The organism is Streptacidiphilus fuscans, assembly GCF_015690355.1.
GTDB lineage: Bacteria > Actinomycetota > Actinomycetes > Streptomycetales > Streptomycetaceae > Streptacidiphilus > Streptacidiphilus fuscans.
On record NZ_JADPRT010000002.1, the window covers coordinates 400,044 to 457,714 of the forward strand.

Annotated in this window: 47 protein-coding genes and 1 tRNA gene (2 of these 48 cut by a window edge); 14 read left to right on the plus strand and 34 right to left on the minus strand. The window is 71.1% G+C overall.

The features are described from left to right. The 5 genes from thrC to I2501_RS05500 form a co-directional block, all read right to left on the minus strand. Window positions 1-246 carry the 5' end (the start) of a threonine synthase gene (gene thrC, locus I2501_RS05480; protein ID WP_196192667.1) on the minus strand. 831 nt of this gene lie to the left of the window's left edge, so 246 of the gene's 1,077 nt are visible here — the first part of the coding sequence; it begins with the start codon at window positions 244-246; its stop codon lies off the left edge, out of view. A 6-nt stretch (window positions 247-252) separates the two neighbouring features. Further along, window positions 253-1,548, minus strand: a complete 1,296-nt coding sequence (locus tag I2501_RS05485; RefSeq protein ID WP_196192668.1) for a homoserine dehydrogenase — start codon at window positions 1,546-1,548, stop codon at window positions 253-255. 208 nt (window positions 1,549-1,756) lie between these two features. After that, window positions 1,757-3,154, minus strand: coding sequence for a diaminopimelate decarboxylase (gene lysA / locus I2501_RS05490; RefSeq protein WP_196192669.1), 1,398 nt, complete (start codon window positions 3,152-3,154; stop codon window positions 1,757-1,759). A gap of 160 nt (window positions 3,155-3,314) precedes the next feature. Further along, window positions 3,315-4,976 carry an arginine--tRNA ligase gene (gene argS, locus I2501_RS05495; RefSeq protein ID WP_196192670.1) on the minus strand — a complete coding sequence of 554 codons (1,662 nt, stop codon included), beginning with the start codon at window positions 4,974-4,976 and terminating at the stop codon, window positions 3,315-3,317. Window positions 4,977-5,110: 134 nt separating this feature from the next. Further along, entirely contained in the window at window positions 5,111-5,563 is a 453-nt protein-coding gene (locus tag I2501_RS05500) for a response regulator (protein WP_196192671.1), read from the minus strand. 142 nt (window positions 5,564-5,705) lie between these two features. On the opposite strand from I2501_RS05500, the gene I2501_RS05505 reads away from it, so the two are divergent. Beyond that, window positions 5,706-5,777: transfer RNA gene (locus tag I2501_RS05505), tRNA-Arg, on the plus strand. A 118-nt stretch (window positions 5,778-5,895) separates the two neighbouring features. Here I2501_RS05505 and I2501_RS05510 read toward each other — a convergent pair. The 10 genes from I2501_RS05510 to I2501_RS05555 all read right to left on the minus strand — a co-directional run bounded on the left by I2501_RS05510 (window position 5,896) and on the right by I2501_RS05555 (window position 16,089). Next, window positions 5,896-7,092, minus strand: a complete 1,197-nt coding sequence (locus tag I2501_RS05510) for an acyltransferase family protein (RefSeq protein WP_236045880.1) — start codon at window positions 7,090-7,092, stop codon at window positions 5,896-5,898. Between the two features lie 115 nt (window positions 7,093-7,207). Then, the gene (locus I2501_RS05515) at window positions 7,208-7,984 is read right to left on the minus strand and encodes an alpha/beta fold hydrolase (protein WP_196192672.1); all 777 of its coding nucleotides are present in this window, start codon (window positions 7,982-7,984) and stop codon (window positions 7,208-7,210) included. A gap of 86 nt (window positions 7,985-8,070) precedes the next feature. Further along, window positions 8,071-9,336, minus strand: a complete 1,266-nt coding sequence (locus I2501_RS05520; protein WP_196192673.1) for an MFS transporter — start codon at window positions 9,334-9,336, stop codon at window positions 8,071-8,073. Next, window positions 9,333-10,370 carry a zinc-dependent alcohol dehydrogenase gene (locus I2501_RS40510; protein ID WP_196192674.1) on the minus strand — a complete coding sequence of 346 codons (1,038 nt, stop codon included), beginning with the start codon at window positions 10,368-10,370 and terminating at the stop codon, window positions 9,333-9,335. The genes I2501_RS05520 and I2501_RS40510 overlap by 4 nt, the downstream gene beginning before the upstream one ends. Continuing rightward, window positions 10,367-11,185, minus strand: a complete 819-nt coding sequence (locus tag I2501_RS05530) for a sugar phosphate isomerase/epimerase family protein (RefSeq protein ID WP_196192675.1) — start codon at window positions 11,183-11,185, stop codon at window positions 10,367-10,369. The genes I2501_RS40510 and I2501_RS05530 overlap by 4 nt, the downstream gene beginning before the upstream one ends. Then, entirely contained in the window at window positions 11,182-12,270 is a 1,089-nt protein-coding gene (locus tag I2501_RS05535; RefSeq protein WP_196192676.1) for an alcohol dehydrogenase catalytic domain-containing protein, read from the minus strand. Before I2501_RS05535 ends, I2501_RS05530 begins: the two co-directional genes overlap by 4 nt. Beyond that, window positions 12,267-13,307 carry an ROK family protein gene (locus tag I2501_RS05540; protein ID WP_328806221.1) on the minus strand — a complete coding sequence of 347 codons (1,041 nt, stop codon included), beginning with the start codon at window positions 13,305-13,307 and terminating at the stop codon, window positions 12,267-12,269. The genes I2501_RS05535 and I2501_RS05540 overlap by 4 nt, the downstream gene beginning before the upstream one ends. Next, window positions 13,304-14,023 carry an HAD-IA family hydrolase gene (locus tag I2501_RS05545; RefSeq protein ID WP_196192677.1) on the minus strand — a complete coding sequence of 240 codons (720 nt, stop codon included), beginning with the start codon at window positions 14,021-14,023 and terminating at the stop codon, window positions 13,304-13,306. Before I2501_RS05545 ends, I2501_RS05540 begins: the two co-directional genes overlap by 4 nt. 57 nt (window positions 14,024-14,080) lie before the next feature. Next, window positions 14,081-14,857 carry an SDR family NAD(P)-dependent oxidoreductase gene (locus I2501_RS05550; RefSeq protein ID WP_196192678.1) on the minus strand — a complete coding sequence of 259 codons (777 nt, stop codon included), beginning with the start codon at window positions 14,855-14,857 and terminating at the stop codon, window positions 14,081-14,083. Further along, window positions 14,854-16,089, minus strand: a complete 1,236-nt coding sequence (locus I2501_RS05555; protein WP_196192679.1) for a sedoheptulose 7-phosphate cyclase — start codon at window positions 16,087-16,089, stop codon at window positions 14,854-14,856. The genes I2501_RS05550 and I2501_RS05555 overlap by 4 nt, the downstream gene beginning before the upstream one ends. 332 nt (window positions 16,090-16,421) lie before the next feature. On the opposite strand from I2501_RS05555, the gene I2501_RS05560 reads away from it, so the two are divergent. Next, a complete protein-coding gene (locus I2501_RS05560) occupies window positions 16,422-16,847 on the plus strand; it encodes a M48 family metalloprotease (RefSeq protein ID WP_236045881.1) in 426 nt (141 codons plus the stop codon). Window position 16,848: 1 nt separating this feature from the next. Continuing rightward, the gene (locus I2501_RS05565; RefSeq protein ID WP_196192681.1) at window positions 16,849-18,030 is read left to right on the plus strand and encodes an MAB_1171c family putative transporter; all 1,182 of its coding nucleotides are present in this window, start codon (window positions 16,849-16,851) and stop codon (window positions 18,028-18,030) included. Window positions 18,031-18,099: 69 nt separating this feature from the next. Here the strand turns inward: I2501_RS05565 and I2501_RS05570 are convergent, their stop codons facing one another. The 14 genes from I2501_RS05570 to I2501_RS05635 form a co-directional block, all read right to left on the minus strand. Then, window positions 18,100-19,023 carry an alcohol dehydrogenase catalytic domain-containing protein gene (locus I2501_RS05570; RefSeq protein ID WP_196192682.1) on the minus strand — a complete coding sequence of 308 codons (924 nt, stop codon included), beginning with the start codon at window positions 19,021-19,023 and terminating at the stop codon, window positions 18,100-18,102. Further along, the gene (locus I2501_RS05575) at window positions 19,020-19,481 is read right to left on the minus strand and encodes a hypothetical protein (RefSeq protein ID WP_215909284.1); all 462 of its coding nucleotides are present in this window, start codon (window positions 19,479-19,481) and stop codon (window positions 19,020-19,022) included. The genes I2501_RS05570 and I2501_RS05575 overlap by 4 nt, the downstream gene beginning before the upstream one ends. Window positions 19,482-19,704: 223 nt before the next feature. Next, complete coding sequence (locus I2501_RS05580; RefSeq protein ID WP_196192683.1) at window positions 19,705-20,574, minus strand: alpha/beta fold hydrolase; 870 nt, start codon at window positions 20,572-20,574, stop codon at window positions 19,705-19,707. Next, complete coding sequence (locus tag I2501_RS05585; RefSeq protein ID WP_196192684.1) at window positions 20,571-21,722, minus strand: acyltransferase family protein; 1,152 nt, start codon at window positions 21,720-21,722, stop codon at window positions 20,571-20,573. The genes I2501_RS05580 and I2501_RS05585 overlap by 4 nt, the downstream gene beginning before the upstream one ends. Before the next feature lie 35 nt (window positions 21,723-21,757). Further along, window positions 21,758-22,600, minus strand: a complete 843-nt coding sequence (locus tag I2501_RS05590) for a patatin-like phospholipase family protein (RefSeq protein ID WP_196192685.1) — start codon at window positions 22,598-22,600, stop codon at window positions 21,758-21,760. Between the two features lie 88 nt (window positions 22,601-22,688). Then, entirely contained in the window at window positions 22,689-23,924 is a 1,236-nt protein-coding gene (locus I2501_RS05595; RefSeq protein ID WP_196192686.1) for an acyltransferase family protein, read from the minus strand. Further along, a complete protein-coding gene (locus I2501_RS05600) occupies window positions 23,921-25,186 on the minus strand; it encodes an acyltransferase family protein (protein ID WP_196192687.1) in 1,266 nt (421 codons plus the stop codon). The genes I2501_RS05595 and I2501_RS05600 overlap by 4 nt, the downstream gene beginning before the upstream one ends. Further along, window positions 25,173-26,354 carry an MFS transporter gene (locus tag I2501_RS05605; protein WP_196192688.1) on the minus strand — a complete coding sequence of 394 codons (1,182 nt, stop codon included), beginning with the start codon at window positions 26,352-26,354 and terminating at the stop codon, window positions 25,173-25,175. The genes I2501_RS05600 and I2501_RS05605 overlap by 14 nt, the downstream gene beginning before the upstream one ends. A gap of 175 nt (window positions 26,355-26,529) precedes the next feature. Continuing rightward, window positions 26,530-27,387 carry a nucleotidyltransferase domain-containing protein gene (locus I2501_RS05610; protein ID WP_196192689.1) on the minus strand — a complete coding sequence of 286 codons (858 nt, stop codon included), beginning with the start codon at window positions 27,385-27,387 and terminating at the stop codon, window positions 26,530-26,532. Window positions 27,388-27,456: 69 nt separating this feature from the next. After that, window positions 27,457-28,044, minus strand: a complete 588-nt coding sequence (locus I2501_RS05615; RefSeq protein WP_196192690.1) for a prepilin peptidase — start codon at window positions 28,042-28,044, stop codon at window positions 27,457-27,459. A gap of 131 nt (window positions 28,045-28,175) precedes the next feature. After that, window positions 28,176-29,882 (minus strand): mucoidy inhibitor MuiA family protein, encoded by a 1,707-nt coding sequence (locus I2501_RS05620; protein WP_196192691.1) that lies wholly within the window; start codon window positions 29,880-29,882, stop codon window positions 28,176-28,178. Next, window positions 29,879-32,041, minus strand: coding sequence for a DUF4139 domain-containing protein (locus I2501_RS05625; protein ID WP_196192692.1), 2,163 nt, complete (start codon window positions 32,039-32,041; stop codon window positions 29,879-29,881). Before I2501_RS05625 ends, I2501_RS05620 begins: the two co-directional genes overlap by 4 nt. Window positions 32,042-32,268: 227 nt before the next feature. Next, complete coding sequence (locus I2501_RS05630; protein ID WP_196192693.1) at window positions 32,269-33,987, minus strand: DUF885 domain-containing protein; 1,719 nt, start codon at window positions 33,985-33,987, stop codon at window positions 32,269-32,271. 5 nt (window positions 33,988-33,992) lie between these two features. Continuing rightward, the gene (locus tag I2501_RS05635) at window positions 33,993-34,745 is read right to left on the minus strand and encodes a rhomboid-like protein (protein ID WP_196192694.1); all 753 of its coding nucleotides are present in this window, start codon (window positions 34,743-34,745) and stop codon (window positions 33,993-33,995) included. Between the two features lie 179 nt (window positions 34,746-34,924). Here I2501_RS05635 and I2501_RS05640 point away from each other — a divergent pair, with 179 nt between their 5' ends. After that, a complete protein-coding gene (locus tag I2501_RS05640) occupies window positions 34,925-35,839 on the plus strand; it encodes an AurF N-oxygenase family protein (RefSeq protein ID WP_408022712.1) in 915 nt (304 codons plus the stop codon). Between the two features lie 134 nt (window positions 35,840-35,973). After that, entirely contained in the window at window positions 35,974-36,750 is a 777-nt protein-coding gene (locus I2501_RS05645; protein WP_196192696.1) for a TetR/AcrR family transcriptional regulator, read from the plus strand. A gap of 134 nt (window positions 36,751-36,884) precedes the next feature. Here the strand turns inward: I2501_RS05645 and I2501_RS05650 are convergent, their stop codons facing one another. Beyond that, a complete protein-coding gene (locus I2501_RS05650) occupies window positions 36,885-37,739 on the minus strand; it encodes a fumarylacetoacetate hydrolase family protein (RefSeq protein WP_196192697.1) in 855 nt (284 codons plus the stop codon). A gap of 305 nt (window positions 37,740-38,044) precedes the next feature. On the opposite strand from I2501_RS05650, the gene I2501_RS05655 reads away from it, so the two are divergent. Beyond that, a complete protein-coding gene (locus tag I2501_RS05655) occupies window positions 38,045-40,363 on the plus strand; it encodes an FdhF/YdeP family oxidoreductase (protein ID WP_196192698.1) in 2,319 nt (772 codons plus the stop codon). Between the two features lie 12 nt (window positions 40,364-40,375). Here the strand turns inward: I2501_RS05655 and I2501_RS05660 are convergent, their stop codons facing one another. Next, window positions 40,376-41,815, minus strand: a complete 1,440-nt coding sequence (locus I2501_RS05660) for a C40 family peptidase (protein WP_196192699.1) — start codon at window positions 41,813-41,815, stop codon at window positions 40,376-40,378. Window positions 41,816-42,211: 396 nt separating this feature from the next. On the opposite strand from I2501_RS05660, the gene I2501_RS05665 reads away from it, so the two are divergent. Together I2501_RS05665 and I2501_RS05670 are read left to right on the plus strand one after the other, a co-directional pair. Then, window positions 42,212-43,384 (plus strand): inorganic phosphate transporter, encoded by a 1,173-nt coding sequence (locus I2501_RS05665; protein WP_196192700.1) that lies wholly within the window; start codon window positions 42,212-42,214, stop codon window positions 43,382-43,384. Between the two features lie 31 nt (window positions 43,385-43,415). Continuing rightward, window positions 43,416-43,637, plus strand: coding sequence for a hypothetical protein (locus I2501_RS05670; RefSeq protein WP_196192701.1), 222 nt, complete (start codon window positions 43,416-43,418; stop codon window positions 43,635-43,637). A 255-nt stretch (window positions 43,638-43,892) separates the two neighbouring features. Here I2501_RS05670 and I2501_RS05675 read toward each other — a convergent pair whose 3' ends face one another. Continuing rightward, complete coding sequence (locus I2501_RS05675) at window positions 43,893-44,699, minus strand: enoyl-CoA hydratase/isomerase family protein (protein WP_328806222.1); 807 nt, start codon at window positions 44,697-44,699, stop codon at window positions 43,893-43,895. 63 nt (window positions 44,700-44,762) lie between these two features. On the opposite strand from I2501_RS05675, the gene I2501_RS05680 reads away from it, so the two are divergent. Together I2501_RS05680 and I2501_RS05685 are read left to right on the plus strand one after the other, a co-directional pair. Further along, window positions 44,763-45,551, plus strand: coding sequence for a polysaccharide deacetylase family protein (locus I2501_RS05680; protein WP_196192703.1), 789 nt, complete (start codon window positions 44,763-44,765; stop codon window positions 45,549-45,551). After that, window positions 45,551-46,768, plus strand: a complete 1,218-nt coding sequence (locus tag I2501_RS05685; RefSeq protein ID WP_196192704.1) for a YncE family protein — start codon at window positions 45,551-45,553, stop codon at window positions 46,766-46,768. The genes I2501_RS05680 and I2501_RS05685 overlap by 1 nt, the downstream gene beginning before the upstream one ends. 25 nt (window positions 46,769-46,793) lie before the next feature. Here I2501_RS05685 and I2501_RS05690 read toward each other — a convergent pair whose 3' ends face one another. Together I2501_RS05690 and lon are read right to left on the minus strand one after the other, a co-directional pair. Then, the gene (locus tag I2501_RS05690) at window positions 46,794-48,233 is read right to left on the minus strand and encodes an FtsW/RodA/SpoVE family cell cycle protein (protein ID WP_196192705.1); all 1,440 of its coding nucleotides are present in this window, start codon (window positions 48,231-48,233) and stop codon (window positions 46,794-46,796) included. Window positions 48,234-48,569: 336 nt separating this feature from the next. Beyond that, window positions 48,570-51,023, minus strand: coding sequence for an endopeptidase La (lon, locus tag I2501_RS05695; protein WP_196192706.1), 2,454 nt, complete (start codon window positions 51,021-51,023; stop codon window positions 48,570-48,572). Window positions 51,024-51,139: 116 nt separating this feature from the next. Between lon and I2501_RS05700 the strand changes: the two genes are divergently transcribed. The 4 genes from I2501_RS05700 to I2501_RS05715 form a co-directional block, all read left to right on the plus strand. Further along, window positions 51,140-51,868, plus strand: a complete 729-nt coding sequence (locus I2501_RS05700; RefSeq protein ID WP_196192707.1) for a spermine/spermidine synthase domain-containing protein — start codon at window positions 51,140-51,142, stop codon at window positions 51,866-51,868. A 207-nt stretch (window positions 51,869-52,075) separates the two neighbouring features. Next, window positions 52,076-52,804 (plus strand): response regulator transcription factor, encoded by a 729-nt coding sequence (locus I2501_RS05705; protein WP_196192708.1) that lies wholly within the window; start codon window positions 52,076-52,078, stop codon window positions 52,802-52,804. Further along, window positions 52,801-54,021, plus strand: a complete 1,221-nt coding sequence (locus tag I2501_RS05710; protein ID WP_408022705.1) for a sensor histidine kinase — start codon at window positions 52,801-52,803, stop codon at window positions 54,019-54,021. Before I2501_RS05705 ends, I2501_RS05710 begins: the two co-directional genes overlap by 4 nt. Before the next feature lie 223 nt (window positions 54,022-54,244). After that, window positions 54,245-57,671: the 5' portion of a multifunctional oxoglutarate decarboxylase/oxoglutarate dehydrogenase thiamine pyrophosphate-binding subunit/dihydrolipoyllysine-residue succinyltransferase subunit gene (locus tag I2501_RS05715; RefSeq protein ID WP_196192709.1), read on the plus strand. 470 nt of this gene lie beyond the right edge of the window; only the first 3,427 of its 3,897 coding nucleotides appear in the window; the start codon lies at window positions 54,245-54,247; the stop codon falls past the right edge of the window.

Below are 57,671 nucleotides of genomic sequence, written 5' to 3' on the forward strand. Positions count from 1 at the left end.
CGCCTCCTTGGCCTTGGAGATGGCCATCGTCATGCCGCGGTCCTTGAAGGACCCGGTCGGGTTGGCACCCTCGACCTTGAGGTAGACCTCGCAGCCCGTGCGCTCGGAGAGCAGCTGGGCAGGGACGAGCGGCGTGCCGCCCTCGAGCAGCGTCACCACGGGAGTCGCGGCGGTGACCGGGAGCCGGTCGCGGTACTCCTCGATGAGGCCGCGCCACTGATGGGTGTGCTGGAGGGTGGTGCTCATATCGGGTTACTCCCCTTCGACACGCATGATGCTGGCCACGCCACGGACGTGGTCATGAGTGCGCAGTTCTGCGACGGTGGCGGACAGCGCGGCGTCGGTGGCGCGGTGCGTCACGACGACGAGCGAGGCGTCGCCGTCCCGGCCCTGCTGGCGGACGGTGTCGATGGACACCCCGTGCTCGGCGAAGACCGTGGCGACCTGGGCGAGGACACCTGCCTTGTCGGCGACGTCCAGACTCACGTGGTAGCGGGTGACCACGTCGTCCATGGGGTTGACGGTGAGCTGAGCGTACGCGCTCTCGCCGGGGCCCGTCGCACCGCCCACCTTGTTGCGGCAGACCGCGACCAGGTCGCCGAGCACGGCGGAGGCAGTCGGCGCGCCGCCCGCGCCGGGGCCGTAGAACATCAGCTGGCCGGCCGCGTCCGCCTCGACGAAGACGGCGTTGTACGCGCCGCGCACGGAGGCCAGCGGGTGGCTGAGCGGGATCATCGCCGGGTGGACGCGGGCGGTGACCGACTCCTCGCCGTTCTCGTCCTTGGCGCGCTCGCAGATGGCGAGCAGTTTCACCACGCAGCCCATCGCCTTGGCGGAGGCGATGTCCGCGGCCGTCACCTCGGTGATGCCCTCGCGGAAGACGTCGGCGGCGGTCACCCGGGTGTGGAAGGCGATACCGGCCAGGATCGCGGCCTTGGCGGCGGCGTCGAAGCCCTCGACATCGGCGGTCGGGTCGGCCTCGGCGTAGCCGAGCGCGGTGGCCTCCTCCAGTGCCTCGGAGTAACCGGCGCCGGTGGTGTCCATCTTGTCCATGATGAAGTTGGTGGTGCCGTTGACGATGCCCAGCACCCGGTTGACCTTGTCCCCGGCCAGGGACTCGCGCAGCGGGCGGATCAGCGGGATCGCACCGGCGACGGCCGCCTCGTAGTAGAGGTCCGCGCCGGCCTTGGCCGCGGCCGCATGCAGGGCCGCGCCGTCGGCGGCGAGCAGCGCCTTGTTGGCGGAGACGACGGACGCGCCGTTCTCGAATGCCGAGACGATCAGTGAGCGGGCCGGCTCGATCCCGCCGATCACCTCGATCACGACGTCGATGTCGCCGCGCTTGACCAGGGCCTCGGCGTCGGTGGTGATCAGGTGCTCCGGCACGCCAGGACGCGGCCGACCGGCCCGGCGCACGGCCACGCCCGCGAGCTCCACCGGTACCCCGATGCGCGCCTCCAGGTCGGCGGCGTGCGTCGTCATGATGCGTGCCACCTCGGAGCCCACTACTCCACAACCGAGGAGCGCCACCTTGAGCGTACGCATCATCCGACTCCGTCCTGCTTTGTTGGCGGCTGCCGAAAAGGCAGCTCATGTTGGCCTGGTACTTGCCTTCTGTCCCAAGTCTCCGCGACTGGCCCGTCGAATCTGCGGCCGTTCCACGGATTGAGACGCAAATTCCGCTGCTCGATACCGAGCGGCAGGAAATCCTGTCGTGCTCAGCCTGCGCCCGAGCGCTCGGCCTGCGTCCGGGCGCTCAGCCCACGTCGAGGCGGAGCAGGTCCTCCTCCGTCTCGCGGCGGACGACGACCCGGGCCTGGCCGTCGCGGACCGCGACCACCGGGGGCCTGAGCGCGTGGTTGTAGTTGCTGGCCATGGACCGGCAGTACGCGCCCGTGGCGGGCACGGCCAGCAGGTCGCCGGGGGCCAGGTCGTCCGGCAGGAACGCGTCGCGGACCACGATGTCGCCGGACTCGCAGTGCTTGCCGACCACACGACTCAGCATCGGCTCCGCGTCCGAGGCGCGGGAGACCAGCGCCACGCTGTACTCGGCGTCGTAGAGCGCGGTGCGGATGTTGTCCGACATGCCGCCGTCGACGCTGACGTAGGTGCGCAGGCCCTCCAGCGGCTTGATCGTGCCGACCTCGTAGAGCGTGAAGGCGCTGGGACCGACGATGGCCCGGCCCGGCTCGACCGACAGGCGCGGGATGGCCAGCCCCTCGGCCGCGCACTCGCGGCGGACGATCTCGGTCAGCGCGGTGGCGATCTCCTGCGGCTCGCGAGGGTCGTCGTCGCTGGTGTAGGCGATGCCGAGGCCGCCACCGAGGTCGATCTCGGGCAGCTCGACGCCGTGCTCGCGCTTGACCTCGGCCAGCAGGCCGACCACGCGGCGGGCGGCGACCTCGAACCCGGCCATGTCGAAGATCTGCGAACCGATGTGCGAGTGGATGCCGACCAGCTCGACGCCGTCCAGCGTCAGCGCGCGACGCACCGCCTCGGCGGCCTGACCGCCTGTCAGCGAGAACCCGAACTTCTGGTCCTCGTGCGCGGTGGCGATGAACTCGTGGGTGTGCGCCTCGACGCCGACGGTGACGCGGAGCAGGATCTTCTGCCGCACACCCTGCTGGTCGGCGGCCCAGGCCAGCCGGACCAGCTCCTCGAAGGAGTCCACGACCACGTGCCCGATCCCGGCCTTGACCGCGTACTCCAGCTCGGCACGGGTCTTGTTGTTGCCGTGGAACGCGATCCGCTCCGGCGGCATGCCGGCGGAGAGCGCGACGGTGAGCTCGCCGCCGCTGCAGACGTCGACGTTGAGGCCCTCCTCGTGCAGCCAGCGGACCACCGCGCGGGAGAGGAAGGCCTTGCCCGCGTAGTAGACGTCCGCGTCCAAGTGCGAGAAGGCCTGCTGCCAGGCGCGGCAGCGGGACCGGAAGTCCTCCTCGTCGAGGATGTAGGCGGGGGTGCCGAACTGCTCGGCCAGCGCCCGCACGTCGAGCCCGGCGACGGTCACCGCGCCGGTGGCCTCGTCGCGGGTGACGGTCTTGGACCACACCTTCGGGTCCAGCAGGTTGAGGTCGGCGGGCGGCGCGGCGTAGTGGCCCTCGGGCAGCACGTCGCCGTGACGGGGTCCGGCCGGGTGGGCGGAACGGCTCATTGCTTCGGTTCTCCCTGCTGTGTTGCTGCGGTGCTGCGGTGCCTGTGGGCTCCACGACTGCTGTTGGTTACTCGTCGGTCACCGACTGCCGTGGGGTCCACTTGCAGCGAGGGGCCCGAAACCGTCGTCCGGGCTGACGGTTTCGGGCCCCTCGCGCGGATTACATGCGTTCGGGGGCGGTGACGCCCAACAACCCGAGACCGTTGGCGATGACCGTTCGCGTGGCCTCCGCCAACCAGAGCCTGGCGCGCGTCAGGTCGGTGACCTCCTCGTCACCACGCGGCAGGATCCGGCAGTTGTCGTAGAAGCGGTGGTAGTCGCGGGCCAGCTCCTCCAGGTAGCGGGCGACGCGGTGCGGCTCCCGCAGCTCGCCGGCCGTGGCCAGCACGCCGGGGAACTCGCCGAGGCGGCCGAGGAGTTGGTTCTCCCACTCGGTCGCGAGCAGTTCCGGCTTGAAGTCCTCCGCCGCACCCTTGTCGATGCCGAGGTCGGCCGCGTTGCGGGCGACCGAGGACATCCGAGCGTGGGCGTACTGGACGTAGAAGACCGGGTTCTCGTTCGACTGGCTGGTGAGCACGTCGATGTCGAGGGTGAGCGTCGAGTCGGTGGGGACGCGGGCCAGCGAGTAGCGGGCAGCGTCGACGCCGATCCAGTCGACGACGTCGTCGATCGTGATGATGTTGCCGGCGCGCTTGGACATGCGAACCTCCTCGCCGTCCTTCAGCATCTTCACGAACTGCCCGATCAGCACCTCGATGTTGCGCGACGGGTCGTCACCCGCACAGGCGGCGATGGCCTTGAGGCGGTTGACGTAGCCGTGGTGGTCGGCGCCGAGCATGTAGACGGTGACGTCGTTGCCGCGGTCGCGCTTGTTCAGGTAGTACGCGGCGTCGGAGGCGAAGTAGGTGGTGTCGCCGTCCGCCTTGATCAGGACGCGGTCCTTGTCGTCACCGAAGTCGGTGGTCCGCAGCCAGACCGCGCCGTCCTTGTCGAAGACGTGGCCCTGCTCGCGGAGCCGGTCGACGGCCTTCTCGACGGCGCCGGAGTCGTGCAGCGACTTCTCGGAGAACCAGACGTCGAAGTGCGCGCCGAACTCGGCCATGGAGCGCTGGATCTCGGCGACCATCAGCCGCAGGCCCTCGGTGCGGAACTTCAGCAGCTGCTCGTCCTCGGCGAGGTCGAGGATGCCGGGGTTCGCCTCGACGATCTCCGCGGCGATGCCGTTGATGTACTCGCCGACGTAGCCGTCCTCGGGGACGGGCCGACCGTTGGCGGCGGCCTGCAGCGACATGCCGAACTTGGAGATCTGCACGCCGGCGTCGTTGATGTAGTACTCGGACGTCACGTCCGCGCCGGCGGCACGCAGGATGCGCGCGAGCGAGTCGCCGACGGCGGCCCAGCGGACACCGCCGATGTGGATCGGGCCGGTGGGGTTGGCGGAGACGAACTCCAGGTTGATCTTCAGCCCGGCGAAGGCGTCGCCGTGGCCGTAGTGCGCGCCCTCGGTGACGATGGTGCGGGCGAGCTCGCCCTGGGTGGCGGCGTCGAGGGTGACGTTCATGAAGCCCGGACCCGCGATGTCGATCTTCGCAATCCCGGGCAGCTCTCGGAGCCTGGCGGCGACCAGCTCGGCCACCTGTCGCGGCGGCTTGCCGGCGGCCTTGGCCAACTGCAGCGCGACGTTGGTGGCGTAGTCGCCGTGGTCGCGGTTCTTGGGACGCTCGACGGTCACCGTCTCGGGGACGGCGACGGTCATCTCGCCCGCCTCGACGGCGGCGCGGACGGCATCCTGGACTGCCTGGGAAAGCTCTGCGGGTGTCACGGGGCAAGCCTAGGCGAGAGGCGGGTCTTCCCTGGCATCAGTTCTGCCGAGTGAGACACCGCGTCCACCCGGTGGGCGGGGTCCACCCGGCACCGGCCACCGTCGATCGCCACGGCGTGTGTGCTGCCGTTCGCTCACAGCGAACGATGGGACCGCCCACCGCCGCCGCCCACACGCGCTCCCCCGGCCGTGCCACGACGACCACGCCGCTCCCGCCCGCAGGCCAGCCGCCGCACCAGGGCGACCAGCTCCATGGGCTCGAAGGGCTTGGCGAGATAGCCGTCGACTCCGACCGACTCGCCGCGCTCAAGATCGAGCTGCGTACAGGCACTGACGATCGCTATCCGCAGATGACTCGTCCGCGGATCGGCCCGCAGCCGCTGCGCCGTCCGCAGGCCGTCCAGACGGGGCATCACCACGTCCAGCGTGATCACATCCGGTTGCACCGCATGCACCACGTCCAGACACTCGGCCCCGTCCACGGCGGTCACCACCTGGAAGCCCTCGAGCTCCAGGTTCACCCTGATCAGCTGGCGGATCACCGCGCTGTCATCGACAACCAGCACCCGCCCCGACTCGCCTGACACATCACTGAGGGTATGCGGAGGAACCACCCTCCGTCTCCGTTTTGGGGACTTCCGCCGGAACTGGTTACGTCCCCTTCCGAAAAACCCTGTGCACGAGCAGACGGTGGGGACTGGTAGTGTTCTCCACGTCGCAAGACAGTGCGCCCCCGTAGCTCAGGGGATAGAGCACCGCCCTCCGGAGGCGGGTGCGTAGGTTCGAATCCTACCGGGGGCACTTCTTTTTCCATCCGCACATCGCTGCGGTAGGCAGGTTGACCGTTGTTCGGGCGTCGAGATCCTCACCTCGACGCCTTTTTGCATGCCGCACGGTCCTGGGATGCGCCGCGTTCCGTTCACGTGGTGGCCCGTGCACGGGACCAGCGCCGGACCAGCGGCTTCTCGATCCAGGCGTACATCGCCCAGGAGACAAGGACTGCCACCAGGCACTCGGCCACGACGAGGACAACCGCCAGCAGGCCGGAGTCGATCCGCGCGCCGAGCAGGTTCCGCGCCTCCGAGAGCACGATGAAGTGCAGCAGGTAGAACGCGAAGGAAACCTCGCCCAGCCAGACCATCGCACGGCTGCGGAAGAGGGTCCGCCTGCCCGAGGCGTCGGCCAGAGCTCCGGCCGCGATCAGTAGGGCGCACGGGACGAGGCAGACCGCCCGCTGGGCGAACAGGTAGGGAACGCCCGGGAGTTCGGCGATCACGTAGCTGACCGCCAGGAGCAGGCAGGACGGGACGAGGCCGATGTTGCGCCACCGGCCCAGCATGACGGCGCGGGCGACCAGGATGCCGAGCAGGAAGTCGAGCAACCGGGCGGGCGGGAACACGTAGGCGAACCACAGGTGGAGGCCGGAGACGCTGGGCACGTTCGACATGTAGACGCTGCCTGCGGGAACGAAGCCGGCCAGCCAGGGTGTGACGGCCACTCCGGCGATCACGCCCACGATCCAGAACTTCAGTCGCCGCGCCGCGATCCGCCTGACGCCGGCGAGCAGCAGCGGGAAGCACAGGTAGAAGAAGACCTCGGTCGACAGCGACCAGCCGGGCGCGTTCACGCTGAAGTTGGTGGCGTAGTCCGGCACCCAGGACTGGAGCATGAAGAGCGTGGCGGCCGAACGCCAGAAGGCGGTGCCGCCGGCTATCAGCAGCATCGCGAGCGCCCAGGCGACGAGGTAGTTCGGCACGATCTTGACGTACCGGCGGCGCCAGAACGAGGTGCGCCGGTCCCCCTCCCTGGCGGACCAGGTGAGGACGAAGCCGCTGAGGACGAAGAAGAAGGTGACGCCCACACCGCCGGCCTGTTCCACCAGGCGGGCGTAGCGGGTGGAGTTGGCGTCGCCGGGCAGCAGCCAGCGGCCGGGGAGGGAGACGTGGAACAGGAAGACCAGAAGTGCGGCCGGGAACCGCATTCCGGTGAGCGACGGCAGACGGACCGCCGGACCGCCGACCCGCAGTGCTGCGGAGGCCGGCGCGGAGGCCATGTCGCCTGCCGCGGCGGAGCCGGGGCCTGGGGTCGTGGACGGCGTGGTCTGTTGGGTGGCCATGGGGTGATGTCCTCTCCTCTTGGGCTCGCCTCCGGGCCCGTTGAACCGCGCGTTGAACAGGAGCGGGTGGCCGCAGGGCGTCCTGCGGCCACCCGCGAATGCCTTTGCCGAAAGGTCAGTTCAGGAAGGTCCGGATGGCGTGCACCAGCTCGTCCGGCGCCTCGGCCGGCACGAGGTGGCCGCTCTCGATCTCCAGGTACGTGCTGTCGGCGATCGCCTCGTGCAGCTCCCGCGAGTGCTCGACAGGGACCAGCTGGTCGTGGCGGCAGCCGACGACCAGCGTGGGGACGGCGATGTCCGGCAGCTGCTTGCGGACGTCGGCCTCCAGGCCGAGGTCGATCTGACGCAGCGTGCCCTCGCCCGCCTCGGCACCGCCGACCGCCTCGTCGAACGTCGCCGGGTCGAAGTTCGCCAGGAATGCGGGGGTGAAGAGCAGCAGGCTGATGTACTGCGAGTACAGCTCCCGGTCGACGTCGGCCAGTCGGCGCCAGACCGTGAATCCGAGGCGCTTGCGCAGGTCGTCGTTGCGGGCCCAGCCGGCCACCAGGACCAGTCGGCGCACCCGCTCCGGCCGCCGCGCGGCGGCCATGACGGCGACGAGCGCCCCCAGCGAGAACCCGACCACGTCGACGGGCTCGTCGGTGACCTCGTCGGCGGCGCCGAGCACCTGGTCCGCGAGTTGTTCCAGGGTGAGGGGTCCACCGTCGTCGGTCGTGGCGCCGCTGCCCGCGTAGTCGGGGAGGATGACAGTGTGACGGTCGGTGAACTCGTCGAGCAGATGGCCGTAGTTGGTCTCACCAGTGGCTCCGGTGCCGTGCACCAGGAGCAGACCAGGGCCCTGGCCCTCGGAGCGGTAGTGCACGGTCGCACCGTTGACGGTCAGCTGAGGCATCGTGTCGCCTTTCTCGAATTTCATGGGTTCCGGGTTTCTGGAACTGTCGGATCTCTTGGGTCTCTTGGACGGAGTGCCCGGGGCACTCAGCCGGACGAGGGCACCGGGGGCACCGGGGGCACCGGGCGCCACGCCAGGACGGCCACCAGCACGATCGCCACCAGGGCCGTCGAAGTGACGGGCAGCCACACCGTGGACCGGTCGAGCAGGGCCGCCCCCAGGGCCGAGCCACCCGCGATGCCGATCTGGAAGCCGGTGACGTAGATCGAGGAGGCCCGGTCGGCGTCCTTGCCGGCCAGGCGCATCACGCCCGTCTGGAAGACGGGTCCGGCGGCGGCGAACGCGCCGCCCCACAGGGCGACTGCGGCCGCGATCGCCGCGAGCTCCACCGCCGCACCGCCGTGCAGGGTCGAGGCGAGCGCCAGCAGCCCGACGCCCGCCGCGAAGACGGCGATGGTCACGGTCGCCGTCCGCTGCGGCGCGGTGTCGTTGTGCCGGCCCACCATCCAGGTGCCAACGGCCCCGGCGCAGCCGAAGACCACCAGCAGTCCGACCACCGCGCCGGATGTGCCGGTGACCCGGGTGACCAGGACGGCGAAGTAGGTGTAGCTGAGGAAGTGCGCGGTGACCAGCACGACCGCGACCACGCACAGGAGCACCACACGCGGCCAGTTCGCCCCCTGCCCGTCGACGGCGCGGTCGTCCGGCACAGTGGCCGCTGCCTGCCGGGAGCGGCCGGGAGTCCGTAGGGCCCACACCAGCCCGAGGCTCACGACCACGGTCGCCGCCGCCAGCACCAGGGCCGTGGCGCGCCACCCGATCAGCTCGCCGACGAGCGTCGACCCTGGGCTGCCGACGATCGCGGCCAGGGTGGCGCCGCCGAACACCGCCGCGGTGGCGGTGCCCATGCGCTGCCGCGGCACCAGCGTGGCCGCGGCGGGGGCGACCAGCGACCAGAGCACCCCGTGGGTCAGCGCTGCGGCGACTCGACTCGCCACCATCGTCGGGTAGTTCGTCGAGACGGCGGTGAGCACCTCGGCGACGACGAGGACGAGGAGCGAGGCCACCAGGGCGACGCGGCGCGACACCCACGAGGCCAGCGCGACGGTGGGCACGGTGGCAACGGCCGCGACCACCGCGTAACCGCTGATGAGCAACCCCACCCGGCCGACGGAGACGTCGAGGCTTCCGGCGATGGACTGGATGAGTCCTACCGGGAAGACCTCGAAGGTGACGTAGACGAACGTGGCGCTCGCGAGTACGGCGAGCCGCGCGGCCGCCCCCGGCTCGATGTGGTCGTGCGCCTCAACTCCGCGACGCGCCCGACCTGTGACGGAGGTTCGGTGGCTCATGTCGGGCCGAGGGTGCCGAGCGCCGGGTCGATGCGGACCAGGACCTTGGGGCGGCTGCGGCTGCCGTCCGCGAGACGGGCGAAGGCGGCGTCGACCTCGTCGAGCGGGAAGACCTGGTCGACCAGGGCGTCGAGGTTCACCGCCCCGGACTCGACCAGGCCCACAAGCCGCTCCCAGTAACCGATCCCGGACAGCACCCCGTGCAGGGTCGCGTCGCGGATGACCAGAGCTGCCGCGTCGAAGCCGTCGACGGGGTGGTGCGGCGTGCCCAACTGGGCGATGCGTCCGCCCGACGCGACCATGCGGACGGCGGCGCGAACGGCCGCCTCGTTGCCGGAGGCCTCGATCACGGCGTCGAACCCCTCCGCGTCGGCCTCGGCCGGAGCGGCCTGCGCGCGCAGCCCCAACTCGGCGGCGAGCGCTCGGGCCGAGGGCTGCGGGTCGACGACGACGGTGTCCGCCCCGGTCGCGCGGGTGATCTGCGCCGCGGCGAGCCCGAGCGTGCCTGCCCCCAGCACGGCTACCCGGTCGGACGGGACCACGCCGAGTCGGTCCACGGCGTGCGCTGCGGCGGCGGTCGGTTCGAGCAGGGCGCCGGCCGCGTCGGACAGGGTGTCGGGAATCCGGGTGAGGACGTCGGCCGGTACGGTGATCAGCTGTGCTCCGGCGCCCGGTTGCGGTCCCAGCACACCGATCTCGCTCCGGTCCGGGCAGGAGCGGATGCGTCCGGCACGGCAGTGGGCGCACCGGCCGCAGGCCCGGAAGTTGTGGCTCGACACCCGTCGGCCGAGCAGGCCCGGATCGGTGCCGGGACCGGTCCCGACGACCGTGCCGATCCACTCGTGGCCGAGGACGAACGGATAGCTCTTCAGCTTGTCGCGCAGGTAGTTGCTGCTGCCGTCGAAGAAGCCGAGGTCGGTGTTGCACAGGCCGAGCAGGCCCACCCGGACGAGGACCTCGCCGGGCCCGGGTTCGGGCTGTGCGGTCTCGACGACCGAAAGGGTGCGGGGAGCGGTGAGTTGAATCGCTTTCACGGTGCGTCCTTGAAGGGGCGAGGTCCCGCCGAGCGGCGGCACAGCGCGATGTCCTCGCGCAGGCGGTCAGGGGTCTGCCGGTAGTCGTTCTCGACCAGCACGGAGCGGGCGCCCGACGCCCGCAGCAGGGCGGGGAGTTCCGCTGTCGAGGGCGCGGTGACGGAGCCACCGTCCTTGACGTGCACGTCCGGCAGCAGCAGCCCGGCAGCCGCGACCGTTTCGGCGAAGGCGAGCGGCTGGTGTCCAGCGTCGAGCAGATTGCCGGTGTCCAGGACCAGCCGCAGAGCCGGACGGTCCACGGCGCGGGCCAGCGCGAGCGACTCGCGCGCGCCGAGTGGGGACTCGTAGGCGACAAGCAGGTCCGTACTGGTGAGTTGCGCACACACGCCGCGCAGCGCCGCCACCGTTCCGGCCCGGATGCCGGCGTTGTTCGGCAGGCTCCGCCGGAAGCCCGGCACATGGAGCACGGCGACGCCGAGCCGCACGGCGCACTCCAGGGCACGCAGCAGGAGGTCCACCGCCGCCGGGTTGGCGGTTCCCCCCTCGTCCGCCAGGCCGATGTCGTTGATGTGGTTGACGGCGAGCACCGGCACCGGGATCTGCTCGGCGACGGCCTCGGCCGCGCGCAGCGCGGCGGGGGCGCTCAGCGGTGGGCCGCGGTGCGCGCCGCCGTAGTCCAGGTGCAGGTGATCGGCGCCCGCCGCGAGCGCGGTGCGCGCCGCCGCGCGGCGGTCGGTGTCGATCCGCCACTGCGGGGCGGCAACCGCCGGCACGGCGTGGGTCGGCAAGGCGAGGGTCGGAACGGGCGTGCTCATGGCCGACCTCCGACCTGGATCGCCGCCTTGAGCACCCGGCGTCCGGCGAACCTGCGGGTGCCCGAGGCGAGGACGCTGTTGACGAGGTCCGCGGCCTCCTCCAGGCCGACCTGATGGGACAGCAGCCCCGAGCCGAGGTCCGGCTGGGTGCGCAGCAGGTCGACGGCGTGCCGAAGATCCTCGCCCGCGACCCCGCGGTGCCCGCACAGCAGGAGCCTGCCGTGCGGTCGCGCGAACTCCCGGACGGGCGGCGGCCAGGGTGCGCCGCCGCAGTTGGCCGCTCGGATCGCGGCGACGTCGATGTCCCCGGCGGTCAGCTGGATCGGTCCGGGCTCCAACCCGCCATGGACGTCGACGAGAAGTGTGCCCGGTACATGGCGCTCCAGCTCCTGCAACGCTTCCTGCGTGCCGGTGCGCGGCGTGGCGATCACGGCGACGACGGGCGAGGGCAGCCGGGACAGCAACTGTGGGAGCACGGCCGCCGAGGGGTCGGTGGCGTCGTCGCCGTGCCCGACGAGATGGCAGGGCAGGTCAGGGAGTTCGGTGCGCCAGAGCTCGCCTGCGAGACGCCCCACGATCCCGTCGCCCCAGATGACCAGGGCCGCAGGCCGAACCGCGTGACGCGCGATCCGCATCCCGTATCGGGCCGAGGCGAGCGGCTCCGCGAGCGCGGCCACCCGCGGCTGTGCGGCGTCGGCGGCCACCGGGACGATCAGGCCGGCGCGCACGGCCGCAACGGGAATGCGGGTGCGCTCCGCCCACAGGCCGGGGAGGTTGTGGCCGAGCAGGAACGAAGGGTCCTCCGGGTGGGTGGGGTTCACGGTGACCGGCGTGCCCTCGGGCAGGCCCGACGCACCGGATTCGACCACGTACGCGACCCCTTCGTGGCCGAGGACGTGGGTGGGGTCGTCCCGCAGACCACGCAGGATCTGCCAGTCGGTGCCGCAGATGCCGACGTTGACCGGTGCGAGCAGGACGTCGCCCGCTTCGAGCCGTGGCGTGGGCACCTCGGCCACCTCGACCGTGGTGCGGCCGAGGTCGTCAGCGGGACGGCGCACGAGGGCGCGGTGGGTCGTGGCGCTCATCGGGTGATCCCCGGCAGCCAGTCCCCGACGCGCTGCGCGCCGCGCAACGGGTCGACCTGCCCGGGCGCGCAGAACAGGAGCCTTCCGTCGAGCCACTCGTCGTCGCGTCCCCGGTCCGCGTAGGACGTGGCGGCGGCCAGCCTGCGCCGGATCTCGGCCGCGTAGTGTCCGGCGAGCCCCTCCGTCACTCCCCCGCCGATGCCGACCAGGTCGAGGTGCGGATCAAGGCACCACAGGGTGCGCAGCAGGTGGGCGACCGGAGCGGCACAGAGCTCCAACAGCCGCTGGGCGCCCTGGTTCTTGGCCGCGAGTGCGGCGGGGAGCCAGTCGGCGACCTCCGCGGGCCGGGAGAGGCCGAGGCGGTCGGCCACCCGGACCAGGCCCGGTCCGGAGGCGATCGAGGCGACGTGGTCCCTCGCGCCGCACTCGCAGGGCAGGCCCGCGAGGACGTCCGCGCCGGGATCGGTGAGCGGGACCGGAAGGTGTCCGACCTCGCCCTGCAGCCCCTGGCCGTCGACCGGGATCCTGCGCCGCTCCAGGTCCGCGGTACGCAGCGCGACACCGCTGCTGACGGTGAGATAGGCGACCCGCCGCACCTCCGGTCCGGCGTGCACGGCGGCGAAGTCGAGCAGTGCTGCGGTGACGTCGTTGACGAGCTGCCAGGTGACGTCGGGTCGACGCCGCCGCAACTCGGCGGCCACGTCGTACGGCACGGCCTCGTCGCCCCACAGCGGGGCGGACCCGTAGACCGTACCGGTCAGATGGTCGATGGCCGCGCCGAAGGAGAGAGCGGCTCGGGCATCCGCCGGTGCCCGGTCGCAGAGCAGGTCGACCAACTGCGCCCGCAGCTCGGGGACGGAGCGGTCCGGGTGCCGCAGCCGACTCGGCGAGGGCACCCGCTCCACCGGCCCGTCCTTCTCGTCCGGCCCACCGGCGCGCATCCGCACCCAGGTACCGCCGACGTCCACCGCGAAGGTCGCCTGGCCGGTCGTGCGGTCCCCGAGCAGGTCCCGGGCCGGGGCGGCGGAGCCCGTCACGCCCGGACCGCCTGTCCGGCGGCGACCGGCTCCGGCACGTCCAGGGTCACACCGGCCGCACCGCCCGCGCCCGCACTACCGATCGCGCCGGACACCCCGGCCTGCGGCGCAACGACCCGGAATCCGCGGAAGTCGGCCCAGCGCACCGCCACCTCGTCGTACGTGTCGAGACCGCCGATGACGACGGTGCGTCCGCAGGCGGCGAGCCCCGCGCGCACCCCCGCGTCGGAGTCCTCGACGACGACGGCGTCCTGGGGCGGGCAGCCGAGCCGGGCGGCGGCCCGCAGATAGCCCTCGGGATCGGGCTTGCCGCGCGTCACCTCGTCCGCGCTGACCAGGACTTCGGGCATCGGGAGGCCGGCCGCGGCCATCCGCACCTCGGCGAGCCGACGGCTCGCCGAGGTGACCACTGCCCAGGTGTGCGCGGGCAGAGCGGTCAACAGGGCTCGAGCACCAGGGACTTCGGTGATGCCCGTGGTCTCGGACTCCTCGTGGGCGACAAGACGCCGCGTCTCCGCCGCCGCCAGGGCGGGGTCGGTCAGGAAGTGGGCGACGGTCTCCCTGGTGGGGCGGCCGTGGGCGAAGGCCAGCACCTCCGCGAGATCGAGACGGTGGGCTTCGCAGAATCCGGCCCAGGTCGACTCGACCAGCGCGGTCGAGTCGACGAGCGTTCCGTCCATGTCGAACAGGAGGACTGTCGCGTGCAGTTGAGGCAAGGTTGCTCCTGGGGAAGAGGCGCGGGACACGTCAGGGGCCTTCGGGACCGGCCGTGCCTACCCGCGGACGTCCGCGACGCGACGCGACTGGGAGACGGGCAGGTCCTCCGCGACGGGCGACCAGGTGGCGTCCTGGTGCACGACGAGCGCATCGCCCGCGTACGGAAGACCCCGGGTGCGTGCGAGTTCCACGGCGAGGGGCGCGAAGGCCGCCGGTGCCATGTAGCCGCCGTAGTCGAAGTCCGCGGGTCGCCTCGCGCGGATGCCCGGGGTGTCGACCATGCCGGCCGGCAGCGCCTGCACGAACGTCACCTCGGCGGGGTCCATCTCCTGGGCGACCGACCGGACCAGCGAGTCGGCGGCGGCCTTGGTCGCTGCGTAGCCGGAGCGGTGCGGACCCGCGTTGTACACGACCTCGGAGGACACGTGCAGGAAGAGACCCGGCGCCGCCCGGCGCAGCGCAGGGAGCGCGGCCCGCAGGGTCCGGGACAGGCCGTGGACGTTGACGGCGAACTGGTCGAGCCAGTCGGCCTCGCTCGTCCGTGTGAAGGGCTCGCGCCGGGAGGTGAAGTAGACGGCGGAGTAGCAGGCCAGGTCGATCCGGTCCGGGAGGCCGGACCGCAGGTTCTCCTTGGCCTGTTCGGCGTCGCGCAGGTCGATCGGGTGCCACACCAGGCGGTCGCCTCCGGGCCCGGCCGGGCGGCTTCGGCTGAATACGTGAGTCTCGATCCCCTGCGCGGCCCAGGCGTCGGCTATCCCCCGCCCGATCCCGGTCGATCCGCCGACCACGACGGCTGTGCCGGGCGTGGCGGGCGCGCGGTCCGCGGCGCTCATGCGTGGACCAGCGTCTCGGCGAGGGTGTCGGACGGCAGCGCCTGGGCGCGACCGCGCAGCAGTCGCGCCGCCTCACGCAGCTCCGCCGGAGCGACGTCGTTGACAAAGCGGTGGCCCCCGATGCCGAGGGGCAGCGGCAGCCGCTGCTGTCCGTCACGGTGGCGCACGGTGTCCTGCAGCGCGTGTTCGAGCAGCGTCGTGTCGCCCAACACGTCGTTCCACAGCGGGAGTCCGAGGGCCCGGATGACCGAGTAGACGCGGTCGGCATCGGCCTCGCCGACGTCGCCCCGAAGGGTTCCGAGCGCGGTGGTGAGGGCCATGTCGAGGACGACCGCCTCGCCGTGCAGCAACTCGGGCAGGGCGTGCATCTCGACGGTCGGGCTGAAGGTGTGCCCGTAGTCCACGCAGCGCTCCAGCGACGACTCCCACAGGTTGGGCTGCAGCTCCTCCAGCATGAGGTGGATGGACTCGGCGATGATCGCGTCGGCGGCACCGGCCAACTCGTCGGTCGTGCCCTGGAACCGGTCCGCACGGACGGCCGAGCCGTGCGTCTCCAGGAGGCCGAACAGCTTCTCGGACCGGATGAGGGCCATCTTCAGGATCTCGGCCAGGCCGTTGCTGATGTGCCGGAGGTCGAGACTGCGCAGGAACGAGCGGTCCAGGAACGTCGCCGTGGCCGGCGCGTAGGTACCCAGACGGTTCTTGCCACTGGAGTAGTTGACGCCGGTCTTCACCCCGACCCCGGCGTCGACCAGGCCGATCAGCGTCGTGGGGATGCGGATGTACGGCGTCCCGCGCCGGTAGATGCTGGCTGCGAAACCGACGATGTCGGTGAGCACACCGCCGCCGACGGCGATGACCGGTTCGCGGCGGCGGTCGATGCCGAAGTCGTTCATCGCGTCGACGACCCGGCAGACGGCGTCCCACTGCTTGACGGTCTCGTCGGCGCGCAGCACCAGGATCGTGGCCGCGACGCCGTTGACGACGAAGAACTCCCTGATCCTGCCGCCGTACAGCGCGTCCACGTTCTCGTCCACGACGAGGAGTCGGCGCTCTCCCGTGCGCAGCGGGGCGTCCGGGCAGCCGGACAGCAGCGCGGGGTTGTCCGGTGCGAAGAGGTGGTCCGAGCTGACGACGTGATAGCGCGCCTGACGGACCGCCTCGACCGTCCAGGCCGGGCCTCCGTCCAAGGCCAGGCGAAGCCCTTGGGTGAGCTGAGTACCACTGCGCATGTCCCCTCCGGTTCTTCAGACGTCACGCAAACAAGCACCTTCGTACTGGCGTTGACTCTAATATAATGGCACCGAAGCCGACTAGATAGCATCTCGTTAAATCCACGAGCCACTCCGCCCGTCTCCATGTAACGTTGCGTTACAGTTCCGTGACGTTCACCACAAAGATCGTCAGCGCACCATTTGCTGACCTAGATTGGCCGAGGGCCGACAAGCAGCAACTCGGGGGATTCATGCTCGGCAGGCAGGTTCGGAACGTCTTCAGCCGGTCCTCGGACTCTCGCCGGGACCGGCTACGGGATGCTCGACTGCGCGCCCACAGCCGACAGTTGATGCATCGACTCGAGCTGCCCATGCCGCTCGACCCGGCGGTTCTGTGCGAGCGGCTCGGCGAGTTCCGCGGTACCCCGATCCGGCTGATGGCCTGGGAGCTGCCCACCGACGGGCCCTTCGGGATGCTGATCTCGCGCCCGCACGAGGACGCCATCATCTACCAGTCCCACACCACCAAGGCTCACCAGGCGCACATCGTCCTGCACGAGTTGGGGCACATCATCGCCTACGACCTCGCGGGCGAGCGGCCCGTCGCGACACAGCTGCGGACCTGCTATTCGGACCGGGACGAGCGCGACGCCGAGGTCATCGCCTCCACGATCATGTGCCAGGCGATCCTGGCGACCCGCCGGACGAAGCGGTACGGCATCGACGAGCCGTGGCGGCCATCGGTCTACAACAGCCTTGTCCTGGCCGAGAGCTGACGTGCGGCCGTTCGACTGCGTCGCCATCGTCACGCTGCTGCTCGGCACCGCCTGGACGTTGCCCGCGCTCGTCCGCCGACGCTTCCGCGACCCCATGCGGCTGCACCTGTGCCTCTCACTGCTGCTGATGGGTCTCGGCAACCTGTTCGCTCAGCCTCTCCTGATCGCCTTCGTGGACCGGCACACCACCGCGGGAGTCACCAAGTGCGGCTACAACGCACTGGTCATGGTGGGACTCTGCCTCATGGTCGCCTTCCTGAGGGAACGTCCGATCAACCGCAGGACCGCGCCGAGCTCCTGGGAGGCGCTGCTCTGCACCGCGTGCCTGACGGGCATGGTCGCGATGACCGTCCTGCTCCCGTCCCCGCTGCGCAACCACTCCCTCACGAGCTTCTTCCTCGCCGACTGGCGGGTGAGGGTGTTCTACGACCTCGGCAACCTCTTCCTCTTCAGCGGCTACGCGGCCTGTGCCGTGCTCTCCTGGAGGCATGCGCGGGTGGGACACCCGCTGCGCAGGACGTCCCTGGCGGTCATCTCGGCCGGTGTGGCCGGGCTCGCCATCAGCTGCGTCTACCGGGTGCTCTGGGTCAACGTGCCCGCGCTGCGGGCACCCGGGGTGCCCGTCACGTACCAGGACGACTTCGACTTCGGCATCGCCGCCACCATCGTCGTGTGCGCGGGGCTGAGCCTGCCCTTCCTGGTCGGCGTGCTCCAACTGACCCGGGACCGGCTCGACCACCTGGCGCAGTACCGCGGCCTGGAGGAGCTGTGGCAGCGCCTGGTGACCTGCTACCCCGAGCTGATTCTCGATCACCAGCGCGCTGGCGCACGGCGGCCGGCACCGATCACGGACTCCGTCGCAGCGACCTACCGGCGCTACGTCGAGTGCCGGGACGGACTGACCCGGCTCGCCCCGCTGCTCCGGCTCGCCGCCGTCGAACTGCCCGACGCCGACTCGGCCTCCCCGAACGAGCCGCGCGCGGCGGCCCTGATCATCGACCGCGCGCTGCGCCAGTTCGGCGAACAGTCCCTGGGCGGCGAGGCCCCGCAAGGGAGCACCCTGTTCATCGGCAGTTCCGAGGAAGCGGCGGACGACTACGGGAGCGACCTGATCGGCCTCATCGAGATCTCCCGCGAGCTCCGCGCCCTGCGCACCGGACAGGAACAGCACGAACCGGCCTGACGACGCGTCGGAACACCGGCCGAACCGGAACCGAGGAACGTGGGCCCGGCGCCGTCGACCGTGCGCCGTCTACGGCACCAGGACGAACTTGCCGCGGAAGCCACCGGCTTCCAGCCGCCGGTGCGCCTCGGCCGCGTCCGCGAAGGGGAGGACGGTGGTCCGCGGTCGCAGACCGACGTCACGGGCGGCACGGTCCGCCACCTCGGCCAGGTCGTCGCCGTTCAGTTGCACCCCGACCAGCGTGAACTCCACATCCGGGCGCCGGGCCGGATCGGGAGCGCTGAACGGGGTGAGGCTGAGGAACACACCGCCCGGGCAGACCGCCTCGATCAGGTCCGGAGCACCGGCGGTGTCCACCACGATGTCGTACGCCTTGCCCTCGACGCGGACCGTGTCGGTCAGCACCGCGCCCCCACCGGGGCGGGCGGCACGCAACTCCCGCCAGACCTCCCCGTCGCCGGGCCGGACCAGGAGGTCGGTGCGGGTGTCCGGCTCGTCCAGCAGTCGCAGCGCGAGCTGCGCGCCGACGCTGCCCTGGGCGCCGACGAGCAGGACTCGCCGACCGCTGCGGGCGGGAGTTCTGCGCAGCGCCTGCACGGCGGTGACTCCGGCCAGCGGCAGGGCGGCGGCAGCGGTCAAGCTCAAGGCGTCGGGGACGCGGGCGACGTGAGCGGCGTCGAAACGGACGAACTCCGCCATGCTGCCCACCCCAGTGCCCAGTTGGGCGGTCATCGCCATGACCCGGTCGCCTGTCCCGAAGCCGGAACCCTGCGGTGCGTGGACGACCGTGCCCGCCAGGTCCCAGCCGAGGACCGCGGGGAGCGCGGTCGGGATGAGACCCGAACGCGTCGCCAGGTCCACCGGGTTGACGGCCGCCGCCGCGACCTCGATGACGAGTCCGTCCGCGTCCGACCCGACCGTGCTCGGTTCGGGCAGGTCGAGGAGGCCGAGTACCTCCGGGCCTCCGGTGCGGGTGATACCCACGGCCTTCATCGGTCGGTGTCCTGTCCTTCCGGGTTCGGCGCCGACGGCCTCGGGGCGTCCAGCGCATCCATGATCGACAGCAGTTGCTCGCGCATCTCCGGGGTCATGCCGCCGGCCCGCATCGCGATCGACCGCACCTGCCGGTCGGCGAGCGCGGACGACCAGGCCGGATCCTCGGCGGCGCCCGTCGACTCCTCGTTGATGAGGGCGTTCACCGAGACCGGAAGGGTCATCGGCCGGGCGCGGAAGTACTGCACGATCGCCGTGAGCACGCTGATGGTGGGGTTGGTCTGGGAACCGTTGCGCAGCGCGGCCAGGTAACTCCTGGAGATGGTCACGTCGTGCGAGGGGTTCTCCGAGATCGCCTGGGCGACCTCGGCCGTCGAGGGCTCGCGCCGACGACCCACTGCGTCGGTGGTGGCCGCGTCCGCGAACCAGGCATTGAGGCGTTCCGCCAGTGTGGTCATCTCCGACTCCCTCGGCGCCGTCGACTCGGGTCGGGTGACTCGGCGCAGCGTTGACGGCTGCGCGAGAAGGCGAGCACTATCGTCTATTTTGTCGCCAAGTCGTCCTGATTCTAACACCGACGTCATTGACGGCGACAGCATTGCCAATAAATCGGCGTCACACCTGCCGCGCGAACATCGCCGTGGTGACGCGCTTCCTGCACGTCCCGCCTGGCGGGCCCGCTCACGTCCCGTGCCTCTCGACCCGGTCGAGGAACCTCTCGACGTCCTCCGCCCACACCAACCCCTCGTCCTGTGTGAACGCGTGCCCGGCATCCGGGTACTCGACCACCGTGGCACCCGGGATCCGCTCCCCCAGCAGTCGGCTGCTGGTCGGCAGGACCACCCGGTCGGCGCCCGCGACGACGACCAGGGTGGGTACGGCGATCTCGCCCAAGTGGTCGGTCAGCCGCACCGTCGTGGCAGCGGTGATCTGCCGCAGCCCACCCTCCGGCAAGGACTTCCCAACCTGCGCGGCCAGGGCGCGCTGTTCGTCGGCGCCGAGTTCCGCCAGTTGTCGCGGGTGCGTCAGCAGGCTGATCAGATAGGCACCCAGCTCGGACCTGGCCTGCGCCGCGTGGAGGGCCGCCCATACCGAGGCGACCGTGCGCAACTGCGCGTCCGGCTCGGCGAATCCGACGGTGAGCACCAGGGCGGTGACCCTCTCGGGGTGCCGGAGTGCGGCGGCGAGCGCGACCGCGGAGCCGAAGGACGCCCCCACCACCGGGAACCGCTCATGGCCCTCCCGGACCAGAGCGGCGACGAGGGAGTCCGCGAGCGTGCCCACGTCCAGGTCGCCGGACGGATCCGACGCACCGGTGCCCGGGTAGCGGGTGCCGACCAGCTGCCGTCGTCCGGAGAGGCGCCGGAGCAGTGGCCCGAAGTTCAACTCGACGTCCCCGCCCGCTCCGTGGGCGAGCGCCAGTCCGGGGCCGGTTCCGGTCCGCAGGTACTCGGTACGGCGGGTGTCGGGAAGAGCAGGCTCCAGGAGCGCACTCTCCAGCGGGGCGCTCTGCGGCAGCGCGCTCTCCGGTCGCGTATGAGTCTCCGTCATCGCCTGCCTTTCGCGAAGCTGAAGCGGCGCACCAGCGGCATCTCCACGTACCGGTACAGCAGCCCGGCGAGGGCGAGAGCGATGACCAGGGCGGCGGCCAGGTAGCCCGCGACCTCGATCCCCGAGCCGAACGGACCGTGCAGCACCTTGATGTTGAGGACGTAGAGCACCAGGTAGTGGCACAGGTAGAAGGCGAAGGACGCGTTGCCCAACGCCATGAGGGGCCGCGAGGACAGCACACTCGGGAGGCCCGCGGCGTCCCGCTGTGCGGCCGCCACGATGAGCAGGACGCAGGAGACGATCAGCGGCGCTCGCCAGCCGAACAGGACCGGGGTGTAGCTGGCCACGACGTAGGCGGGGACGAATGACGCCAGCACCCACCGCACGTTCATCCGGGGGAAGTTGCCGGAGATCACCAGCAGTGCGGCGAACATGCCCGCGAAGAAGTCGAAGAGGCGGCCGAGCGGGAAGACGTAGGCGAACCACAGCTGGAAACCGGTCACGCTCGGCACACTGACGAGCTTGATATGGCCCGCCGGCAGGCTGTAGGCGAGGATCGGCATCAGGAAGACGCCGACCACGCACACGGCCAGTCCCGTCCAGGCGGTCCGGGGGCGGGCGGCGCGGAAGCGGGCGATCACGAACGGGAACACCAGGTAGAACACCGCCTCCACCGCGAGCGACCAACCCGGCGGCAGCACCGCGAAGTTGTGCTCGGGATTCGGCACCCACACCTGGGTGAGGGTGAAGTAGCGGACCACGTCCGCCACCTTCATCCCGGTACCCCAGAAGACGATCACGGCCGCCGCGCCGGCCGCGTAGTACAGCGGCAGGATCTTGACGAACCTGCGGCGGTAGAAGCCCGTGATCCGGTCGCCCGCGCGGGAGGACCAGGTGAGCACAAAACCGCTGAGGACGAAGAAGAACGCCACACCGAGGCCGCCGAACTGATTCGCGATCTTGTTGAAGAGCACCTCGGTGTGGTGGTTCGCGAAGGCCGGCAACGCCAGGTACGACGCGTGGCACACGAAGACCGACAGTGCGGCGAAGAAGCGCAGTCCGGTCAGCGAGTCCAGGCGGGCGCGGCGCGTCGGCGCTGCCTGGGGGCCGGAGTGGGCGGGGCTCGCTGTCGGCGCCGGTGCACTCACGTCCTCGACGGCGCTCGCCACTCTGTTCGGCGGGGTCACTTCCCGGTCAGCGACGCGACCGCCGACACGGCCGCGAGGCCGTCCTCGTAACCGAGTACGGCGGCCACGCCGCGCACGTCGGGATCGAAGGGGTCGCTGCCGAAACCGGCGCGGGCCCGCTCGGACGGCTCGATCACCACGGCCCGGTCCAGAACCTGCTGCCGCTCGGGCGTCACGTAGACGGGCAGCTCCGGCTGGGGTCGCAGTACCAGCACCCGGTCGGCGTGGGCGGCGAGTTCGGCGTTGGTGAGGGAGAAGGTGCCGCCGTCGACGTAGTCCGCGCCGTCGATGGTGGCCACCGGCCACAGCCCCGGCACCGCGCAGCTGGCGGTGAGTGCGTCCACGAGGCTGACGCCCGAGTCCGCGGTGAAGACGACGGGCTCGCCGTCGGCCCGCACTGCGGTGACCGAGAGGCGGGCGTCGGGCCAGGCGTCCTTCTGCAGGCGTCCGGCGATCGCCTCGCGGCGCAGCGCCGGGTCGGTGCCGGAGCGCTCCCGGGACAGCACGGCGAGCCGCCCGGCCTTCTCCGCGAGGGACGCGTCGGCGCCGTGGACGGCCAGCACGTCCGGCAGGATGTCGGCGAGGGAGACGGCCGGTGCGAGTTCGGTGTTGCGGCGGGCCTTGCGGACCACCCGGTCGTACTCCGCCCCGGCTCCCGCCTGGAGCACGGCGGCAGCAACAGCGGCGCCTGCGGACGTGCCGATCACGTGGTCGGCGGCGGCCAGTCGGAGCGCCCCGGCCTCCTCCAGCGCGGCCAGGACCCCGATGGTCCAACCGATACCGGCGAGTCCGCCGCCGCCGAGCACCACGGCGGTCGATTCCTTGGACTCCTGAGACATACATCCTCCTGTGTGCGGTGGGGTGTTGTGGGTGTTGCGGATACGGCGTCCGTCGCGGATACGGCGTCCGTCGCGGATCGACGGTGCGTCAGCCCTGGTGCAGCACGGGCTCGGCGGGCGCCTCGGAGACGGGGCGCTCGGCGCTCGCCCCCGCCGGGGCGAGGGTGCCGCCGCCGACCCGGACGGTGCGCGAGCCCGCGTTGCGGCGCCGCCAGCGCTGGTCCAGCGGTTTCTCGACCAGCTGGTAGGACAGGTACGTGGCAGCGAGGGTCAGGGCCACGATCCCGGCGTACACGATCACCGCCTCGACCCCGCTGTAGCCGTGGCCCTGGCGGTGCAGGTACCACATCCACAGCAGCGGCCACTGGTACATGTAGACGCCGAAGGTGAAGCGGCCGAAGCGGGACAGCGCGGGAGCCGGTCGCCCAGCCGGACGGCGCAGGTCGCCTGCTCCGACGGTGCCGACCAGCAGCACCACGCCGGTGATGGTGACCGCGCTGGTTGCGAAGATGAAGTGAGCGTGCTCGGTCGCCACGTAGACCTCCGGCACCAGCACCAACAGGGCGGTCCAGCGCGGGATCCGGGGCCATGCGCCGCGCTTCAGCAGCAGGGCGACCAGCATGCCGAGCACGGACTCGGCGATCCGGGCGGCCGGGCAGATGTAGACCAGCCAGAACTTCCACTCCGAAATGGCCTCGGGCCGACCGTGGTAGTTCATGCCCGGACTGCTGAACGTGGCGCCGTCGGGAAAGAGCGACAGCACGAACGGCAGAGCCACGACGGCCGCGGTGAGCAGAACGACGAGGACGCGCAGCGTGCCGGTGGAGCGCCTGACCAGGAGTCGGTACAGCAGCGGGAAGACCAGGTAGAAGCAGATCTCCACGGACAGGGTCCAGGCCGGGTTGTTGACCGCGAAGTACACGGTGTGGTCCGGCACCCACGCCTGCACGAGGAACAGGTTGGCGAGGATCGTGCCGAGCGGGAAGGTCGTGGCGGCGTAGAGCCCCACACAGATCACCCACGCGACAAGGTGGACCGGGATCACCTTGACCACGCGGCGCGACATGAACCGCCGCCAGCCCACGGAGGTGCCCTGGGAGGTCCAGGTCAGCACGAAGCCGCTGAGCACGATGAAGAACGAGACCGAGTTGTAGCCGATCTTGCTCAGGGCGCCGTACACGTGGGACTGGAGTGCCACGTCGGCGAAGAGGCCCACGCCGACGATGTGCGAGGTGAGGATGAACAGGGAGGCGGGCAACCGAGCCAGCGACAGACCGGGGAGGTTCCCGCCACGGCTGGTTCCGCTCAGCTGAGCGGTGCTCATGAGGGCGCCCCCGCCCCGGCCGCCACGCCCTCCGGCTGCTCCTGCGGCTCCTGCTCGGACTGCTGCTCCGGCTGCCCCTCCGCGGACGCGACGACGGACATCCGCCGCGTCCCGCGCGCGGGTTCGGGGCGCTCAGGGCGGCGACGGGACGTGGCCCAGCGCCTCATGGCCGGCTGTTCGACAAGGCGGTACAGCAGCCAGCCGGTCAGGACAGTGGCCGCGAACGTGCCGAGGACCACGGCGATCCCGGGCAGCGGCGCGTAGTGGGCGCCGTGCTGGATCGTGATCCGCAGCGAGTACATGACGACGTACTGGGTCATGTAGAAGCCGAACGACACCTCGCCCAGCCACACCATGGTGCGCGAGGACAGCCAGGTGCGCCGACCGTCGAGGTCCCTGCGGACGGCGGAGGCGACCACCAGCAGCAGCGGCACCAGCGTGAACGGGATGAACGAGAAGGCGAACGGCACCAGTTCGGCGACGACATAGCCGACCAGCAGCGTGCCCCAGGCGAGGGCAGGCCGCACCTTGGGCAGTCGCCCCGCCGCCAGCAGCCGCGCCAGGACCATGCCCGAGGTGAACTCCAGCAGCCGGGGCAGCGGGAAGTTGTAGCCGACCCAGAACTGGATGCTGGAGATCGGCATGCCGTCGGTGTGCGGCGTGTTCGGCAGCATCGTGGTGATCGCCGCGACCAGGAAGGTCCCGGCGATGCAGCCGGCGAGGACGAGCCCGAGCCGCTCCTTGGGTATCCGGCGAACCAGCGGTGCCAGCAGCGGGAACAGGACGTAGAACATCAACTCGCAGCACAACGACCAGCTGGGGACGTTGACAGCGAGGTAGACGTTCTGGGCCGGGAACCATGAGTTCACCAGGAACAGGTTCGGCAGGTACTCCCAGGGCGTGGTGGCCGCGGCTCCGGCGAACAGAATCATGACCAGCGACCAGGTCACGACGTGCGACGGGAAGAGCTTGACCACGCGCTTGCGGAGGAAGTGCAGATAGCCACGGCTGTCGGAGTTCCGCCACATCAGCAGGAACCCGCTGAGGACGAAGAAGAAGGACACGCCGACCCAACCGGCCTTCCAGAAGATCGTCTGGTAGGCGTGGGCCCAGGACGGGTCGCGGAACGGGTTCATCGCGACGAACGTCAGCGACAGGTGGAAGAAGAACACGGGTGCTGCAGCGACAAAGCGCAGACCGGTCAGGGACGGCAGCGGCGCGCGGTGGTCGATGCCGCGGTGGTCGATGCTAGGCCTGGACATGGGACACCTCCTTGTTGCGGTCAACAGGGGCAGGGGCCGTCGGTCGCAGGTGCCGCCAGCCGTAGAGGACGAATCCGCCGAGGGCGAGGACGACAGCGGCCACGGGTACGTCGTGCACGCTGTGGAGTCGGATGACCTGGCCGCCCGCGAACGAGCCCAGGGCCGCGCCGACGCCGAACGCCGACATGTTCGTCGACAGGGACAGACTCGGAGCCGCTGCGGCGAGGTCGAGGACATCGCTCTGCAGCACCGGGATGAGCGAGAACGTGGCAAGGGCGAACAGCACCGCCCCGATCGGGAACGTGATGACGGACCGTTGGAGCGGCAGGAAGGCCGCGCAGCCGACGATGAACGCGGCAGCCGTGAGCAGCCTCGGCCCCCGGGCCCGACCGGCGAGTCGCCCGCCGATCGAGTTCCCGAGGATGCTGGCCGCCCCGTAGGCCACCAGCAGCACGGGCACGGCCGCGTCGTGGAAGCCGGCGGCGACGGCACTGGGCTCGAAGTAGGTGATGATCGTGAACATCGCTCCCGAGAAGAGCGCGGTGGCCCCGATGGTGAGCCCGACGTCGATGTTCAGCAGCGCTGAGATCTCCTGCCTGGCGTTCGGCTCGGGAATGCCGATGTCCAGGTGCACCGTGGCCCGGTGCACGCCCCAGGTCGCGAGCGCGGCCACCCCTGAGATGACCACGAACGGGGTGCGCCAGCCGCCGAGTTGGGCCAGGGCCGCACCGGCCGGGATGCCCAGCACGGTGGCGAGGTTGACACCGAACTGGATGGCGGTGACCGCCTTGGCCGAGCGCTCGACGGGCAGCAGCCGCTGGGTCACCACGATCGCCGTGGCGAGGTACGCCCCGTGCACGCTCGCGGTGATCACCCGGCCCAGCAGGACCAGGGGGAAGTTCGCGGCGGTCGCGATCACGATGTTGCCGACCACGAAGACGCCCAACAGCCAGGTGGCGAGGCGCGATTTGGGGGCTCCCACGGTGAGCACGGTGACAACCGGCCCTGCCAGCGCCACGGTCACCGCGTAGACGGTCACGAGCAGACCCGCGGTCGCCACGCCGACGTTCAGTGCCGAGCCGAGCTGGGACAGCATCCCGCCGGGCAGCAGCTCCGAGGTGCCGATGCAACAGATTCCGGCGACCAGGGGGGCGGTTCTGCGGGTCACAAGGGTGTCCTCTCAGGAGCCATGAGGAGACTATAAATGTCTTGCTGCTTATATACAAGACACTTGTCACCACGGATGGAAGGTTGCTTCTGCAGGCACCAAGCACAAGGCCCAGGCCGGCGAGGAGATCTCGCTGACCTGGGCCTTCGTCATGTCCGGTGATCGGGCGGTCTGTTCAGTCCCCGGAGGCCTTGGGCCGTGGGGCCTTCATGCCGTGGACGGCGGTGTACTCGGCGGCGAGCCACGGGGCCAGGTCGTCGACGAGGGTGTGCAGGACGGTGCTGTCGTCCGTGGGGGTGCGCGCGACGGTGGCAGCGAGGTGCATCTGGGTGGCGCGGGCCGGGTAGTAGCGGGCGAAGACCTGCGCGGAGAGCTGGAGATCGCTGGTCCAGCCGCCCCAGCGGGGCATGACCAGGGTGAAGCCCGAGCGGACCAGGCGGCGGGCGACGCTGCGGCACAGGACGCGGCGGGCGGCGAGGTCTTGGTCGTGGTCAACGCCGGGGTCGGGCTCGGTCGCGGCGAGGCGTTCGCGCCAGTGTGGGAGGGCGAGGGCCAGGTCGCCGTTGGTCTCGCGGGCGAGGAGCGAGTCCGGTCGGTAGCGCGGGAGTTGGGCGGCCAGGTCAGGGCCGAGCAGCGGCGTGCAGAGGCAGGCGAGGAACCAGCCCAGATCGTGGCGTTCGAGCTCGCTGAGCAGCGTGGTGACGTCGAAGAGCAGCACGCCGACGCCGTTGACGAACGGGAACGCCGCGTCGAGGGAGGAGGCGAGCTCGTCGGCGGTCTGCCAGTCGGCGGGGCCGGGTGGCTCGTGCAGCGCGAGAAGCAGGTCGAGGTCGGAGACGCCTGGCACGGCGGTGCCGCGCGGGATGCTGCCGTAGAGGTAGGCGCTGTGCAGGCGCGAACCGAGGTCGAACGCGGCCGCGATCCGCTCGCGGGCGGCGGCGACCACGGGGGCGTAGGCCGGCGGCACGCGGTCCAGTGATCCCTCGCGGGCGATGTAGCCGTCGCTGTCCAGGCCTGTCGTGGTCGCGTTCATGCACGCACTCTGCCGGGCCGACGGCCCGTCCGCGAACGGATATCCCACCTGCTGCCCGTGTGTTGGTGGTCAGAGCAGCAGGGCGAGGAGGGCGCCGGACATCAGGAACGGGCCGAAGGCGATCTGGCTGCGGCGGCCGGCCCGGCGGGTCGCGAGGAGGGCGACGGCCCAGACGCCCGCCAGGAGCGAGGCGTAGACGGTGGCCGCGAGCAGACGGAACCAGCCCTCGTAGCCGACGACGAGTCCGACCAGCCCGGCGGCCTTCACGTCGCCGAGGCCCGCACCGCCGAAGAGCGCCAACAGGTAGTAGCCGCAGGCGAGTGCCAGCGCCGCGAGAAGGGCGCGCAGCCACGGGCCGCCCGCGCCCGGGAGGGCGAGCAGCAGCAGGAGCGCCGGGTAGGCGGGATAGGTCAGCGCGTCGGGCAGTCGGCGCAGGCGCGCGTCGACCAGCGCCAGCGCGGCGGCGGCGACCACGAAGACGGCCTGGGCCGGGAGCACGAGCGTCCAGCCATGACGAACGATCAGCGCGACGATCGAAACGATCGCGGCGATCGTGATCGGAAGAGCGTCCCGGCGGAGAACCGATCGTGTCTCGTCGTCCAACCGGGGGACACGCACGCGGAGGCGAGAGGGATCAGCCGCCGACTGTTCGCTCATAGACGTGCTCCTCCGATCGACGAGTCGTTCACCAGGCATCCTCGCGCAGCGAACGACCGACTGCTTTTGCTTCGTTCGAAATGGCTGCGCAGGCGAAGAATTGACGATCGATCGGTCAGCCGGTCAGCCGGTCAGTCGGTCATCGACACGCTGCGCGCGGCCACGACGTCGTAGCGGAGCACCACCGTCCGCCGCTCGTCCGGCCGGACGTCGAGCTCCCAGCGGGCGATGCCGTCGGCGTCCAGCGCGTCCGGCTGCGGTGACGTTCCGTCCTTGTCGAGCCGGACCTCCACCTCGGCCAGCTCGGAGACCGGCACCCGCTCGCGCAGGGAGACGCGGAGCGGGCCGCTCGCCTCCTGGCCCGGTTCGGCGGCGAACCGGGTGAGCGCGACACGGACCGTCCTGCTGCGCACGGTGCGGCCGGAGAGCCCGACCGTCTCCGTCGACTCCTGCACGCTGCGAACAGCGCGGAAGGCGTCGTCGCTGCCGAGGCAGAGCTCCGCCGGCGCGTCGGGCGCGGTGAAGCGCAGTTCGCCGCGTCCGACGAAGGCGCTGTCGCGCACCAGGTCGACCGGCCCCGACAGCAGCGGCACGCCGGAGTCGTTGCGAAAGCGGACGTTGCGCAGCACCAGCGGCGACAGCTCGGGCAGGCAGACGAGGTCGACCGTGGCGGCGGACGCGGTCTCCCCGAGCGGCACGCGATGGGCGCGTCCGTCGCTCGGCACCGTCACGGCGGTGGGGATCACCAGACGCCGCGCCTCGCCGCCGTCGTCGACGCCCGGCAGCGTCGAGAGCGTGGCGGTCTCGCCCAAGGTCGGTCCGAGCTCAGGGATGTCGACCTCGCGCAGGTCCACCTCGACCGTGCGACGCTCCTCCGCGCTGCGGTCGCGCAGCGAGATCACGTCCGAGGGCAGGAACGGCGGCTCGGCCGCTCGGGCCGGGCGTGCGGTGGAGAGGGTGACCCGGACATCCGTCCACGGCTCGCCCGTGCGCTGCCAGAGGAAGGCGTCGCGCTCCAGTCGCAGCGTCGGCTGCTCTCCGGCGGAGAACGCAGTGGCGAGCGTGGCCCGGTAAGCGGGTCGCCAGAGGGTGCAGGGCGTGAGATGACGGAGCGTCAGATCAGTCTGGACCGCGCCACCCTCAGGGATTTCGAGAACCGCCTCGATATCAGCGGTGAGCACCATGGGAGCGGTCTCGGACGCCTCCAACGCCTCCTGGGCCTCGATCAGCTCGGCCTTGAGACGCGCCGCGCGGCGGCGGGCCGCGCCGAGCTCGTCGTCGTGGCGGTCGTACTCCCCCTCGGGGCGGGTGAGGGCCTCACGCCAGCGCTCCGGGTGCGCGTCGCCCGCGCCTGCGCTCTCGGCGATCTCACGGTTCACGTCGACGAGCAGCTGCTCCAGGACCGCGACATGCGCGGCGAGCCTGTCCACTTCCAGCTCCGCTCGGCGCAGTTGCTGCGAGAGGTCCTTGACGCGCCGTTCGACCACCGAGACGTCCGATGCGTCCGGGACGTCCGACCGCTCGTCGGAGGAGGATGACGAGGTGACCGGCGGCTTCGGCGTGTAGCGCCGCACCACGCGCAGGTCCAGCACACTGCCGCCCGGGACGCCGACCAGCTCGCCACGCAGGGAGTGATCGACGACAAGCGGACTGACCGGACCGAGGCGAAGGCGGTGCACTCCGGGCGTCAACGCCGAACTGACCAGCGACACGGTGCGTTCGACCTCGGCGCGGTCCTCCAGCACGGTCACGGCGGTGACGGGCGCGCCAAGCACCAGCGAGGACTGCGGGAGATCGGTCGCGTCGGGGAGATCGGGGAGATCGGGCGGGGTCGTCATGCGTCTCTCCGATTGCCGCCGACGACGGCCTTGGCGGACGGGATGCGGATCTCGTAGCCACCGGTGAGCGTGGCGGTGGCGGCGGGCGCGAGGTCGAGCTGCCAGCGACGGAGCCCTCGGCGATGGTGCTCGTCCTCCTCGGGCGGGACGACCGTCCAGGGCGGCGTTGCTGCCGTGTCCTCGATCCTGGCGTCCTTCTCGTCGCTGACGGGTACGCGTTCCAGCACGTCGAGGGTGATCGGACGGTCGAGGCGGTTGGCCACCTCGACCTCGACACGCTGGGTGATCACGGTCGTACCGCCGAGCAGGCCGCTGGACGACTCGGCGGAACGACTGTGGCGGGCGACCCGCACGCCCTCCTCGACCCCGATCCCGATCCGCTTGCGCGCGCCGGGCGCAAGGGCGGGCATGGCGACGGTGGTGCTGTACTCGCCGTCGACGACCACGTCGAGCGGGCCGGGCAGCAGTGCGTGCGGGCTGGTGTTGGCCAGCTCGACCGTGGCGTACACCTGCGGGTCCAGGGACGGCACGCAGAGATGACGGAGCGTCAAGCCGACCGGGAACTCCGCGACGGCCACGCTGTGCCAGGCGCCGTCGGCGGGCACGTCCACCCTGGCTGCGGTGTCGAAGCGGTGGTCGAAGGCGGCGGATTCGGCGACCGGCACGGCGTGCGGCGGCACCGCGAGCCCGCGCACGGAATGCGCGCGCTGCCGGTACTCCCGCTCGACCGCCGCACTGGGCGTGCCCGGCGTGCTCGGAGCGAGCGTGCCCCGGGCTCCGATCGGCGCGCCCGGACCTGCGAGTTCGAGCCCGGCGAGGTCGCGGAGGGCGACGTCGAGGGTCGGCTCGGAAGCGGGCAACGCCCGGCCGGGCGCGGCCGAGCCCGCAGGTGGCGGAGCTGCGAAGGCAGCGGCCATCGGCTGGGCACGCGCACTGCCGTAGGCAGGCGGGCCACCCGGAGCGGCCCCCGGAGCGGCAGGGGCAGCACCGAACACCGCAGCACGCGGAGCGGCACGGCGCATCGCCGGACGCAGCTCCCGCTCACCGTCGTTGCCACCGACAGCGCCGACCCCGGCACCGGCACCGGCGACCGCCTTGCCCAGACCGCGCGCTGCCACAGGCACCGGTTCATGCCCTGTCGGAGCCGGAGCGTCCGCGGCCGCTGCGTCGTAGCCGCCGAAGAGTCCGCTCAGGCCTGCCGGAGCCTCCCGCCACGGCGGTGCGGGCTGCTCGGCCTGCCGTCGACCCAGGCGGATGGAGCGCAGTTGCGGCATCACGGAGCGGGTCAGCAGCGCGGCGGTGGAGAGGCTGAGCCGCACGCCGGTCCAGTCCTCACCCGTGCGTTGAGCGATGGACGCACGGAGCGAGAGGCTGTCGTGCGCGGAACCGGCCTCGGTCGACGTTCGACGGGCGAGCTGGAGCCGGTAGGACGGGAACCAAGTCGCACCCGGGACGGCGTACTCCAGTTCCAGTTCCAATTCCCTCTCCGGCTCCCCTTCCGATCCGTCCGCGGCCTCCGAACGGGCTGCAACGCCCGACCCACCAGACCCGAGGTCGATCGTGACCACGGCGTCGGCCGTCGTCCGTGTCGACTCCGTCGGAAGCGCGTGCGAAGCCTCGGCGAGACGGTGCCGTGCGACGTCCAGGCCGTGCTCGGCCCGCTCGAACACCCCCTCCGCCGCGAGGAGTTGGGCGTTGAGTCCGTCAAGGCGCGCGTCCGCGAAGCCGGCGAGCGCGATGACCGCCTCGACGGGAGCGGGACGAGGCGGGTCCCCACGCCGGGGCAGGGGCGGAACGGGCCGTAGCGCGAAGGTGGTCTCGGAGCGCGCCGCGATCCGGTCGCGCCGGGCGCGTGCGACGTCGTAGGCCTCCTGCGCGGCGTCGAGCTCGCGCTGGAGTGAGGCGAGCTGCTCGCGCGGCACGACCTCCGCCCGCTCCTCCCGTCGCACGTCCAGCACCCGTGCGGGCGTGGTCTCCCGGCTGTCGACGACGCGGGCCCGCAGGCTGTGCGGGTCGGAGACCAGGGGCAGACCGGCGAGCCGTACCCGGGAGACACCGGCCGGGAGTTGGACGCACACCCGGCGGCGGCAGAGTGCGCCGTCGGTATGGACAGTGACGGAATCCAGCCGCGACTGCGCGACCAGCAGCTCGTGCTCCACGTGGTCTCCCTCGTAGTCAGCAGAGGGCCTTACCGTAACCCGAGCCCCCGGCCCCCGCGCGGCCTTTGCCGTCGCAGGCACCACGGACTCGGGTACGGCAGGCATGGCACCCGCCCCGGACGATCCGGCCCGGTCCAACCGAACCAGGTCGGTCCGACCCAGCCAGTCCGCCCCCAGATGGTCCGGCCGGGCCCGCCCGACCGGACCATCCGATCGAGACCCGACCCCTACAGCGCGCTGAGCTCGGCGACCAGGTCGTCCAGCCCGAAGGAACCCTGAGCGAGGGCCTTCATGTGCCACGCCTTGAGGTCGAACTCCTCGCCGCGCGCCTCCGCCGCCGCCTTCGCCGCGTCGCGGCCGCGACGCCAGGCGCGCTCGCCGAGCTTGTAGCCGATGGCCTGGCCCGGCCAGCCCAGGTAGCGGATGATCTCGCTCTCCCGCATCTCCGCGGGCGCGCCGACGTAGGCCGCGAAGAAGTCCGACCCCAGCTCCGGCGTCCACGTCTCACCGGGGTGGAACGGGGAGTCGGCCGGGATGGTGAGGCCGAGGTGCATGCCGATGTCGATGATGACGCGGACCGTGCGCATCATCTGCTCGTCGAGGAAGCCGAGGCGGTGGGCCGGGTCGGTGAGGAAACCGAGCTCGTCCATCAGGCGCTCGGAGTAGAGCGCCCAGCCCTCCAGGTTGGCGCTGACGGCGCCGAGGGTGACCTGGTAGCGGGAGAGCGTGTCGGCCGCCGCGACCCAGGAGGCCAGCTGCAGGTGGTGGCCCGGAACGCCCTCGTGGTACCAGATGCTGACGAGCTGCCAGGTCGGAAAGGTGGTCTTGTCCATGGTCGGCAGCCAGGTGCGGCCGGGACGGGAGAAGTCCAGGCTGGGCTGCGTGTAGTACGGCGCGGCGGCGGAGCCGGCCGGGGCGATCCGGGACTCGACGCGGCGCAGCTTGCCCTGGATGTCGAAGTGCGTGCCGTCGAGGGCCTCGATGGCCTTGTCCATGATGTCCTGCAGCCAGACGCGGATCTCCTCCACGCCCTCGACCGAGTGGCCGTCGGTCTCCAGGTACTCGGAGGCCTCACGCGGGGTCGCGCCGGGCTTCACCTTGTCGGCCTCGGCGACGAGTTCGGCCTCCAGGCGGTGGAACTCCGTCCACGCCCAGGCGTACGCCTCGTCGAGGTCCAGGTCGGCGCCGCTGTGGAAGCGCGCGGAGCGCGTGTAGAGCTCCCGCCCGGCGGTGTCGGGACGGTCGGCGGCGACGGGCGCGTAGGTGTCGCGCAGCCAGGCGCAGAACTCGGCGACGGCGACGGACGCCTGCTCGGCGTTGGCGTCGAGCTGGGCCCGCAGGTCCGCGGGGCAGTCGGCGGCGAAGGAGCTGTACCAGTTCTTCTCGTCGGTCAGGCTCTCGCCGAACCAGGAGTCCAGCTGGGTGCCGACCGTCGCCACCTGACGCGGGCCGCTGACCAGGTCGCGACGCAGACCCTCGGCCAGGGTGGCCTGGTAGCCGCGGACCGCCCCGGCGACGTTGCCCATCCGGCCGACGTGCGCGGCCCAGTCCTGCTCGGTCTCGCTCGGGGCGACCGAGAAGATGGCACGGACGTCGTGGATCGGCGCGCCGATGTTGCTGAGCGAGCGGAGGTGGTCCCCGGCCTCGTGGAGCGCGAGCTGTGCGGTCAGACGCTCGCGCAGCAGCCGGGCGCACGCCGCCTCGGCCGGGTCCTCGAACGCCTCGGCCGGAAGCGCGTCCAGCCGGGCCAACGCCTGGCGGGCGAGATCCGCCTCGGCGTCGAACCCCTGCGGGGAGAGGTCGGGTTGACGCGTGTCGCCCGGATTGACGCCCAGGTATGCGGCGGTGACGGGGTTCTGCTCGGCCACCGCGTCGACGTACGCGTCCGCGATCCGACGGGGCGTCTCAGCTGCGGGGGAAGCTGCGAGGGATTGGGTGTCTGCCATGCGGGTCATCCTGCACCACGGAGAGGGGTGCCAGTCAGCCGTTTTCGAAGAGGAGTGACGAGCTGGGCCGGCGTCATGTCTCCGCCGCGTCGTCCACGGGTGAGCGGCAGGCAGGCGACACCGATCAGATAGGCGCAGAGATGGCCCAGATTGGTGAAGTTGGTGGAGACCCCGAGCAGAACGCCGTAGAACGCCGCGGAGATGCCGAGATACCACCAGCGCCAGGGTTTGGCCCACCACCACGCCAGCACGCCGACTCCCCCGGAGAGGCCGTAGCTGACGCCGATGTCGATCACGAACCGCTCCCGGTGCGGGTACATGTGCGCGTTGATCATCAGCTGCACCGTGCCCTCGCTGATGAGCGTGGCGAGGACGTGCGCGAGCACGACGACCGCCAGCCAGCGGGCGGTGCCGAGCCACCACTCGGCCGGGACCAGGAACAGGTTGAAGATCACGAACCAGAAGAAGAAGCTCGGCGTCTCGGTCCAGAACGCGCTGCTGATCAGCACCTTGACCGGATGGTGGCTGAGTTCGACGAGGTTGGTGCTGTGGGTGGCCAGGAACCAGTGCTTGAAGCGAGGCGACATCCGCGTCAGCGCAAGGGTGTTGATGCCCAGGACGAAGAGCCAGAGGTACGTGCCGGGCGCGGACCGGATCAGGAACCGGGCCAGCGCCCAGAGCCTCGTGGCCGCTCTGGCGACGAGGTTGGACGGCGGCGGCTCGGAACCGGGCCGGACGGGGCGGGCGACTCGCGTCATGTGGGCCATTCTGCACAAGAACCACTTCTTTCCCGCCGCACACTGCTCACCCTGTGGACAAACCCCGCCTGTGGACAACTCGCGCCACGAATCCGCCCAGGAAACTCGCCCCGAAAGGGGAAGTCGGCGCCGAAGGGATTGACACTCTTGCTGACACGCAGTCTCATAACAGCATGGCGATGACGACGACCCCGGGCGCCCCCTCCCTGTTGCTCAGCGACCGCGAACTGGTCGCCGAACGGCTGCTGACGGCCTCGGCCAAGCACTCCTTCGACCCGGAGACCGAGCTCGACTGGGACGCCCCGCTCGTCCCCGGCCTCTGGTTCCTGCCCGAGCACCTCGTCTCCCTCTACGGGACGCCGATGTGGGAGCGGATGAGCGAGGAGCAGCGGATCGAGCTGTCCCGCCACGAGGCCGCCAGCCTCGCCTCGGCGGGCATCTGGTTCGAGGTCATCCTGATGCAGCTGCTCGCTCGGCACATCTACGACCTGGACCCGCGCACCGGCCACGTCCAGTACGCGCTCACCGAGGTCGCCGACGAGTGCCGGCACTCCAAGATGTTCGCGCGCATGGTCGCCAAGCTGGAGACCGGCTGGTACCAGCCCGGCGGGATGTCCCGCTTCCTCGGCCGCATCCTCAAGACCACCGCGCCGACGCCCGCGGCCTTCACCGCGACACTGCTGGTCGAGGAGATCCTCGACCGGATGCAGCGGGTCACCTTCCCCGACGAGCGGATCCAGCCGCTGGTCCGCGGCATCACCCGGATCCACGTCGTCGAGGAGACCCGCCATGTCCGGTACGCGCGTGAGGAGTTGCGTCGCCAGATGGTGACCGCGCCGCTGTGGGAGCGCAGCTTCACCCGGCTCACCTCCGGCCAGGCCGCGGTCGTCGTGGCCCGCTCGCTGATCAGCCCCAAGGTCTACGCCGGTGCCGGTCTGGACGTGGACGAGTGCCTGCGCCAGGTCCGGGCGAGCGAGCACCGCAGGGAGACCATGCGGTGGTCGGCGGAGAAGCTGGTGGAGTTCCTGGAGGAGACGGGCGTCATCCACGGCCGCGCGGTGCGCGCCGAGTGGCGGCGGTCGGGCCTGCTCTGAGGCCGTCCGGCCGGGGGCTGTGCGCCGGGCTGTGCCGCCTCGGGTCGCGTCTCGGGCAGGGGCTCAGGCCAGACCTCGGGTCGGGTCTCGGGCACGCCGCGTCGCCGAACAGAACGGCAGCGTAAGGTGATCAGGTGACCCGAGCGCCTGCCACGCCCGACGCGGCTTCCGCGACACCGACCACGGCCACGGCCACGACCCGAGCGCGCCGCGGTCCGTACCGGCGCCTGCCCGTGGAGCAGCGTCGCGAGCAGTTGATCGCGGTCGCGCTGGAGCTGTTCAGCCGGCACACGCCGGAGGAGGTCTCCCTCGACGACGTCGCCGCGGCGGCGGAGGCGTCCCGCCCGCTGGTCTACCGCTACTTCCCGGGCGGCAAGCAGCAGTTGTACGAGGCCGCACTGGGCAGCGCGGCCAGCGAGCTCGCCGCCCGCTTCGTCTCCCCCGCGGAGGGAACCCCGACCGAGCGGCTCGCCTACGCACTGGACCGCTACCTCGCGTTCGTCCGCGAGCACGCGGCGGGCTACGGCGCGCTGCTGCGCGGCGGCTCGGCGGTGGAGACGCAGCGCACGGACGCGATCGTGGACGAGGTCCGGCGGTCGGCGTTCACCAACATCGTCGAACACCTCGGGGTCAGCGACCCCGGCCCCCGACTCGCCCTGCTGATCCGCTCCTGGGTCGCGGTCGTCGAGGCGACGGCACTGACCTGGCTCGACGAGGGCGGCGTCGGCAGCGCAGAGTCGCTGCGCGACTGGCTGGTGGACGAGTTCGTGGCGATGTTCGCGGTGACGGCCCTCCACGACCGCCAGAGCGCGACGGTCCTGCGCGGGCTGCTCGCCCACTACCAGGGCGAAGGCCCTGGAGCGAAGCTCATCGAGGGGCTGACGGAGTTGCTACTGCCCGCAGAGGAGTAGCCCAAAGGCAACGTTGCACCATGCCAGGGGCGCGGGGAACTGCGCGAGCAACCACCCTGTCGGGATGGCCCTGCTCGTTCAGCGACTCACCACACAGGGTGGCTTGTCGCGCAGTTCCCCGCACCCCTTAAGGCTCAGGCCTTGCCGAGGACCTGGCGCTGGCTGCCGAGGCCGTCGATCTGAAGCTCGACGACGTCGCCCACGCTGAGCCACGGCTGGTTCGGGAGGCCCATGGCCACGCCCGCCGGGGTGCCGGTGTTGACCACGTCGCCGGGGTGGAGGGTCATGAACTGGCTGAGGTACCAGATGACATGCCGGACGTTGAAGATCATGTTCGCGGTCGAGCCGTTCTGGCGGACCTCGCCGTTGACCGAAAGGCGGAGCCCCAGCGCCTGGGGGTCGGGGACCTCGTCGGCCGTGACCAGCCACGGGCCCATGGGGTTGAAGGTGTCGCAGGACTTGCCCTTGTCCCAGGTGCCGCCGCGCTCCAACTGCCAGGCGCGCTCGGTGACGTCGTTGGTGATGGTGTAGCCCGCGATCGCCGCGTCCGCGTCCTCCGGGGAGGCGAGGTAGCGGGCGGTCGCGCCGATCACGACGGCCAACTCGATCTCGTAGTCGGTCTTCTCGCTGCCGCGCGGGACCAGGACCTCGTCGTCGGGGCCGACGACGCAGTCGCTGGACTTGAGGAAGACCACCGGCTCGGCCGGGATCGGCTGACCCGCCTCCTCCGCGTGGTCGCGGTAGTTGAGGCCGATGCAGACCACCTTTCCGGGGCGCGCCACCGGCGCGCCCACCCGACCTTCGATCGCCGGGAACTCACCCGCGTCCGCGCGTGCGGCGATCTCCGCACGGCGCTCGGGCGTGAGCGCCGCGAGGAACGCGGCGTCGATGTCCGGCGTGAGCGCGGACAGGTCGAAGGCGCTCTCCGCGTCCGCGGCGAGCAGTGCGGGGCGCTCAGCGCCCGTCGGTCCTATGCGCAGGAAACGCACCTGCGATCACCCACTTTGCGATCGGGACGGTCCGGTCGCCCACCGTCGCTCGGAGTTGCACGTGAAGTTGAACGTGAAAGAACCCCACTTCTATCAAACTGTAGGATCACCCGACCATGGGCCGACCGCCATACGGACGGGTAACAACGGCTCCGACCTGCACAAATCCAAAAACCGCCGCCCACTCTGAATAGAACGATTCACTCGAACGGCGCGAGATGGAAGGATGTCCCCGGCTCAGGACGAGCACCAGGACGAGAACCGAGGACCGTGCAGGGCGGCCCACAGGGCGAAAGGTGGAGCGCATGGCGCGCAAGGCTCCCGTGACCGATCCGGCGCAGGACGCGCCCGCGACCGGCGAACCCCAGCACGCCGCCGCAGGCGTTCCCGCCCTTCGGCACACCACGCAGATCGCCGCCGCGCAGATGGGCCTGCCCCGCGCGGTGAAGACGCTGCTCAAGCTGAACCAGCCGAACGGCTTCGACTGCCCCGGCTGCGCCTGGCCGGAGCCGGACCACACCCACACCGCCGAGTTCTGCGAGAACGGCGCCAAGGCCGTGGCCGAGGAGGCGACGCTGCGTCGCGTCGGCCCCGAGTTCTTCGCCGAGCACTCGGTGGCGGACCTGGCCGAGCGCAGCGGCTACTGGCTGGGCCAGCAGGGCCGGCTCACCACGCCGATGCTGCTGGAGGATGGCGCCACCCACTACACGCCCCTCTCCTGGGACGACGCACTGCAGTTGGTCGCGGACGAGCTCAAGGAGCTGGACGACCCGAACCAGGCCGCCTTCTACACCTCGGGTCGGACGTCCAACGAGGCGGCCTTCGCCTACCAGCTCTTCGCTCGCCAGCTCGGCACCAACAACCTGCCGGACTGCTCGAACATGTGCCACGAATCCTCCGGCTCCGCGCTGGTGGAGACGCTGGGCGTCGGCAAGGGCAGCGTCCACCTCAGAGACCTCTACCAGGCCGACCTGATCATCGTGGCCGGTCAGAACCCGGGCACAAACCACCCGCGGATGCTCTCCGCGCTGGAGCGGGCCAAGCGTGCGGGCGCGACGGTCGTCAGCGTCAACCCGCTGCCGGAGGCCGGGCTGGAGCGGTTCAAGAACCCGCAGACACCGCGCGGCCTGGTCGGCGGCGGGACCAAGCTGACCGACCTCTTCCTGCAGATCCGCCTCGGCGGCGACCTGGCGCTGTTCCGCGCACTCAACCTGCTGCTGCTGGAGGCCGAGGACAAGAACCCCGGCACGGTTCTCGACCGCGACTTCATCGAGCAGCACTGCGGCGGCTTCGAGGAGTTCGCCGCCGAGGCGCGGCGGACCGACTGGGACGACGTCCACGCGGCCACAGGCCTGCCGGACAGTCAGATCCTGGAACTCTCCGAGCTGGTGCTGAAGTCGGAGAAGATCATCGTCTGCTGGGCCATGGGCCTGACGCAGCACCAGCACTCGGTGCCGACCATCCGGGAGGTCGTCAACTTCCTGCTGCTGCGCGGAAACGTGGGCAAGCCCGGGGCCGGTGTCTGCCCCGTCCGCGGGCACAGCAACGTGCAGGGCGACCGGACCATGGGCATCTTCGAGCGGCCCAGTGACGCCTTCCTGGACGCGCTCGGCAAGGAGTTCCACTTCGACCCGCCGCGCGCGCACGGGCTGGACGTGGTCGACACCATCCGCGGCATGCGGGACGGCAAGGTGAAGGTCTTCTTCGCCATGGGCGGCAACTTCGTCGCGGCCTCCCCCGACACCGAGGTCACCGAGCAGGCGATGCGCGGCTGCCGCCTGACCGTGCACGTGTCGACCAAGCTGAACCGCTCGCACGTGGTCACCGGGACGCGGGCGCTGATCCTGCCCACCCTCGGCCGGACCGACCAGGACCGGCAGGCCGCAGGGCTCCAAGAGGTCACCGTCGAGGACTCGATGGGCATGGTCCACGCCTCGCGCGGCTCGCTCCGTCCGCCCGCGCCGGACCTGCTCTCCGAGGTCGCCATCGTCTGCAAGCTGGCCCGGCGCACCCTCGGCCCCAAGAACACCGTGCCGTGGGAGGACTTCAACGCCTCCTACGGCAACATCCGCGACCGGATCGCCCGGGTGATCCCCGGCTTCGAGAACTACAACACGAAGATCCAGACGCCCGGCGGCTTCGCCCTCCCGCACGGCCCGCGCGACACCCGCGCGTTCCCGACGACGACGGGCAAGGCCAACTTCACCGTCAACACGATGACCGCGCCGGTCGTCCCCGAGGGCCGCCTGCTGCTGCAGACGCTGCGCTCGCACGACCAGTACAACACCACCATCTACGGCCTGGACGACCGCTACCGCGGCATCACCGGCGGCCGCCGGATCGTGCTGCTCAACCCCGAGGACGCTGCCGCACACGGCCTGACGGAGGGTCAGTACGTGGACCTGGTCAGCGAGTGGAAGGACGGCGTCGAGCGGCGCGCGCCGCACTTCCGGGTCGCGCACTACCCGACGACGCGCGGCTGCGCGGCCGCCTACTACCCGGAGACCAACGTGCTGGTCCCGCTGGACAGCACGGCCGACACCAGCAACACGCCGACCTCGAAGTCCGTCGTGATCCGCCTGGAGCCGGACACGCAGCCGGACTCCCGGCCCGACGCGGGCTGAGGCCCACGCGCCTCAGAGCGTCGCGGACGCCGAGCCCGTCGCCGACGGTGACGGGCTCGTCGACGGGCTCCCGCTCGTCGAAGGCGAGGGCGAGGTGGACGGCGAGCCCGAGGGCGAACCCGACGGCCAGCCGGAGGGCATGCCCGTCGGCAGACCCGTGGGCGACCCCGACGGGCTGGGCTTCGGCGTGGGCCGGGGGGTCGGCTTGGGCGTGGGCTTCGGCGTCGGGGTGCCCGCGGGCAGGGTCGGACCGATCGGCACCGGGCCGTTCGATCCGGGCGGCGCGTACGGCAGGGTGTAGGTGCCGCCGATCGACGGGTTCTGCGGGTCGGGCCGGACCGCGCCGAGGATCGGGTCCACGGCCATCGGCTCGATGTCGACGAACGCACCCGGATGCGGCGCCTCGACGACCATGCCGCCGCCGATGTACATCGCGACGTGGCTGGCGTCCTGGAAGTAGACGATCAGGTCGCCGGGGCGCAGCTCGTCCAGCGGCACGTGGGTGAGGTCGGCCCACTGCATCTCGCTGGTGCGCGGTATGGCCGTGCCCGCGTGCAGCCAGGACTGGGAGGTCAGACCGGAGCAGTCGTAGACCTCCGGCCCGTCACCGCCCCAGACGTAGGGCTTGCCGAGCTGCCCGAAGGCGTAGGCGATCGCCTGTGCGCCCTCGGCCGACGGCTTGGTGCCCTGGTTGCCGAGGACGCCGGAGGCCAGCAGCGCCAGCTGGGCCGCGTCGGCCTCCTTCTGCTCCAGCAGCGAGAGCTCCTGGCGCTGGGCGCCGGTCAGACCGGAGACCAGCTGCTCGACGCCGGTCAGCTGCTTGGTGATGCCGTCCTTCTGCTTGCCCTGCTGGGCGAGGAGTTGGGCCACGTGCTGCCGGGCCGCATCGGCCGCCGTCTGCGCCTTGGCCAGGACCTGCTCGTCGGTGTGGAGCTTCTTGAGCAGCGACGCCTGCGACTGGGAGGCGGCGTCCAGCAGCTCCTTGCCGTGGAGGGCCGTCTGCGGGTCGTCGGCGAAGATCAGCTGCGCCAGCTGCGAGAAGCCGCCTGCGGCGTACTGCTGCTGGGCCATCTCACCGGCGATCACCGTGCCCGCGTCGACCTGGGCCTGGGCGTTCGCCAGCTGGGCGTTCAGCTTCTGCTCGCCGGCCTGGGCCTGCTGCAACTGTGCGCCGAGCGAGTCGTACTCCTGGGTGGCCTGCTCCATCTGCTGGTAGAGCGTGCGCAGGTGGGTCAGGATCGGCAGCAGCGCCTGCTCGGCCTGGGTCAGCGTGACCGTCCCTGCGGGCAGGACCGTCGACGTGCCTCCGACCGCACCAGGGTTGGGCGCCACGGCGGCACTCGCGGTGCCCGCCGCCGGAATGACGGCCAGCGAGGCGGCGGCGAGCATCAGCCCGCAACGGAGCACCCCGCGCAGCCACGGACGACGTTCCAAGCCCCCGATACCCAGCACCAGCCCGCCCCTTCGTCAGCCGCGCACCGCGGCTCCGCCCCCACGACCCACCGATCACCCGCCCCCTACGGACAACCTCGGCGATCCTCCCATGTCCCACCGACAGGCGGCAGGGGCCTCGGCTATTTCTGAGGCCCCTCACACCTCGTCTTGTCACGTGATGATGACCACACGGTGAATGTGACCCATCCCTCATACGGCGGTGCACGAAATCGTCTCGGAACGATCGAATGCCTGGCAGCGCTGAGGCGCGGTCCACAGACGAAGATCAACAACGGGTGGTTTTGTCATGCTTCAGCAGGTGCAGCAACTCTGGATAGTCCGTCAGTTCACCTTCCGTTCATCAAGGCTCCCTACGGTCACGCTCGACCACCCCGCTGAGACGATTGTTTGGGCATGGGACACATCTCGTTCCTGGTGACCGCCGTAGTGATCACGGCTCTCGCCTTCGACTTCACCAACGGCTTCCACGACACGGCCAACTCGATGGCCACCTCGATCGCCACCGGGGCGCTGCGACCCAAGGTCGCCGTCGCCATCTCGGCGGTGCTGAACCTCTGCGGTGCCTTCCTGTCGGTCGCGGTCGCCAAGACGATCTCCGGCGGCATCATCGACGAGAAGGCGGGCATCCAGCCCCAGGTGGTCTTCGCCGCCCTGATCGGCGCGATCGTCTGGAACCTCGTCACCTGGCTGCGCGGCATCCCGTCCAGCTCCTCGCACGCCCTCTACGGCGGGCTGCTCGGCGCGACGGTCGTCTCGGTCGGCCTGCACGGCGTGCACGTCGACGTGGTGGCCACCAAGATCCTGATCCCGGCTATCGCCTCCCCGATCGTGGCGGGCGTCGCCGCGTGGGGCGCGACCAAGCTCTCCTACCGCCTCACCGCAAAGGGCGACCAGGAGGTCACCCGGAAGGGCTTCAAGGTCGGCCAGGTCGCCTCGGCCATGCTGGTCTCGGTCGCTCACGGCACCAGCGACGGCCAGAAGACGATGGGCGTCATCACGCTGACCCTGATCACCGCCCACTCGCTGGCCCCCGGTTCCAACCCGCCGCTCTGGGTCATCCTGGCCGCGGGCCTCACCATGGGCCTCGGCACCTACATCGGCGGCTGGCGCATCATCCGCACGATGGGCAAGGGCATCACCGAGGTCGACGCCTCGCAGGGCTTCACCGCGCAGACGGCGGCGGCCACGGTCATCCTCACCTCCTCGCACATGGGCTACGGCCTGTCCACCACCCACGTCTGCTCCGGCGGCATCATGGGCGCGGGCAAGGGCAAGGTCGGCGGAACGGTCCACTGGAACACCGTGCGGAAGATGACGTACGCGTGGGTCCTGACGCTGCCGGCCGCAGGTCTGGTCGGCGGCGCGGGCGTCCTGCTGGCCGACCAGGGTGCGTGGGGCCAGATCGCCCTCGGCCTGATCGGCGCGGGCATCGCGGCGTGGATCTACGTGGCCTCGCGCGGCCAGCGGATCAGCGCGGCCAACGTCGTCGCCGAGGACCCGCTGCCCGTCGGCGCCGCCGCCGGGCAGCCGGCGGTCGCCTCCCCGTCGCCCGTGATCGCGGCCTGAGTCGGGCTTCGGCCGAAGGAGTACCAGCAGCATGAACATCAACTGGGCTGCCCTGGGCAGCACGTTCGGAGCCAGTGTCGTGATCACCGTCGCGGTGGTCGGGGCGTTCTGCGTCGGCGTCAGCGCACTGGCGCGGCGGAGCCGCGTGAGTGACGGCGGCGCGGGGACGCTGGCGCTGAGCACCGCGGTCCTCAGCTTCGCGCTGTGCGCGAGCGCGGTCGGCTACGGCCTGTACCTGATCTCGGGCGGCTGAGCGCCCGTCCCACGGCGGGACGTTGCACTTTGCTTCTTTAGGGGCGCGAGGAACTGCGCGAGAAACCACCGATGAGCGGATGGCCCTGTTAGGTCGGGGCTCTACCTGCGCGGGTGGCTTGTCGCGCAGTTCCCCGCGCCCCTAGGTAGTGCATCTACCTGCCAGAGCGCACACCCGCCTTCTCGCGCCCGCGCGGCGGAGCCGCACACGAGCGCCCCTAAGCAGTGCAACTACCTCGCCTGCGAAAACCCTTCCTCAGAACCGGGGCGCGCGGCGTTCCAGGAAGGCCGCTAGGCCCTCGCGGACGTCAGGGGTGGTGCGGGAGGCGCGCTCCCAGGAGGCGACAGCCACCTGCGGGTCGCCGCCCGCGACGGTCGCGTCGACGACCGCCTTGACCGCGCCCTGCGTCTGCGCGGAGCGGGAGGCGAGGGTCCGGGCGAAGGCGAGCGCGCGGTCGGCCACGGACGCCGCGTCGTCCGCGACCTCGTCGACCAGGCCGAAGGTCAGCGCCTGGTCCGCCGTCACCAGTTCGGCGGAGTACAGCAGGTATTTCGCGCGGGCCGGGCCGAGCAGCCGTGCCAGGCGGGCGGTCGGTACCGCCGGATAGACGATGCCGAGCTTCGCGGGGGTGATCCCCAGCCGCGCGCCCCGCGCGGCGAACCGCAGGTCGCAGGCGACGGCGAGCTGGCAGCCGCCGCCGACGCACGGGCCGTCGATCACGGCCAGCGTCGGGTGCGGGAACTCCGCCAGCGCGGTCTCGGCGGCGACGTTGACGGCGTGGTAGGCGTCGGCGGCCTCCGGACTGCCGTAGACCTCGGCCAGCTCCGCGATGTCCGCCCCGGCGGAGAACGCCCCGCCCGCGCCCGCGAGCAGCAGCACCCGCACGCCGGGCTCCTCCGCAAGGCGGGCGAGCATCCCCGGGATCGCGGCCCACATCGTCCGGGTCAGCGCGTTCTTCTTCTCCGGCCGATCGAGCGTCAGAACGGCGACGCCGTCCTCCCCGAGGGCGAGCCGGAGGCCCGGGACGGAGTACGGCAGGTCCTTGCGTTCGGCGGTCAGCACGACTCGATCATCCGTCAGATCCTCGCCGCGCGGATATGTGACCTTCTGCATATCGTCGGGACGGTGAGCCCCCTGGATCGACGCGCCCTCCTCCGCGGCGCCGCGCTCGGCGCGGCCGGCACCGTGCTCAGCGCCTGCGCGTCCGGCACGGACGCCCGCCCGTCCCCCGCCCGGTCGGGCACACCCGCCGCGCCCACACCGGACGCGTCGTCGGCGACGCGTACCGCCACGGCGTCCCAGGCCTTGGCCGCCCTTCCGTTCGAGATCCAGTCCGGGCCGAAGAACACCGACCGGGTGGCGCTCACCTTCCACGGCCAGGGCGATCCGGCGATCGCCCGCGACGTGCTCGCTGAGGCCGAGCGCGCGGGCGCGCGGATCACGGTGATGGCGGTCGGCAGCTGGCTGGACGCCTACCCCGAGATGGCCAGGCGGATCCTGGACGGCGGCCACGAGCTCGGCAACCACACCCAGAACCACCTGGCGATCTCCTCCCTCTCCCCCGACCAGGCGTACGCCGAGATCGACCGCTGCGCCCAGCGCCTGCGGCAGCTGACAGGCTCGATCGGGACGTGGTTCCGTCCGTCCCAGGCGCAGGACTGCACCTCGGCCGTCGAAGCCCAGGCACGCCGCGTCGGCTACGGCCACTGCCTCTCCTACGACGTGGACTCGCTCGACTGGCAGGACCCCGGCGCCGGCGCGGTGACCCGGACGGTGCTGGACCAGACCCGGGCGGGGTCCGTCGTCTCGATGCACTTCGGGCACACCGGCACGGTCGCCGCCCTGCCCGCGATCCTTGCCGGCCTGCACCAGCGCCGACTGAGCGCTGTCACGACCTCGGAGCTGCTGAGCTGATGCTGACGCGAACCCCTCGCCGCCGCCTTGCCACCGCCGCCGCCCTGAGCGCCGCCGCCCTGCTGGTCACCACCGCCTGCTCGTCCGGCGGCGCCTCGACGCAGAACGCCACGCAGAAGCTCGGCGGATCCGGGGCGCGCGATGCTGCGGAGGCGGACGCGGCGGGACAGAGCCGCGACCCGAACGCCCTGCCTGGCATGCCGCCGCTGCTCTCCGCCACGGACCTCTACGCCGCCGACCGGCCGAACCAGCTCTCCCCGGCGGTCAAGAACTTCCCGTCCCGGATCTACGTGCCCAACACGCTCTCCGACACGGTCAGCGTGATCGACCCCGCCACCTACAAGGTGATCGACACGATCCAGGTCGGCCACGAGCCGCAGCACGTGGTCCCCTCCTGGGACCTGAAGACGCTCTGGGTCAACAACGACCTCGGCAACACGCTCACCCCGATCGACCCGGCCACGGGCAAGGTCTCGGGCGCGGCGGTCGACGTGCACGACCCGTACAACCTCTACTTCACCCCGGACGGCAAGTACGCGATCGTCATGGCCTCGGCCGACCACCAGCTGGTCTTCCGCGACGCGCACACCATGAAGGTGGTCAAGGCCGTCCCGTCCCAGTGCGACGGCGTCAACCACGCCGACTTCTCGCCGGACGGCCGGTACTTCATCGTCTCCTGCGAGTTCTCCGGCGACCTGCTCAAGGTCGACACGGAGAAGATGGCGATCACCGCCGAGCAGAAGATCCCTTTCCAGGGCTCGATGCCGCAGGACGTGAAGATCTCCCCGGACGGCAAGGTCTGGTACATCGCCGACATGGTCGCCAACGGCGTCTGGGAGATGAACGGAGACACCTTCTCCAAGCCGACGCTGCTCCCGACCGGCGCGGGCGCGCACGGCCTCTACGTCAGCAGGGACTCGAAGTCCCTCTACGTCTCCAACCGGGGCGAGGGTTCGATCTCGGTGCTGGACTTCGCCACCGGCAAGCTGGTCCACAAGTGGTGGATCCCCGGCGGCGGCAGCCCCGACATGGGCGGCGTCTCCGCCGACGGCAAGGTGCTGTGGCTCTCCGGCCGCTACAACGGCGTCGTCTACGCGATGTCGACGACCGACGGGAAGCTCCTGGCGGAGATCCCCGTCGGCGAGGGCCCGCACGGGCTCTGCGTCTACCCGCAGCCCGGCCGGTACTCGCTGGGCCACACCGGCGTCTTCCGCTGAGGCCCTGGGGTCCGACCGGGAGCGGTCAGCCCGCCTGCTCCATCTCGGCGCGGGCGGCGGCGATCTCGGCCGCGGAGATGGTCAGCGTCTCGTCCGGCGCGGGCTTCGGCTCCAGTTCGGCCCGGCCCGCGGCGTCGCTCAGCTTGATCAGCAGCGCGACCGTGATCCAGGCGGCCACCATCGCGGAACCACCCTGCGCCAGGAAGGGCAGCGCCTTACCGGTCTGCGGGATGAGTCCGATGACACCACCCACGACGACGAAGACCTGAAGGATGAACGCGGCGGAGAGACCGGAGGCCAGCAGCTTGCCGAAGGGGTCCGACAGCCGCACGGCGACCCGCATGCCGCGCTGGGTCAGCAGCATGTAGAGGACCAGGACGACCATGACGCCGGCCGTTCCCAGCTCCTCTCCCACGGTCGAGAAGATCCAGTCGCTGTTCCCTGCGAAGCCGATCAGCCACGAGTCGCCCTTGCCCAGGCCGGTCCCGAGCAGTCCGCCGTTGGCCATGCTGAACAGCGACTCCGCCAGCTGCGGCGAGGATCCCTGGGGCGGCGTGGGGTTGTAGGCAGCGAAGGGGTCGAGCCAGTTGTGGACGCGGTAGGTCACGTGCGAGACCAGCGTCCCGGCCGCGACCGCGCCGCCGACGGCCATCAGTCCACCGAGGACGACCCATCCGGTCCGCTCGGTGGCCACGTACAGCATGATGATGAACGCGCCGAAGAAGATCAGCGAGGTACCCAGGTCCGACTCGAAGACCAGGACGACCAGGCTGACCGCCCAGACCACCAGGATCGGGCCCATGTTCCGGCCGCGCGGCAGCGCGATGCCCATGAACCGACGCCCCACCAGCGCGAGCGCGTCGCGGTTCGCCATCAGGTAGCTGGCGAAGAAGATAATGATGATGATCTTGGAGAACTCGCCGGGCTGGAACTGCAGCGGTCCGATGCTGACCCAGCGGCGCGCACCGTAGACGTCGGCGCCGAAGAAGGCCGGCGCCACCAGCAGGATCAGCGCCGAGGCCATCAGCAGGTAGGTGTACCGGGCCAGGACGCGGTGGTGCTTGATCCCGATGATGATCGCGGCGAAGACGACGATCGCGATCACGGTCCACATCAGCTGGTTCGGCGCGGACGGCTTCCACCCGTCGACCTGCGCATACGATATGTCGAGCCGATGGATCAGGGTCAGCCCGATCCCGGTCAGCAGCACGGAGACCGGGAGGATCACCGGGTCCGCGTAGGGCGCCCACTTGCGCACCACCAGGTGCGCGAGCAGCGCCAGGACGGCAGGAGCGCACACGTCCAGCGCGAAGCCGGACGGGATGCTGCCGTGCATTCCCAGCTCGGCGCTGGCGTCAGCGAATGCGCACACGGCGACCGCGAAGAGGAGCAGCATCAGCTCCAGGTTCCGCTTGCGATTCGCTCCCGGTGCCACGGCTGCGCTCCGCGAGCTCCGTGCGCCCATCTTCTGCACCCACCCAACACTTCAGCGACGTTCCGACTCCTGCGCTCCGCGCTTCTGGCTCGGAGAACCGTGGCATTGTCGCAGGTCTCGTTCGGAGGTGGGAACGCGCGCAGTCCGGTTCCGGTTCTCAGGCGGGCAAGACTGTGACGGAGTCGACGTCTGCGGGCGAGCAGCCATGCACCTCAGGGGCGCGGGGGGGGGGGGGGGGGGCCCCCCCCCCCGGGGGGGGGGGCGCCCCCCCCGCCCCCCCCCCCCCCCCCCCGCCCGCCCCCGCCCCCCCCCCCCCCCCCCCCCCCGGCCCCCCCCCCCCCCCCCCCCCCCCCGCCCCTGAGGCGGCTACGCCGCCAGCGTCTCCGACTTGCTCAGCGACACCGCAGGTTCGAGCGCCAGGTCCAGGACCTGACGGACGTCACTCACCGGGTGGACGGTGAGTCGCTCCAGCACCTCCGCCGGGACGTCGTCCAGGTCGGCCTCGTTGCGGGACGGGATCAGGACCGTGGTGATCCCGGCCCGGTCCGCCGCCAGCAGCTTCTGCTTGACGCCGCCGATCGGGAGGACCCGTCCGGTCAGCGAGACCTCGCCCGTCATCGCCACGTCCGGTCGGACCTTCCGGCCGGAGAGGAGGGAGGCCAGGGCCGTGGTCATGGTCACACCCGCGCTCGGGCCGTCCTTCGGGACCGCGCCAGCGGGGACGTGGATGTGGACGCCGCGCTCGCGGAGCGTGGTGACCGGCAGTTCGAGCTCCGCCCCGTGCGAGCGCAGGAACGAGAGCGCGATCTGTGCGGACTCCTTCATCACCTCGCCGAGCTGGCCGGTGAGCTGCAGGCCGCTGCCGCCCGTCTCCGGGTCGGCCAGCGAGGCCTCGACGAAGAGGACGTCGCCGCCCGCGCCGGTGACCGCGAGGCCCGTCGCCACGCCCGGCACCGCCGTGCGCCGCTCCTCCGGCTCCTGCGCGTGCTCCGGGGTGAACCGGGGACGGCCGATCAGGCCGCGCAGGTCCGCCTCGCCCACGGTGCGCGGCAGCTCCGCGCCCGCCTCGCCGAGCTCGTTCTGCGCGGCGACCTTGCGCAGGATCCGCGCGACCGCGCGGTCCAGCGTGCGGACGCCCGCCTCACGGGTGTACTCGGCGGCCAGCTTGCGCAGCGCGTCCTCGTCGAGGATGACCTCGTCGGCGCCCAGACCCGCACGCTCCAGCTGACGCGGGAGCAGGTGGTCACGGGCGATGACGACCTTCTCGTCCTCGGTGTAGCCGTCGAGCCGGACCAGTTCCATGCGGTCGAGCAGCGGCTCGGGGATCGCCTCCAGCACGTTGGCCGTGGCCAGGAAGACCACGTCCGACAGGTCGAGCTCGACCTCCAGGTAGTGGTCGCGGAAGGTGTGGTTCTGCGCCGGGTCCAGGACCTCCAGCAGCGCCGCCGCCGGGTCGCCCCGGTAGTCCGAGCCGACCTTGTCGATCTCGTCCAGCAGCACCACCGGGTTCATCGACCCGGCCTCCTTGATCGCCCGCACGATGCGGCCCGGCAGCGCGCCGACGTAGGTACGCCGGTGGCCGCGGATCTCCGCCTCGTCACGGACGCCGCCGAGCGCGACCCGGACGAACTCGCGTCCCATCGCCCGCGCGACGGACTCGCCCAGTGAGGTCTTGCCCACGCCGGGCGGGCCGACCAGCGCCAGCACCGCTCCGCCGCGACGCCCGCCGACCAGGCCGAGGCCGCGGTCCGCGCGGCGCTTGCGCACCGCCAGGTACTCGACAATCCGCTCCTTGACGTCGTCGAGGCCGAAGTGGTCGGCGTCGAGCACGGCACGCGCGCCGGCGATGTCGTAGGCGTCCTCGGTGCGGTTGTTCCAGGGGAGCTCCAGGACGGTGTCCAGCCAGGTGCGGATCCAGCTGCCCTCGGGCGAGGCGTCGCTGGAACGCTCCAGCTTCTCGACCTCCTTGAGCGCGGCCTCGCGGACCTTCTCCGGCAGGTCAGCGGCCTCCACGCGGGCGCGGTAGTCCTCCTCCTCACTGTCCGGCTCGCCGTTGAGGTCGGACAGCTCCTTGCGGACGGCCTCCAGCTGGCGGCGCAGCAGGAACTCCTTCTGCTGCTTCTCCATACCCTCCTGGACGTCCTTGCGGATGGTCTCCTGGACCTCCGCCTCGGCCAGGTGGTCCTTGAGCAGCTGCAGCGCGTAGCCGAGCCGGGCCACCGGGTCCAGCTCCTCCAGGACGTGCAGCTTCTGCTCGGCGGTGACGAAGGGGGCGTAGCCGATGTTGTCGGCCAGCTCGGAGACGCCCTCGATCTGCGCGAACCGGTCCACGACCTGCCACGCGCCGCGCTTCTGCAACCACGACGTCGTCAGCGCCTTGTATTCCTTGACGGTCTCGGCGATCGCGCCGGGCAGCGGCGACGGGACCTCGGTCTCGTCGGCCGGGACGGCCTCCACCCAGAGGGCGGCGCCGGGGCCGGTCGTGCCCGTGCCGATGCGGACGCGGCGGACGCCGCGGACCAGCGCGGCCGGGTCGCCGTCGGCCAGGCGGCCGACCTGCTCCACCGTCGCGAGCGTTCCGATCGCGCCGTACGCGCCGTCGACGCGCGGCACCAGCAGCACCCGCGCCTTGCGGGCGCCCGCCACCGTGCGGATTCCCGGCGCGTGCGCACCGGTCTCCCGGACTGCCGCCTGCGCGGCCTCCACCGCGGCACGGACGTCCTGGTCGGACAGGTCGAGTGGGACGACCATGCCGGGGAGGACCGCATCGTCGTCAAGCGGCAGCACCGGCAGGGTGAGCGTTCCAGAAGTCGAAGCCATGATCTCTCCACGGTCATGCAAGTTGAGTTACATGGACTAAAGCTTCATGACCCGCCCATTGTTCCCCGAGGCGTGTTCGCTCTGAGCGATCAGGCGTATCGGGCACGATAGGGCTCATGTCCACCCATCACCTCGGCGCCGCGCAGCCCTCTCCCGACGACACCGCCGACACCGCTGACACGCCGGTACTCCTCGATCGCCGCGAGGGCCCGTTCGGCGAGGTCGCCCTGCGCCGCCGCGGCGCGCACTTCGAGATCATCGCCAACGGCACCTTCCTGATGGACACCTCCGACGGGCGCTCCGAGCGCCTTCTCATCAGCGCCGCCCTGGACTCCCTGGATTCCCCGCGCGGAGCGCACGTTCTGATCGGCGGACTGGGCGTCGGCTTCTCGCTCGCCGAGGCCGCGCAGGACAGGCGTCCGGGCCGGATCACCGTGGTGGAGCGGGAGCCGGCGATCATCGAGTGGCATACGCAGGGTGACGCTCTGCTCGCGCCGTTCGCCGGAACGGGTCACACCGACCCGCGTACGGAAATCGTCAATGCGGACCTTCTGGACCACCTGCGCACCACCGAGAACCGGTACGACGCGCTCTGTCTCGACATCGACAACGGCCCCGACTGGACCGTCACCGAATCCAACGATTCCCTCTACAGCGAGGCCGGCCTGGACCTTCTTGAGCAAACTCTTGCTGATGAAGGTGTGCTCGCCGTGTGGAGCGCGGCACATTCGCGCACCTTCGAAGCACGGCTTCGCGCCCGATTTGCCCGAATCGAGGTCATCGAAATCCCGGTCCAGGTGGAACGAGGCATTCCTGATGTCGTGTACCTGTCCTCGCGCGTCTAGTTGACGCACGGTATGGTCCTTGCCCGTGCCACCCCTCGAAGGGTCGGTTTATCCGACGGCGGCCTGCCACAGCGGGCCGGGGTCCGTACGCTGCGATCAGTGGCGGACTGAGCGAGTCGGGGGTGGGGCACCGTACCGAAGACGACCCGGCGGCCCGAGACCAGTTCGGGCCGGATAACGCGAGGCCCTGGGGGCGGTGGCGTGACCGTGACGGATGTACAGCAGCAGACCAACAACGGGCTGGGTAACCAGCGCCGAGTGCTGGTGGTCGAGGACGAGCCGACGATCGCCGAGTCGATCGCGGCCAGACTCGGCGCAGAGGGCTTCCGCGTCGCGGTCTCCCACGACGGCCCGACGGCGGTCGACTGCTTCCAGACCTGGCAGCCCGACCTGGTCGTGCTCGACGTGATGCTGCCCGGCTTCGACGGACTGGAGGTCTGCCGCCGGATCCAGGCGCAGCGCCCGGTCCCCGTGCTCATGCTCACCGCACGCGACGACGAGACGGACCTGCTGGTCGGGCTCGGCGTCGGTGCGGACGACTACATGACGAAGCCGTTCTCCATGCGCGAGCTGGCGGCCCGCGTCAACGTGCTGCTGCGCCGCATCGAGCGCGCCCAGCTGGCCGCGCGGACGCCGATGGGCGGCACGCTGCGCCTGGGCGAGCTGGAGATCGACCACGTCCAGCGTCGGGTCCGGGTCACCGGCGAGGACGTGCACCTCACCCCGACCGAGTTCGACCTGCTGGCCTGCCTGGCCCAGCAGCCGCGCGCGGTGCTCACCCGGGAGCAGCTGCTGGCCGAGGTCTGGGACTGGACCGACGCGTCCGGCACCCGCACCGTCGACAGCCACGTCAAGGCGCTGCGTCGGAAGATCGGCGCCAACTGGATCCGCACCGTCCACGGCGTCGGCTACGCCCTGGAGTCCCCGGCCCCGTGACGAGAAGCGCTCCCGCACGTCGGCGCGAACCCCCGCAGGAGCCCCCGCAGCCCCCGAAGGCGGCGGGAGGCCGGGCGCCGCGTGCCAACCACGCGGAGCGCTTCTGGGCCGGGCTGCGCCCGTTCGACCCGCTGCGCTCGGTCAAGGCCAAGATGAACGTGCTGGTCCTGACCTCCGTCTGCATCTCCACGCTGATGGTGGTGCTTGCGCTGAACTCCTCCACCCAGATCCGGGTGGTGATGATCTTCTCGGTGATCGCCTCGCTGCTGATCACCCAGCTGCTCGCGCACAACATGACCGCCGGGCTGCGTGAGATGACCGCCGCCTCGCGTGCGATGGCCGCCGGTGACTACACCCGGCGGGTGCACACCCGCTCCCTGGACGAGGTCGGCGAGCTCGCCCACGCCTTCAACACGATGGCCGACGACCTGGACGCGGCCGACCGCCAGCGCCGCGAGCTGATCGCCAACGTCTCGCACGAGCTGCGCACCCCCATAGCCGCCCTGCGCGCCGTGCTGGAGAACGTCGTCGACGGGGTGGTGGAGCCGAAACCGGCCACCATGGCCGCCGCGCTGGAGCAGACCGAGCGGCTGGGCCGCCTGGTCGCCCATCTCCTTGACTTGTCCAAGCTCGCCGACGGCGTGGACGCGCTGGAACTGCGCGGCTTCGAGGTCGAGCCGTTCCTGGCCGGGGTGCTGCGCGGGCTGACCGTGGACGGCTCCGTCTCCGGCGGCGCGAGCAAACGCCGCACCGACGTCTCGCTACGGCTGGACGTCGCCGCGGGGCTCACCGCGCACGCCGACCCGGAGCGCCTGCACCAGGTCGTCGCCAACCTGGTCGACAACGCCTGCCGGCACAGCCCGCAGGACGGCACGGTCACGGTACGGGCCCGCTCGGCCGGCTCCGGCGGCCTGGTCGTCGACGTCGCGGACGAGGGCCCCGGCATCGCCCCCGAGGACCGGACCCGGGTCTTCGAGCGCTTCGGCCGCGGCAGCTCGGCGACCGCGCAGGGTCCCGGCGCGGACGGCGGCACCGGTCTCGGTCTGGCCATCGCCCGCTGGGCGGTCGAACTGCACGACGGCGCCATCGCCGTCGCCGACTCGCCGAAGGGCTGCCTGATCCGCGTCGAGCTCCCGGGCCCGCGCCGCGAGCCGCGCGAGGGGCGTGACCTGCGCGACCCCTGGGAACCGCCGATCCTCCCGCACATGCATCCCTGAGCCGAAAGAATGCCCGATTCGCCGGGTTCCGGGCGCACGAACAGCTTCTCGTTCTCCCCAATCACGCCCGACTTCTAACCTCGCGTTTCGGCCATTGTTTGCGGCCGGACTGTGATCTGGGCGACCCTTGCCGTGCGGGACCTGCGCGGACGTGCGGCGGAGGCGTAGCCTTACTACCCGCTGTCCACCATTCACACGGAAGCGGAAGAGGGCGGTTGCCGCCGTGTCTCCACAGTCCCCACACACCAGCTCACCTGCCACCTCGACCGAGCCCGGCCCCGGTGCCGCGTTCGGCCCGAACGAGTGGCTCGTGGACGAGATCTACCAGCAGTACCTCCAGGACCCGAACTCGGTCGACCGGGCCTGGTGGGATTTCTTCGCCGACTACAAGACCAGCCACGCCAAGAAGGCGGGTGCCACCGCCGTCGCCGCGACCGGGACGCCTACGGCACCCCCGATCCCGGCTGCCGCTGCGGTACCCGCCCCGGCTGCCGCACCCGCTTCGCCTGCTGCACCCGCTCCGGCTCCCGCAGCGCCGGCAGCCCCCGTGGCTCCGGCCGCGACCCCGGCCCCGGCTGCTGCTCCCGCGCAGCCGGTCGCCGCTGCGGCTCCCGCCGCCCCCTCCGCCGCAGCGCCGCTGACCCAGCGCCCTGCGACGCCCGCCGCGCCCACCCAGCGCGTGGCCGCCACTCCGGCCGCTCCCGCCGACACCGTTAAGGACAGCAGCAACGTGACCGCCCCCGCCGAGGCACCGTCAGGACCCGAGCTCGTCGCGCTGAAGGGCCCGAGCGCCCGGATCGTGGCGAACATGGACGCCTCGCTCTCGATGCCGACCGCGACCAGCGTCCGCGCCGTCCCCGCGAAGCTGCTGATCGACAACCGCATCGTCATCAACAACCACCTGAAGCGCGCCCGCGGTGGCAAGGTCAGCTTCACCCACATCATCGGCTACGCCATGGTCCAGGCCATGAAGGCCATGCCGGCGATGAACCACGGCTTCCAGGAGAAGGACGGCAAGCCCTTCCTGGTCAAGCCCGAGCACGTCAACCTCGGCCTGGCGATCGACCTGACCAAGCCGAACGGCGACCGCCAGCTGGTCGTCGCCGCGATCAAGAAGGCCGAGACCCTCGACTTCTTCGGCTTCTGGCAGGCCTACGAGGACATCGTCCGCCGCGCCCGTCAGAACAAGCTCACGGTCGACGACTTCTCAGGCGTCACCTGCTCGCTGACCAACCCCGGCGGCATCGGCACCGTCCACTCCGTGCCGCGCCTGATGCCCGGTCAGGGCACCATCCTGGGCGTCGGTTCGATGGAGTACCCGGCCGAGTTCCAGGGCGCCTCCGAGGAGACGCTGGCGGGCATGGGCATCTCCAAGGTGATGACCCTGACGTCCACCTACGACCACCGGGTCATCCAGGGCGCCCAGTCCGGCGAGTTCCTGCGCACGATCCACCAGCTGCTGCTGGGCCAGGACGGCTTCTACGACAAGATCTTCGAGTCGCTGCGGATCCCCTACGAGCCGGTCCGCTGGGCGACCGACGTGGCCCGCACCCACGACAACGAGGTCAACAAGACCGCCCGCGTGATGGAGCTCATCCACTCCTTCCGCGTCCGCGGTCACCTGATGGCCGACACCGACCCGCTCGAGTACAAGCAGCGCAAGCACCCGGACCTCGACGTCCAGGCGCACGACCTGACGCTGTGGGACCTGGAGCGCGAGTTCGCGGTGGGCGGCTTCGCCGGCCACACGATGATGAAGCTGCGCGACATCCTCGGCGTGCTGCGCGACTCGTACTGCCGCACCGTCGGCATCGAGTACATGCACATCCAGGACCCGAAGCAGCGCCGCTGGATCCAGGCCCGCGTCGAGCGCGGCACCGACCGTCCGGAGCGCGAGGAGCAGCTGCGCATCCTGCGCCGCCTCAACGCCGCCGAGGCGTTCGAGACGTTCCTGCAGACCAAGTACGTCGGCCAGAAGCGCTTCTCGCTGGAGGGCGGCGAGTCCGTCATCCCGCTGCTGGACGCGGTGCTGGACTCGGCGGCCGAGGCCCGTCTGGTCGAGGCCGTCATCGGCATGGCCCACCGTGGCCGCCTGAACGTGCTGGCCAACATCGTCGGCAAGTCCTACGCGCAGATCTTCCGTGAGTTCGAGGGCAACCTCGACCCGAAGTCGATGCACGGCTCCGGCGACGTGAAGTACCACCTGGGCTCGGACGGCACCTTCACCGGCCTGGACGGCGAGACCCTCAAGGTCTCCCTCGCGGCCAACCCGTCCCACCTGGAGGCGGTCGACCCGATCGTCGAGGGCATCGCCCGCGCCAAGCAGGACGTCCTCGACAAGGCCGGCGACTCGTTCGACGTCCTGCCGATCCAGATCCACGGCGACGCGGCCTTCGCGGGCCAGGGCGTCGTGGCCGAGACGCTGAACATGTCGCAGCTGCGCGGCTACCGCACCGGCGGCACCGTGCACGTGGTGATCAACAACCAGGTCGGCTTCACCGCCGCCCCGGCCGCCTCGCGCTCGTCGATGTACTGCACCGACGTGGCCCGCATGATCGAGGCCCCGATCTTCCACGTGAACGGCGACGACCCGGAGGCCGTGGTCCGCGTCGCGCGGCTCGCCTTCGAGTTCCGCCAGGCGTTCCACAAGGACGTCGTGATCGACCTCATCTGCTACCGCCGCCGCGGTCACAACGAGGCCGACAACCCGTCGTTCACGCAGCCGCTGATGTACGACCTGATCGACAAGAAGCGCTCGGTGCGCAAGCTCTACACCGAGGGCCTGATCGGTCGCGGCGACATCACCCTGGAAGAGGCCGAGCAGGCGCTCAAGGACTACCAGGACCAGCTGGAGAAGGTCTTCGCCGAGGTCCGCGAGGCCTCCGGCACGCCGGCCCAGCCGGTCTCCGAGCGTCCGCAGGCGACCTTCCCGGTCTCGGTCGGCACCGGCATCTCGCAGGAGATGGTCAAGCGCATCGCCGAGTCCCAGGTCGCGCTGCCCGAGTGGCTGACGGTCCACCCGCGTCTGCTGCCGCAGCTGCAGCGCCGCGCGGCGATGATCGAGGACGGCACCATCGACTGGGCCATGGGCGAGACCCTCGCCATCGGCTCGCTGCTGATGGAGGGCCACCCGGTCCGCCTGGCCGGCCAGGACAGCCGCCGCGGCACCTTCGGCCAGCGCCACGCGGTGCTGATCGACAACAAGACCGGCGAGGACTACACCCCGCTGCTCTACCTGACGCAGGACCAGGCTCGCTACACCGTCTACGACTCGCTGCTCAGCGAGTACGCGGCGATGGGCTTCGAGTACGGCTACTCGCTGGCCCGTCCGGACGCGCTGGTGATGTGGGAGGCACAGTTCGGCGACTTCGCCAACGGCGCGTCCACCATCATCGACGAGTACATCTCCTCGTCGGAGACCAAGTGGGGCCAGAACTCCGGCGTCACGCTGCTCCTCCCGCACGGTTACGAGGGCCAGGGACCGGACCACTCGTCCGCCCGCCCGGAGCGCTTCCTCCAGCTGTGCGCCGAGAACAACATGACTGTCGCGATGCCGACCCTGCCGTCGAACTACTTCCACCTGCTGCGCTGGCAGACGCACAACCCGCACCACAAGCCGCTGATCGTCTTCACCCCGAAGTCGATGCTGC

Bases quoted from the DNA above. Each gene is read 5' to 3' on its own strand.
- I2501_RS05485 (WP_196192668.1), bottom strand. From the start codon at position 1,548: ATGATGCGTACGCTCAAGGTGGCGCTCCTCGGTTGTGGAGTAGTGGGC.
- lysA (WP_196192669.1), bottom strand. From the start codon at position 3,154: ATGAGCCGTTCCGCCCACCCGGCCGGACCCCGTCACGGCGACGTGCTG.
- I2501_RS05510 (WP_236045880.1), bottom strand. From the start codon at position 7,092: ATGGCCACCCAACAGACCACGCCGTCCACGACCCCAGGCCCCGGCTCC.
- I2501_RS05515 (WP_196192672.1), bottom strand. From the start codon at position 7,984: ATGCCTCAGCTGACCGTCAACGGTGCGACCGTGCACTACCGCTCCGAG.
- I2501_RS05520 (WP_196192673.1), bottom strand. From the start codon at position 9,336: ATGAGCCACCGAACCTCCGTCACAGGTCGGGCGCGTCGCGGAGTTGAG.
- I2501_RS05530 (WP_196192675.1), bottom strand. From the start codon at position 11,185: ATGAGCACGCCCGTTCCGACCCTCGCCTTGCCGACCCACGCCGTGCCG.
- I2501_RS05535 (WP_196192676.1), bottom strand. From the start codon at position 12,270: ATGAGCGCCACGACCCACCGCGCCCTCGTGCGCCGTCCCGCTGACGAC.
- I2501_RS05550 (WP_196192678.1), bottom strand. From the start codon at position 14,857: ATGAGCGCCGCGGACCGCGCGCCCGCCACGCCCGGCACAGCCGTCGTG.
- I2501_RS05555 (WP_196192679.1), bottom strand. From the start codon at position 16,089: ATGCGCAGTGGTACTCAGCTCACCCAAGGGCTTCGCCTGGCCTTGGAC.
- I2501_RS05560 (WP_236045881.1), top strand. From the start codon at position 16,422: ATGCATCGACTCGAGCTGCCCATGCCGCTCGACCCGGCGGTTCTGTGC.
- I2501_RS05570 (WP_196192682.1), bottom strand. From the start codon at position 19,023: ATGAAGGCCGTGGGTATCACCCGCACCGGAGGCCCGGAGGTACTCGGC.
- I2501_RS05575 (WP_215909284.1), bottom strand. From the start codon at position 19,481: ATGACCACACTGGCGGAACGCCTCAATGCCTGGTTCGCGGACGCGGCC.
- I2501_RS05580 (WP_196192683.1), bottom strand. From the start codon at position 20,574: ATGACGGAGACTCATACGCGACCGGAGAGCGCGCTGCCGCAGAGCGCC.
- I2501_RS05590 (WP_196192685.1), bottom strand. From the start codon at position 22,600: ATGTCTCAGGAGTCCAAGGAATCGACCGCCGTGGTGCTCGGCGGCGGC.
- I2501_RS05595 (WP_196192686.1), bottom strand. From the start codon at position 23,924: ATGAGCACCGCTCAGCTGAGCGGAACCAGCCGTGGCGGGAACCTCCCC.
- I2501_RS05600 (WP_196192687.1), bottom strand. From the start codon at position 25,186: ATGTCCAGGCCTAGCATCGACCACCGCGGCATCGACCACCGCGCGCCG.
- I2501_RS05610 (WP_196192689.1), bottom strand. From the start codon at position 27,387: ATGAACGCGACCACGACAGGCCTGGACAGCGACGGCTACATCGCCCGC.
- I2501_RS05615 (WP_196192690.1), bottom strand. From the start codon at position 28,044: ATGAGCGAACAGTCGGCGGCTGATCCCTCTCGCCTCCGCGTGCGTGTC.
- I2501_RS05620 (WP_196192691.1), bottom strand. From the start codon at position 29,882: ATGACGACCCCGCCCGATCTCCCCGATCTCCCCGACGCGACCGATCTC.
- I2501_RS05630 (WP_196192693.1), bottom strand. From the start codon at position 33,987: ATGGCAGACACCCAATCCCTCGCAGCTTCCCCCGCAGCTGAGACGCCC.
- I2501_RS05635 (WP_196192694.1), bottom strand. From the start codon at position 34,745: ATGACGCGAGTCGCCCGCCCCGTCCGGCCCGGTTCCGAGCCGCCGCCG.
- I2501_RS05640 (WP_408022712.1), top strand. From the start codon at position 34,925: ATGACGACGACCCCGGGCGCCCCCTCCCTGTTGCTCAGCGACCGCGAA.
- I2501_RS05655 (WP_196192698.1), top strand. From the start codon at position 38,045: ATGGCGCGCAAGGCTCCCGTGACCGATCCGGCGCAGGACGCGCCCGCG.
- I2501_RS05665 (WP_196192700.1), top strand. From the start codon at position 42,212: ATGGGACACATCTCGTTCCTGGTGACCGCCGTAGTGATCACGGCTCTC.
- I2501_RS05670 (WP_196192701.1), top strand. From the start codon at position 43,416: ATGAACATCAACTGGGCTGCCCTGGGCAGCACGTTCGGAGCCAGTGTC.
- I2501_RS05685 (WP_196192704.1), top strand. From the start codon at position 45,551: ATGCTGACGCGAACCCCTCGCCGCCGCCTTGCCACCGCCGCCGCCCTG.
- I2501_RS05690 (WP_196192705.1), bottom strand. From the start codon at position 48,233: ATGGGCGCACGGAGCTCGCGGAGCGCAGCCGTGGCACCGGGAGCGAAT.
- lon (WP_196192706.1), bottom strand. From the start codon at position 51,023: ATGGCTTCGACTTCTGGAACGCTCACCCTGCCGGTGCTGCCGCTTGAC.
- I2501_RS05700 (WP_196192707.1), top strand. From the start codon at position 51,140: ATGTCCACCCATCACCTCGGCGCCGCGCAGCCCTCTCCCGACGACACC.